Source organism: Streptomyces sp. NPDC046909, assembly GCF_040644695.1.
Classification (GTDB): domain Bacteria; phylum Actinomycetota; class Actinomycetes; order Streptomycetales; family Streptomycetaceae; genus Streptomyces.
Map to the genome: position 1 here is coordinate 228,252 of NZ_JBEYXC010000003.1, position 54,785 is coordinate 283,036.

A 54,785-nucleotide genomic window follows, 5' to 3' on the forward strand; every position below is an offset into this window, starting at 1 on the left:
CACTCCGGCTCCGGCACCGCTATCAGCTTCGGCTCCAGTCCCAGCCCCGACACCAGCACCGGCACCAACCCCAGACCCGACACCAGCCCCAGCACCGGACCCGCCACCGACACCCGCACCCGGCCCGCCCCCGACACCCGCTCCGGCTCCGGCTCCGGGGCCAGCTCCGGCTCCGGGGCCAGCTCCGGCGCCGGGGCCCACTCCGGCTCCGGCACCGCTATCAGCTTCGGCTCCAGTCCCAGCCCCGACACCAGCACCGGCACCAACCCCAGACCCGACACCAGCCCCAGCACCGGGCCCGCCACCGGCACCCGCACCGGGCCCGCCACCGACACCCGCACCCGGCCCGGGCCCGCCACCGGCACCCGCACCGGCACCCGGCCCGCCCCCAGCCCCGCCTCCAACGCCCGTTCCAGCCCCAACCGCCGGTCCACCCCCGGGCCCCTCCGGATCCTCCGTCTCCAGCAACCGCACCGCATGCCGCCCGAGTTGCGCCACCAGCGCGCTCGGCAGCCACGGGTCCCGGGACCGTCCGCCCGACACCGTGTCCTCGGCGCCCGACCGGTCCAGGACCTGGTCCAGGGTCGGGCGGGCCGCGGGGTCCTTCTTCAGGCAGGCGCGGACGAGGTCGGCGAGGCCCTCCGGTACGCCCTCCAGGTCGGGTTCCTCCTGGGCGATCCGGAACATGAGGGCGTGCACCCCGCTGCCGCCGGAGCCGAAGGGGAGCTTGCCGGTGGCGGCGTACGCGAGGACCGAGCCGAGGCAGAAGACGTCGCAGGCCGGGGTGATCCGGTCGCCGCGCACCTGCTCGGGCGCCATGAAGCCGGGCGAGCCGACCAGTGAGCCGGTGCGGGTGAGGCCGCCGTCGGCCAGGGTCTCCAGCGCCCGTGCGATGCCGAAGTCGATGACCCTCGGTCCGTCGATCGTCACGAGCACGTTCGACGGCTTCAGGTCCCGGTGCACGATCCCCGCCGCGTGGATGTCCTTCAGCGCGTGCGCGAGCCCGGCGGCGAGGATCTTCACCGACCGCTCCGGCAGCGCCCCGTGATCGTGCCCCACGACCTGCTGAAGGCTGGGCCCGGCGACATACCCGGTGGCCACCCACGGCACCGCCGCCTCGGTGTCGGCGTCCAGAACCGGCGCGGTCCAGTACCCGCCGACCTGCCGCGCGGCCCGCACCTCCTGCCGGAACCGCGCCCGGAACTCCTCCTGCGCGGCCAGTTCCTCACGCACCAGCTTGACGGCGACGGTACGCCCCCGGTCCGACCGCGCGAGGAACACCTGCCCCATCCCGCCTGCCCCGAGCCGCGCCAGCAGCCGGTACGCCCCGATCCGTTGCGGATCCCCCGCCCCCAGCTTCTCCATCGCAGGACCTCCCCCGAATTCCCCCGTGCGCGCCACCCCTGTGCGGCGGCCCACGATATTGCGGGCATACGGGCACGATAGTGCGGCCGTACGCGGAGGTCGGCGGAGCGGGGTCGACGGTTCCGTAACGGAGCGAACCAGTGGCGTCACGACAAGGCACCGCCCGCTCCAAGCCAAGGCACCGACCCCCCAAGCCCGACAACCTGTCGCGGAAACCCCCCGTCCACAGACAGGACGCCGATACCGCTTCCGTATCGCGGACATTTACGCTCACCCGCATGACCCCTCAGCCAAACCCCGAGGTCGGCGCCGCCGTGAAGGCCGCGGACCGTGCGCATGTGTTCCACTCCTGGTCCGCGCAGGAGCTCATCGACCCGCTCGCCGTCGCCGGCGCGGAGGGGTCGTACTTCTGGGACTACGACGGCAACCGGTACCTGGACTTCACCAGTGGCCTCGTCTACACCAACATCGGCTACCAGCACCCGAAGGTCGTCGCCGCGATCCAGGAACAGGCCGCAACCCTGTCCACGTTCGCGCCCGCCTTCGCGATCGAGGCGCGGTCGGAGGCGGCGCGGCTGATCGCCGAGCGGACGCCCGGTGACCTGGACAAGATCTTCTTCACCAATGGTGGGGCCGATGCCGTCGAGCACGCTGTTCGCATGGCGCGGCTGCACACCGGGCGGCCCAAGGTGCTCTCCGCCTACCGCTCGTACCACGGTGGTACGCAGCAGGCGATCAACATCACCGGCGACCCGCGCCGCTGGGCCTCCGACAGCGCCTCCGCCGGTGTCGTGCACTTCTGGGCGCCGTACCTGTACCGCTCCCGCTTCTACGCGGAGACGGAGGAGCAGGAGTGCGCGCGGGCCCTTGAGCACCTTGAGACGACCATCGCCTTCGAGGGGCCGGGCACCGTCGCCGCGATCATCCTGGAGACCATCCCCGGCACCGCCGGCATCATGGTCCCGCCGCCCGGCTACCTCGCCGGCGTCCGTGAGCTCTGCGACAAGTACGGGATCGTCTTCATCCTGGACGAGGTCATGGCCGGGTTCGGGCGCACCGGTGAGTGGTTCGCGGCCGATCTGTTCGGGGTCGTGCCCGATCTGCTGACCTTCGCCAAGGGCGTCAACAGCGGTTACGTCCCGCTCGGCGGTGTCGCCATCTCCGGCGCCATCGCGGAGACCTTCGGGAAGCGGCCGTACCCCGGCGGGCTGACGTACTCCGGGCACCCGCTGGCCTGTGCCGCCGCCGTCGCGACGATCAACGTCATGGCGGAGGAGGGTGTCGTCGAGAACGCCAAGAACCTCGGTGCGACCGTCGTGGAGCCCGCCCTGCGCGCGCTCGCCGAGCGGCACCCCTCCGTCGGCGAGGTCCGCGGTGTCGGCATGTTCTGGGCGCTGGACCTGGTCAAGAACAAGGAGACGCGCGAGCCGCTGGTGCCGTACAACGCGGCCGGTGAGGCCAACGCCCCGATGGCCGCGTTCGGCGCCGCCGCCAAGAAGCACGGCATCTGGCCGTTCATCAACATGAACCGCACCCATGTCGTGCCGCCGTGCAACGTCACCGAGGCCGAGCTGAAGGAAGGCCTCTCGGCGCTGGACGCGGCGCTCTCCGTGGCGGACGAGCACACGGAGTAGCCGTCAGGGGTGACAGGCACCGGCAAGGGCCGACCGGCGCTACGCGGGTAAACACCTCGAGAACCCGAACGCGTAAGGTGGCGTGCTCGTACACATGGACGTGTACGTGTATGTGTACGCCACCCGACCGCCATCAGGGAGAGGCCCGACCATGCCCGGCACCGGCGCCGTGACCCGCAACACCCTGCGGCAGCAGATCGCCGACGCCCTGCGCGACGAAGTGCTCGCGGGGCGTCTTCAGCCCGGGCAGGAGTTCACGGTCAAGGAGATCGCCGAGCAGTACGGGGTCTCCGCGACCCCGGTCCGCGAGGCGCTCGTCGACCTCTCCGCTCAAGGTCTCCTGGAGGCCGACCAGCATCGCGGTTTCCGCGTGCACGAGTACTCCCTCGCCGACTACCGCGGCATCATCGAGGCCCGCAGCCTGGTCATCGACGGCATGTTCCACGCCCTCGACAACGGCCACCAGGGGTTCGTCCACGACCCCGACAACTCCCGGGTCCTCGCCGCCCTCGCCGGAGTGCGGCGGCGCGGTGAGGAGGCCCAGCGGGCGGCCGCGGCCGGCGACATCACCGTACTGATCGGCTACGACCTGCGCTTCTGGCGCGAACTGGGAGCCGTCTTCGGCAACCCCTACCTCTCCGACTTCCTGCACCGGCTGCGCGTGCAGTCCTGGGTCTGCGCCGTGCAGCACCTGCGCCGCTTCACCGATCTGCGCGGCCGGCTGTGGGCCGAGCACACCCCGCTGATCGACGCCCTGGTCGCCCGGGACACGGCGGCGGCACGGGAGATCGTCAGCGCCTACAACGCGCACTCCCTCGCGGTGGTCGAGAAGCTGGCCGACGGATAGGCCGTCAGCCGCCGGAGCATGGGTACCAGAGCATGGATACGGGGCACCAATGGGACACCAGGGGGAAGCCACGACCCGCCGTACCGATTACTCTTCCCTGACCACTTCGCTACACCGTGCTATGCGAGGAGCCCTCTTTGGCCTGTGACCTGTGGCTGGTACCGCTCGTCGACGTGTTGTGCCACACCCCCGACAACCCGTTCGCCGAGGAACTCGCGCAATTCAACAAGGTGCTCACCGAGTCCGGTCTGCCACCGGTGCCGGTGTACCAGTACATGCCGGGCCTGTCCGGCGAGGTCGCCCCGGTGGCCGGCTTCGACTACGACGCCCTGCACTTCCTGCGCCGCGCGTACCTCCTCCAGGTCTGCGGTCTGCCGGTGACCCCGGTCGACGAACTGGGCGGGGACTACGAGCAGTTGCTGGAGATGTTCGAGACGACGGCCCAGCAGTCGCACCTCGTCTGGCACTACGACCACGCGGGCGCGTACGTCCCGGTCGACTTCCCGCACCCCCTCGCCAACGACGAACTCCTCGCCAGCGGCGGCCCCTTGGGCTCCTCCCAGACCCTCCTGCGGGAGCTGGAGCTGGTGGCCCCCGTGATCGGCATCGACCCGGCCAACCCCCCGGCACCGCCCCAGCCGCCGCTGGGCCCCACGGAGTTGGAGGAACCGGCGGTCCCCGCCCCGTACGACCCCAGCCCCTTCGCCCGGGAACGCCACGTCTGGCTGGGCCTGCACGCGGCGGCGACGCGGAGTCTGGCGCAGGGCTCGATGATCATCTTCAGCTGAGGCTCAGCGCAGCGCGGAGAGGCCCTTCTGCAGGTCCTCGGCGTTCATGACCGGGGTCATGTCCAGCTCGGCGTCGAGATCCATGAAGAAGGGCTCGCCGGTCGGCGGCATCTGGGAGCTGTCCTGCATGTCGAAGACCAGGTAACAGGTGCGGACCCCGTGGTCGAGGGTGAAGTAGGCGGCCTCGGGCTTGATGTTCTCCAGGGCTTCCTGCATCAGCTGGGGCAGCTTGCCGCTGCGGATGAGGTCGTTCGCCTTCTCGGTGTTCAGGGACGCCTTGAGCAGGACGCGCATCGCACTCACCTTCTCTCGTTAGTGGACACGCGTACGTTTACAGCGTAAGGCCAGGAGGGGAGAGGTGAAACCCAAACACCGAGCGCCCCCTCCCCCTCCCTTCGGCTCATCGCGGACGCGGGAGCCTGATCGTGCGTACGAGGGGCAGGTCCGCGTACAGGTCGGGGTCGGCAGTCACGACGTGCCGCCCGTCCGGCCAGTCGACGGTCGGCCGGGACAGATGGACTGCATGACCGAGCCGCCACTCCACGCCGTCACGCAGCAGAGCCCCCACCGTGGACGCACCCGCGAAGTCCAGCTCGACGATCTCGACGGCCGGGAGGGCGCCGATATGCTCCGCGATCCCCTTGCGCATACCGTCGGCGGCCGCCAAGCAGAGCGCGGGCACGTAGACATGCCGGGTGGGTCCGTGCTCGGTGTTGGCGACGAACTGCGAGGCGAGCGAGTTCCCCGAACCCAACGCCAGCAGCGCCGACTCGTCGAAGACGACGCCGGTGGACGCGGCCCTCGGCGCGCTCACAGGCTCTCCACCGGCCGACCGGCCTCAAGGTCCTGCCAGACCTTCTCCACCCGGTCGTGATCCTCGTCGGTGAACGTCACCCCGAAGTGCGTCTCGCAGTACGCCTTCGTCTCCTCGTACCGCTTGCGCAGCTCCTCCTTCGTGGGGGTGGCTCCCGCCAGCTCGGCGATCAGGTCACGCATGGTCATTCCGCGCTCGCGGGCGAGCACCATGAGGCGGTCACGGACAGCGGGGTCGACCTTGACGGTGGTGTCAGCCATGACGCAAGTATACCGGCGGTATACCGTGTCGGCTCGTTCGAGCAACACTGTCATCGCATTCCTTTCGGTTGGGTTGACCCGGCCCGCACATGCGCGAGCCGGGAGCTTGAGTACTCGGGTACGCCTACGCAGGCGCCGCCTGCCCCCGCAGCAAGGCCCGCGCCAACGCACCCCCACGCCGGGCCGCGTCCACGTAGACGCTCTCGCCGGGCGTGCGCTGCAAGATCTCAACGACCTTGACAGGAGCCGCAGTCGGCGGCGCCGGGCGTTTGCGGCGCAGTCGGTTCTCGATGATCGCGGCGGCCGAGTACATCCGACGCGGAAGCCCGTCCGTCAGCGCGGCCCGCACCTGCGCACTGCTCGCCCCCGCGTCCCACCACGCCTCCACGAGCGGCGCGAGCCGCAACGCCTCGGCGGCACCGAGAGTGAGCCGGGGCTCACTGCGGCCGAGCGAGCCGAGGAGCTTCGCGGCGAGCGCGGTGCGCTCGCTCGGCGCGGCCGGAGGCGCGGGCGGCGGGGAGGGAGGTTCTTGCTCCCCGGTGCTTTCCCCCGAAGGGGGCTCGCCCGGCGCCGCGTCAGCCGACTCTCCGGAGGCCAGGTTCTCGGGCTCCAGCACAGCTTGCGGCTCGGCTTCCGGAGATTCACTCTCCGGTGCGTCCGGAGGCTCTTCGTCGTACGGAGTATCGAAAACCTCGTACACGGTGAAGAGTTGCCCGTTCTCCCGACTCTTCCTCACCACCCGCCGCAGATACCGGGATTCCTCCAGCTCATGCAGGGCGGCGGCGATCCGGGCCCGCCCCTCCTTGCGCTGATCCGAGAGGCTTCGGATGTTGGCGCGGGCGCCTTCCGGGAGACTCAATAGGTACGTCAGTACGCCGACCGCACACCAGGAGATACTCCGGTCGCGGAGAAGGGCGTTGGAGAACACTGAAAACGCGCGCGCGGGCGTCGTACGATGGATGCGCATCCGGAGCGCCAGCCTTCCTGGTGGAGCTCGCGCTCCTGGTGTCGAGCCCCCGGGTGTTAGCGCACCGCGGGGGCGTTCTCTTGCTCGTGCTGCCGTGACTCTATGGGCACGCAGAGCGACGAACGCAAGCCGCAACCGGGTTTTACCGGGCGGAAGTTCCCACTTTTCACTCCCCGGAGTGAAGGGCGGTCCGCAGCAGCAGCGTGTGGACGAGACGGTCCGGGCCGGTGGGCGGATAGCGCCAGGAAAACGGCCAAGTCCGGTCGTCCAGCGCGGGGATGGGAATGAACGTCTCCCGGTCCGGCCCCGAGGTCAGTCTCGTCACCCCGTCCGGCCAGGGATGGTGGGCGGTGCTCCCGGCGGCGACCAGGAAGTACACACAGCGCCGCCCGCTCGCGACCTCCAGCACCGGCCCCGGATCACCCCCCGTCATCCGCGCCAGCCGGTCGGCCAGATCGCGCCCCTCGTCGCCGTCGATCCGTACCGCGTCGAACTGGACGCCCGCCTTGCGGAGTTGGACACCCCTGTCAGGGATCCAGTCCGGGAGCTCAGGGACGCACTCGGGGTCGTCGAGGTTTACCTCGTCACTTTGCGTATTCATGCGGACAGTGTCGGCAGGCCCGGCTAGCTTCAACTATGACTCTGCGTCATCGGTCGGTCATGGTCGGCGACCGTGCGTCGCGAGTCGGTACCGGTTGAGTTCGGTTGAGTCCGGAGGTGACCGCGATGGCGCGGGCGGAGAACAAGACGACGGCGGGCGGTACGGCACATCTCGTGGCCACCCTGGCGAAGGCACTGCGCGAGCAGAAGGGGCTCTCGCAGGAGCAGTTCGGGAAGGAGCTGGGCTTCACGGGGTCGGCGGTGAGTGCGATGGAGACGTGCGCGCAGCCGGCGAGCGACCAGATGCTGGTGAAGTTGAAGGAGGTGATCGGCGGCGAGATGGCGCCCGTCTTCGAGGTGGCGCGGAAGTGGATGCTGCTGGAGAAGTACCCGAAGCGGTTCCGGGGGTTCGCGGACATGGAGTCCAAGGCGGTCACCATCTCCTCGTACGAGACGCATGTCGTCGACGGCCTGTTCCAGACGGAGGACTACGCGCGGGCGCTGATCGGCGGCGGCTATCCGCCGGTGTCGGAGGAGAAGCGCGAGGAACTGGTCGAGGCACGGATGGCCCGCAGGCGGCTCCTCGACCGCGCCCCGGCTCCGATGATCGAGCTGATCCTCGAAGAGAGCGTGCTGCGACGGCCGTTCGGCAGCTGGGAGATCCTGCGTGGACAACTGCGCTCGCTCGCCGAGGACGCGCGGAGGGACAATGTCTGTGTACAGGTGCTTCCGCAGGACCGGGGGCTGCACGGGGCGTACGCAGGGGCCCGCGGGCCCATGCATCTCGTGGTGACCGAGGAGCATGAGCACGTCGTGTATCTGGAGGTCGAGGACCAGTCCCTCCTCATCACCGAACCGGTGGAGGTGTCCCAACTGACCCACCGCTATGCGAAGATCCGATCGCAGGCCCTGAGTCCCGACGACTCCCTGGACCTCATCGAGCGACTGGCAGGAGAGGAACGATGAACAGCACCGACACCCTGCGGTGGTTCAAGTCCAGCTATAGCGACGACGGCGGCGGCGCCTGCCTCGAAGTCGCCTACGCCTGGCGCAAGTCGACGTACAGCGACAGCGGTGGCGGCGACTGCGTCGAGATAGCCCCCTGCCCCGGCGCCGCCGTCCACATCCGCGACTCCAAGAACGCCGACGGGCCCAACCTCACCGTGTCCGGGGAGAGTTGGGCCGCGTTCGTGGGGCTGGTCAGGGAGTAGCGCCCTCGGCCGGCTGCTCCTCCCTTCCTCGTCGTCCGCGTGTGCGGGAGGCATGCTTCAACGGAGCAGACCGGCCAGCGCGGAGACCGAGACCAACAGCCCGAGACGACGACGTCCACGGGCGACACCGGCACCAGGCCGGTCCTTGAGAAGAAGATCCATACGGCAACCATGAACGGCGGGGGCGGATCACCGGGCCCGGACACCGCGCCCGGCGCCCCGCAACCACCACCCGAACAGCCCGCCGTCAGCCATCAGCCGGTGCCCGGCTGCGGCCGTCCACATCCGTGACTCCAAGAACGCCGAACGGCCCAACCTCACCGTTTCCGGCAAGAGCTGGGCCGCGTACCCGGCATGCGAACTAGAACGTGCCCGCGTTCAACGCCGTCTGGAGATGCCGGGTCGTGTCCGTGCCCCACTGACCATCGACGCCCGAACCGACCTTCTTCTGAAGGGCCTTGATGGTGTTCGGGCCGATCGCTCCGTCGACCGTCACCTTCAGATAGGACTGGAGCGCCTTCTTGGTGAGCGGGCCGAAGGAGGCGTCGACGGTGAGCTTGGCGCCGTGTTTGTTGAGGGCGCGCTGGAGGGCCGCCGTGGTGTTGGGGCCGAACTCGCCGTCCACCTTGAGCTTTCCGGCGGCCGGCGGGCGCGGGGTCGGCTGGGTGGGCTTGGTGCCGCCCTTGAGTGCGGACTTCATGACGGCGGCGGACTGCGGCCCGTACTCGCCGTCGATCGTCAGGCCGTACTTCTTCTGGAAGGCCCGTACGGCCTTGTCGGTGGCCGCGCCGAAGTCGCCGTCCACCACGAGGCCCGACTTCATGACGGTGTTCAGGTTGCTCTGGAGCGTCTTGACCGCCGCGCCCTTGGAGCCCTTGCGCAGGATGCCGTCGGTCGACGGCAGCGGGCTGGCGTCGCCGTAGCTGGGGCGGCCGTAGCCCACCACGCAGGCCGAATTGCGGCTGCGGCGCTGGCACTTGTCGCTGGTGTTGCCCTCGATGGTGGTGATGGTGCCGTTGGAGTGCACCGCCTCGACGACGCCGACATGGTCGATGCGGCTGATGCTGCGGCTGCCGTCCCAGTCGAAGAAGACGATGTCCCCGGCGCGGATCCCGCCGAGCCCGTAGTGCCAACGGCCCCGAGACTTGAAATTGTTGGCGTGCGCGACGGTGTACGCGAACTTGCCGCCGACCGCGCTGAGGTTGTCCGAGTGGGCGGCGGCGTAGCTGACGGTCATGTCGCACCACGCGTCGTCGAAGCCGTACCAGTCGGTGACCTTGTTGCTGTTGGAGCCGGGCGGATACTCCCCGGTGCCGATGAGTGCGCGCATCTGCGCGAGCATCCCCGCGACGGATCCCATGTCAGACCTCCGCGTTCTCGGGGAAGACGGAGATGTCCCCCTTGACGACCTGCTTCGGGTCCTGGCTCACCCCGGTCTGGTCCGGGTCGACGTCGAACACCCCGGCGCCGCCGCGCGGTTCGACGGGCTTCTGCGCGCTCGCCGCCGCGGCAGCGGCGACTGCTTCGTTCTCAGCCATACGGTTCCCCCATGGATGTGAAAACGGGTGGTACTGGTCCTCATCCCTGAGTCTGCTGAGCCGCGAGGAGAGTGTCGTTGGCGGTACGCGCACTGTTTGTTGGCAGGGAGCGCACCCGGAACGCCGACGGCGCGACGCCGTACGCGGTGCGGAACGCCCGGCTGAAATCGGCGGGTTGGGCGAACCCCCAGCGGGCCGCGAGGACATGCACCGGCACATGGGCGAGGCGCACCTCGGCCAGGTCCCGGCGGCACCGCGCCAGCCGCTGCGCCTTGATCCAGGCGGCCACGGTCAGCCCCTCACGCTGGAAGAGCCGGTGCAGATAGCGGGTCGAGATGTGGTGCGCGGCGGCCACGTCGTCGGGAGTGAGGCGGCCGTCGCCCAGGTGTTCCAGGATGTACGCCTGGATCCGCGGCAGGCGGGGTTGTTCCGGGCGGCCCTGTAATGGCCTCAAGTCCAGCAGAGCGCCCGCCAGTTCGAGCACCGCCTGCCCCAACCGCCGTTCCTCGGCGGGCCGGTACGGGGTGGTGTCCCGGGCCAGCCCGGTCAGTAACCCGGCGACCAGCCCGCCCAGCCCTTCCCGGCCGCTGAACGTACGCGCCACGCAACGCGCCGGATCGCCGGGGACGACATGGAGATGGGCGGTGACGACCGTGTTCCGGGGCGCGGTGAACGCCAGCCGGAACGGCCGTCCCCCGTCCAGCAGCACCAGATCCCCGCGGCCGGCCCGTGCCGTCCGGCCCACCTGGTCGAGGACGAGCTCCCCGGCCAGCAGCAGCGCCAGATGGTACGGTCCCCCGCCGCCCCCGGCCAGCGACCGGGCCGGGCAGCGCACGGCGGACACCCGCACCCCGCCCAGCTCCCGCACGCTCCCCGGCCTGCCCAGCTCGCCGATCCAGCCTTCCGTATCCATCGGTCCCCCCGAAGCGAATGAGTACGTCTGGTACCAGAGTTACCAAGTCCTCATAAACGTCCGGTGGACGTTGTGTCCCCGTCAGAACACAGGCGTCCCGCCCTGCGTCAGCCTCCAGTTGGTGACGGCGAAGTCGGCGGGGTTCAGCGTCCCCTTCGCCGTCACGTAGTCGATCATCAGCTGGCGGATCTCGTTGGTGGAGCTGTACGCGATGTCGGCGGAGGCGATGTGCGGGTACCCGGAGCCGCCGTTGGCACGGTAGTTGTTGACGGCGACGACGAATACCTGGTCGTCGGTGACAGAACTCCCGTTGTAGGTGAGGTTCTTGATCCGCGAGCCCTCCGCCGCCGCGATGTCGATGTCGTACGAGACCCCCGCGGCGGTGTCGTACATGTAGTCCCAGAAGCTGTTGGCGTTGGTGAGGGTGGCGGTGTCGACGGCCGTTCCCGCCGGGACCTGGTGGTAGTACTTCGCCGCGAACTCCAGGTAGTCCTTGAGCTGGGCGCCGGTGAGCTTCTTGCCGTACAGGGTGTTGTCGTAGATGTAGAGCCCGGCGATGTCCTTGATGGTCACGCTGCCGGCCGGGATGTCGGCGGTGCGGGAGAAGGGCGCGGCGACGGAGATGAGCGGAAGGGCCGCGTCACTGGCCGACAGTCCCGCCTTCACCGTGTCCATCTGCACCTGATGGATGAAGTCCATGATCGGGACGTCCTTCCAGCAGGACTCGGCGGCCGAGAGGTCCTCGGTGCAGGTGCCGACCGCGGTGTTGACGTACTTCACGACCAGCTCGTGGTCGGCCTCCAGGAGCTTCTTGATCTCCGGGTCCTCTTCGACGGTGTTGGGGTTGAGGGTCTGGGAGGTCTTGCTCGTCACCTTCCACTGCCCGTGCACGAGTTCCAGCTCGAAGTCGAAGACGCTGAGCCGGTAGCCCCAGCAGTACGGCTCGGAGAGCAGGACGTCCTCGCCGGTCTCCGCGTTCTTCACGGTGTACGAGGGGACTTCCACGTGCGTGTGGCCGACGAGGATCGCGTCGATGCCGGGGACCTGCTCGGCGACGAGGTTGGAGGCGTTCTCGACGTACGGGAGCGCGTCGCCGTAGGAGGTCGATCCGTCGAGCCCGGAGTGGTCGGTCAGGAAGACGACGTCACAGCCGAGCGCGCGCAGCCTCGGCACGTACTTCTTCGCCTGCTCGACCAGGCCCGGGAAGACCATCCTGCCGCTGACGTTGTCCTTGTCCCACAGCGCGATACCGGGGTTGGTGAGCCCGAGGATGCCGACCTTGATGTCGGGCGCGCCCGGCACACAGATCCGCTTCACGGTGTACGGCGGGAACGCGGGCCGCAGGGTCTTGGCGTCGAGGGCGTTGGCGCCGAGGAGGGGGAAGCGACACTGGCTCTCGAACTTCCGCAGCACCTCGATGCCGTAGTTGAACTCGTGGTTGCCGAGGGCGGCGGCGTCGTAGCGCATGTGGTTCATGGCGACGGCCATCGGGTGCTTGACGCCCTTGCCGGTGATGGGCTGCACGCGCGCGAAGTAGTAGGCGAGCGAGGTGCCCTGAATGATGTCCCCGGCGTCGACGAGCAGCACCCGCTCCTCCCCCTTCGCCGCCCGCTGCTGCTTGATGAGCGTGGCGACCCGGGCGACACCGACGGAGTTGCCCTTGCTGTCGGAGTAGGCCGCGTCCTTGTAGTAGTCCCAGTCGAAGACGTGGCTGTGCAGGTCGGTGGTGCCGAGGATGGAGAACGACCAGGTGCGCGGCTTCCGTTCGGCGGCTTCGGCGGCTTCGGCGGTACCGGTGCCGACCGCCCCCGCAGCGGCTACGGCCGCACCGGTGACGGCCGACTTCTGCACGAACTCGCGGCGGTTCATGGGACTGACGGGCATACGGAGCTCCTGGGACGGGAGAGGGAGGAGGGCACAACTACCCGCGTAGATAGTTGCGTTCCTCTACTTCCCGGTGAAACCAGGAAACGGCCATGGGCCGGTCAGAAAAGGCCATGGGCCGGTCAAGGAGTTCCATGACCGGCCCACGGGCAGAGGTGCGTCCTAGTGCGTCCTGGTGCGCCTTAGATGAACGAGTTGATCTCGATCGTCTCGTCGCGGCCCGGGCCCACGCCGATCGCGGAGATCGGGGCGCCGGACATCTCCTCAAGGGCCTTGACGTACGCCTGGGCGTTCTTGGGGAGGTCGGAGAAGGACTTGGCCTTGGTGATGTCCTCGGACCAGCCGGGGAGGGTCTCGTAGATCGGCTTCGCGTGGTGGAAGTCGGTCTGGGAGTAGGGGAGCTCCTCGACTCGCTTGCCGTCGATCTCGTAGGCGACGCAGACCGGGATCTGCTCCCAGCCGGTGAGGACGTCGAGCTTCGTGAGGAAGAAGTCGGTCAGGCCGTTGACGCGGGTCGCGTAGCGGGCGATGACCGCGTCGAACCAGCCGCAGCGGCGGTCGCGGCCGGTGGTGACGCCCCGCTCGCCGCCGATGCGGCGCAGCGCCTCGCCGTCCTCGTCGAAGAGCTCCGTCGGGAACGGCCCCGAGCCGACACGCGTGGTGTACGCCTTCAGGATGCCGATGACCCGGCTGATCTTCGTCGGGCCGACGCCGGCGCCCGTGCAGGCGCCGCCCGCGGTCGGGTTGGACGACGTCACGAAGGGGTACGTGCCGTGGTCGATGTCCAGGAGGGTGCCCTGGCCGCCCTCGAAGAGGACGACCTTGTCGTCCTCCAGGGCCTGGTTGAGGATCAGGACGGTGTCGGCGACGTACGGCTTCAGACGGTCCGCGTAGCTCAGGAGCTCCTCGACCACCTGGCCGACCTCGATGGCGCGGCGGTTGAAGACCTTGGTGAGGAGCTGGTTCTTGCCGTCGAGGGCCGCCTCCACCTTCTGGGCGAGGATCGACTCGTCGTACAGGTCCTGGATCCGGATGCCCACGCGGTTGATCTTGTCGGCGTAGGTCGGGCCGATGCCGCGGCCCGTGGTGCCGATCTTCCGCTTCCCGAGGAAGCGTTCCGTCACCTTGTCCACGGTCACGTTGTAGGGCGTGATGACGTGAGCGTTACCGCTGATCAGGAGCTTGGACGTGTCGACGCCGCGCTCGTTCAGCCCGTTCAGCTCGGAGAACAGGACCGACGGGTCGATGACGACACCGTTGCCGATGACCGGAGTGCACTCCGGGGTCAGGATTCCGGAAGGGAGGAGGTGAAGGGCGTACTTCTGGTCGCCCACGACTACCGTGTGGCCGGCGTTGTTGCCGCCCTGGTAGCGCACCACATAGTCAACGGATCCGCCGAGCAGGTCCGTCGCCTTTCCCTTGCCTTCGTCACCCCACTGAGCACCGAGCAGCACAAGTGCGGGCACGCGCGTACACCCCTTCCGGGCGGGGCATGTCCAAGGTCAGGGGCGTACGCGACACGGCCTTGTGCCTCGTACCCCGGCGACCAGCTTCGGCCACCTGTCGGCCGGCGTCGGCCGCGAACCCGTCGGACCCGGATGCCCCGGAATAGACGAAGCCCCTGGCGCAATAGCGCAAGGGGCTCTTGCACAAAGATGCTACCCGAGGAAGCGAGGCATGACCGAGGTGGCGACTTCCGACCAGCTCCTCGTGGTCATCGACCCGGTCGCCCGGAGGACGGACGGCGAGTCCGTACGGATCGCGAAAGACGTGCTCAGCGCGGGTGCCACCACCAAAGTGTGCCTGCCGGAGGGCCCCGAGGAATTCGCCCGCGTACTGGCCCGAAGAGGGTCCCGGCGGCCTGTCGTCGTCGGCGACGACCGGGCTCTGGTGCGTGCGGTGTCCCTGCTGCACCGGCAGCGGGAGCTGGCCGGATGTGCGCTGTCGTTCGTGCCGGTGGGCGCGGGGCTCACCGTGGCGCGTTCCCTGGGGGTGCCCACGGGCGCGGTGGCGGCGGCGCGGGCGGTCCTGGACGGGGCCGAGCGGCGGCTCGACCTGCTCGTCGACGACAGCGACGGGGTGGTCCTTGGCGCTCTGCGGATCCCGGCGCTGCCGGGTCCTCCGGAGGCGGAGCAGGAGCCTGAGCCTGAGCCTGGAGCTGAGGCTGGGGCCTTGGGCTCGGCTCCCGGGCGGCCCTGGCTGCGCACCTGCCAGTCCCTCGTACGGACCCTCGTCCCGGCCCGCCCGGCGCGGGACCTCCACGCCCCCGCACCCCGGCCCGCCCGGCTGCGGGTCGAGGTCGACGGGGTGACACTGATCGACCTCGACCAGCCGCTCGAGACGGTCTCGGTCACCCCGGGCGACTCCGGCACGGCCGCGGTGGAGGTACGCCCGCTGTCGGTGGGCGCGGAGGCGTCCCCGCTGCTGGCCCGGGGACGGACGGTGACCGTCTCGGGAACGGACTTCCGGTACCGGGCGGACTCCGGGGTGTGGGGGCCGGTACGGCGGCGGACGTGGACGGTGTGGGAGGGGGCGCTGGGGCTGACGTTGCCGGGGAGGTGAGGGGTCGCTGTTACCGTGCCGGTCCGCCGAATCGCACGGAAAGACGCCGAGGACACCAATGAGCCAGTACTTCGAACTCGACGGCGAGACCCTGTGGAACCCGTCGAACGGTGCCGCCCGGCTGTTCCTCGCGCAGGTGCGGGTCTACGAGGAGGAGGTGGGCGTTCCGTCGGGCTTCGGGCCGATGGAGAACGACGAGTGCCAGGTCGACCCGGCCGCCCTCGCCCCCTTCGCGGACGCCCTGATCGCACTGCACGACCGCACCCGGCACGCCGTCGTCGACGCGCTGTCGGAGGGTTTCGTCGCGACCGTCCTGGTGCTCGCCGAGCGGGCCGGCATCGAGGTACGGCGCCCCGTCGTCGCGGACGGCGGCCTTGAAGGGCTGCGGGACGTACAGGTGCCGCTGTCCGACGCCGAGGACAGGGCCGTACGACTGCGGGAGCGGACGGGGCTTCTGGGGCGCCGGATGCCGCGCTAGGCGTCGGGCTGGTCGTCGGTCCGTCCGTCGGACTTCTCTTGGGGGCGCCATGCAAAGCCGTCGGTGTCGAGCGGGCAGTCGAACGGCGCGGGCATCAGGAGCGTCTCCCCGAACGGCCGCGTGCAGTGCGATTCGTATCCCTTGGCGGACGGCGTCCAGAACACGCTGGCACGCTCCTCCTGCATGTCGAGGGCCAGATAGACGGGGACGCCGGCCCGTCCGTAGACCCGGACCTTGTCGGTCAGATCGTCGTCGCGGGTGGAGGGGGAGGTCAGCTCGGCAACGAAGGAGAGCGCGTCGCCGTCCAGGCGGTTGCTGGTGGTTCTGAAGGTCGTCGATGGGTCGCGTAGACGTCGGGTTCGTAGGCGCGCTCGTCCCTCGGGAAGAGATACAGCAGCGGCCCTGCTCTAATGACGTGCCCTTCGGGCAGGTGGGGGCGCAGCTGTCGGCATACACGCTCCATGACGCGGGCGTAATAGCCCAGGGGCCACGGCGACAGCACGATGTTCCCCCGGATGATCTCCACCCTGAATCCGGGCGGCACCTTCAACTCGTCACCGGCGTCCAGCAGGTCCTCGAAGCTGGGAGACATGAAGGGCTCGCCTTCTTCCGTGGCGGTCGATCACCACTCAAAGTAGCTGCTCCTGTACAGCCTCGCTGTCGCTCTCGTCCTTCAGCCCCACACCCGTCACCCCGAGCTCCCGCGCCCTCCCCATCAACCCCGCCAACTTCCCCGCCGCCCCCTCATACGACAGCCCCAGCGGCGGCCTGATGTTGGACAGGCAGTTCCGGTCGGCGTCCGTCGTCACCCCCGGCACCGGCCGGTACGTCAGATACGCGCCCAGGGAGTCCGCCGCCGACATGCCGGGCCGCTCACCGACGAGGACGACGACCATCGCGGCGCCCATGGCGGAGGCCACGTCGTCGCCCAGGGCCACCCGCGCCTGCTCGGCCAGCACCACCGGGGCGACCCGCCAGTCGCCGAGCCGCGCGACCGTCTCGCGCACCACCGCCGCCGCATGCTCGTGCACCGCCCGGCTGGACAGCCCGTCCGCGACGACGAACACCACGTCCCACTCCCCCACCGGCACATGCGCGCGGTCGGTGGTGTCCAACCGGCGGCCCAGGTCGGGGCGTTGGAGGTAGGTCAGCCGGTCGCCGGCCGCGCTGCGGACCCGTACCGTCGGCATGCCCGTCAGCCCGGCCGCGACCCGGTCGGGGTCGAAGGGGGAGTGGACCGCGTCCCGGGCCGCCGCGTGCGCGGTCTGCAACTCCAGCCGGTGCCGGGTCGGGAGCGCCGAGCCGGAGCGGCCGAGGCCGATGCGGGCCTGGGTGTGGCGGCGGAGGGAGGTCCACAACTCGCCACCGCCTACAGCTACTTCACTCATGCCGCCAGTTCCCTTCCGATCGCCGTCAGCGGATGCCCGCCCGGCACCTCCCTGATCGCCCCCCGTTCGTCCAGCAGGCCGATCGACGACAGCCACGCCTCGAACTCCGGTGCCGGGCGCAGGCCCAGCACCTCCCGCAGGTACAACGCGTCGTGGTACGAGGCGGATTGGTAGTTCAGCATGATGTCGTCGCCGCCCGGCGTGCAGATCACGAAGGACGCCCCGGCCACGCCGAGCATGGTGAGCATCGTCGCCACGTCGTCGTCATCGGCGTCCGCGTGGTTCGTGTAGCAGATGTCCAGGCCCATCGGCAGGCCGAGCAGCTTGCCGCAGAAGTGGTCCTCCAGGGCGGCGCGGAGGATCTGGCGGCCGTCGTAGAGGTACTCCGGGCCGATGAAGCCGACCACCGTGTTCACCAGCAGGGGGTCGTAGCGGCGGGCGACCGCGTATGCCCTCGCCTCCACCGTCTGCTGGTCCACCCCGTGGTGCGCGTCGGCGGAGAGCGCGGCGCCCTGGCCGGTCTCGAAGTACATGACGTTGCGACCGACCGTGCCCCGGTCCAGCTTCAGCGCGGCCTCGTACGCCTCGTCGAGCAGACTCAGCGTCACGCCGAAGGAGGCGTTCGCCGCCTGTGTACCCGCGATGGACTGGAAGACCAGGTCCACCGGGGCCCCGCGCTCCATCAGGTCCACGCTCGTCGTGACGTGGCACAGCACGCAGGACTGGGTGGGGATGGCGTAGCGCTGGATCACTCCGTCCAGGAGTTCCAGCAGGTCCCGTACCGCCTTCGGGCTGTCCGTCGCCGGGTTGATGCCGATGACCGCGTCACCCGAGCCGAGCAGCAGGCCGTCCAGCAGGGCTGCCGCCACACCGGCCGGGTCGTCGGTGGGGTGGTTCGGCTGGAGGCGGGTGGCCAGCCGCCCCGGGAGGCCGATCGTCGAACGGAAGGCGGTGATCACCTGCACCTTCCGCGCCACGGCCACCAGGTCGGCGTTCCCCATCAGCTTCGACACCGCCGCCACCATCTCGGGCGTGAGCCCCGGAGCCACCGCGCTCAAAGACGGACCGTCCGCCGCCAGCAGCCACTCCCGGAACTCGCCGACCGTCATCCCCGCCACCGGAGCGAACGCCGCCGCGTCATGCGTGTCCAGGATCAGCCGCGTCACGTCGTCCGTCTCGTACGGGATCAGCGGCTCGGTCAGGAAGGTCGTGAGCGGCACCTCCGCCAACGCCCAGCGCGCCGCGACCCGTTGGCGCGCGCTCGTCGCCGCGAGGCCGGCGAGGTGGTCGCCGGAGCGTTCGGGGCTCGCGGCGGCGAGGAGGCGGGCGAGGGTGTCGAAGCGGTGGCGTTCACCGCCGAGGACGGATGTGTACACGGTCATGCCGGGGACCGTACGAGCCACGTGTTGCCATGAGATTTCCGCGCGGGTTCCCAGAAGTTCTAAAGGTCTGGTTGACAAACATTTAACGCCCCGAGACCCTTGGCCGACTCATTCGGCCTACAGAGTTCCGGTCCATCGCACCAGTTGAGAAGTAGGAGAGGAGCCTGCCCCATGGCAGTGGACGAGGGAGTCGCCCCGGCGGCTGGAACAGAAGAGGGCGGCACCGTCCACCGGCTCAAGCCCAACGCCATCGGCCTGCTGGGCGTGGTCTTCATGGCGGTCGCGACCGCCGCGCCCATCACCGCGATGACGGGCAACGTGCCCTTCATGGTGTCGGCCGGCAACGGCATCGGCGCCCCGGCGAGCTACCTCGTCGCAATGGTCGTACTGGCAATCTTTTCCGTCGGCTTCACGTCGATGGCGAAGCACATCACCTCCACCGGAGCCTTCTACGGCTTCATCTCCTACGGCCTCGGCCGCACGATCGGCCTCGCCTCCGGACTGCTCGCGACCTTCGCGTACGTCGTCTTCGAGCCGGCGCTCATCGGCATCTTCTCGACCTTCGCGACCGACACCCTGAAGGACCAGACCGGGGTCGACATCCCCTGGTGGGCGTTCGCGGCCCTGATGCTCGCGATCAACGCGACCGGCACCTGGTTCGGCGTCTCGGTCGCCGAGAAGCTGCTCGTCGTCCTGCTCGCGACCGAGGTGACGATCCTCGCCGCGATGGCGATCTCCGTCGCCCTGCACGGCGGCGGCCCCGACGGCTTCAGCCTCGACCCGGTCAACCCCGTCAACGCCTTCCACGGCACCAGCGCCGGGCTCGGACTCTTCTTCGCCTTCTGGTCGTGGGTGGGCTTCGAGTCGACGGCGATGTACGGCGAGGAGTCCCGCAACCCGAAGAAGATCATCCCCAAGGCCACGATGATCTCGGTCCTCGGCGTCGGCGTCTTCTACGTCTTCGTCTCCTGGATGGCCATCACGGGCACGGGCGAGTCGGACGCGGTCAAGGTCGCCACCGAGAACCCCCTCGCCCTCTTCTTCAACCCCACCGAGCAGTACGTCGGCCACTGGGCGGTCGTCGTCATGCAGTGGCTGATGATCACCGGCTCGCTCGCCTGCGGCATGGCCTTCCACAACTGCGCCGCCCGCTACATGTACGCACTGGGCCGCGAGGGCGTGATCCCCTCCCTGAAGAACACCCTCGGCCGCACCCACGCCAAGCACGGCTCGCCGCACATCGCGGGCCTGGTCCAGACGGTGGTGACCGCCCTGTTGCTGATCGCGTTCTGGGTCGCGGGCAAGGACCCGTACACCGGTACGTACGTCCTGCTCGCCATCCTCGGCACCATGGCGATCCTCATCGTCCAGGCCGTCTGCTCCTTCGCGGTCCTCGTCTACTTCCGCAAGAACCACCCCGAGAGCCGCCACTGGTTCCGCACCCTCACCGCCCCGGTCGTCGGTGGCGTGGCGATGCTCGCGGTGGTCGCCCTGCTGGTGTCCAACATGGGCGCGGCGGCGGGCACGGAGTCCGGTTCGCTGGTACTGAAGGCCACGCCGTGGCTGGTGGGGCTGGTGGCGGCGCTGGGCATCGGGTACGCGCAGTACTTGAAGCGCCGGTCGCCGGAGAGGTACCAGTTGCTGGGCCGGACGGTGCTGGAGGAGACGAAGGAGCGGTAACTCCTGGTCGGGTAACTCCTAGTCGCCGAACAGCTGTTGGCGGTGCGCACGCCACCGCTCCATCATGGCCGAGATCTCGCCGTCGACGAATTCGAAGAAGGCGAGCGTCTCGGCCATGCGGCGTCCCGCGGGCGTCTCGGCACCGAGGCTCGTGACGCCCTCCCGCAGGGCCACCTCCCACCGCTTGAGCACGGCCTCCCGGTTGGTCAGCGCCTCGTACCACTGATCCCCGTGCACCCGGTACCGCTCCCGGCGCGACCCCGGCTCCCGCTCCCGCGAGACCATGTGGGTCTGGGCGAGATAGCGCACCGCCCCGGAGACACCGGCGGGGCTGATCCGCAAAAGCTCGCCCAGCTGGGCCGAGGTCAGCGAACCCTCGTCGGAGGAGAGCAGCGCGGCGAACACCCGGGCCGGCATCCGGGGCATCCCCGCCTCCACGAGCTGCGCCGCGAAGGTCTCCACGAACTTCGAGACGGCCTCCGGATCACGCTCCACCGCATCTGCCATGGTCACCACCCTAACCGGGCTTCATACGCTTCCTTAACTTCACAAATTTCTGAAAGAAGCGTACGTTCGGAAACATGACGAAGGCAAACCGCGCCATCGAGGTATCCGGCCTCCACAAGTCGTTCGGCAAGACGCACGCGCTCGACGGACTCGACCTGGACGTCGAGGCCGGCGAGGTGCACGGATTCCTCGGCCCGAACGGCGCCGGCAAGTCCACCACCATCCGCGTCCTGCTCGGCCTGCTGCGCGCCGACTCCGGCGCCGCGCGGGTCCTCGGCCGCGACCCGTGGGCGGACGCGGTGGATGTGCACCGCCGGATCGCCTACGTCCCCGGCGACGTCACCCTGTGGCGCAACCTCTCCGGCGGCGAGGTCATCGACCTGTACGGCCGTCTGCGCGGCGGCCTCGACACGGCCCGCCGCGCCGAACTGATCGACCGCTTCGAGCTGGACCCGACGAAGAAGGGCCGCACCTACTCGAAGGGCAACCGCCAGAAGGTCGCCCTCGTCGCCGCGTTCGCCTCGGACGTCGACCTGCTGATCCTCGACGAACCGACCTCGGGCCTCGACCCGCTGATGGAGGAGGTCTTCCAGCGCTGCGTGGAGGAGGAGCGCGACCGGGGCCGTACGGTCCTCCTCTCCTCCCACATCCTCAGCGAGGTCGAGGAGTTGTGCGACCGGGTGAGCATCATCCGCAACGGCCGTACGGTCGAGACGGGTTCGCTCGCCGAGCTGCGCCATCTGACCCGGACGAGCGTGTCGGCCGAACTGGCGGGCCCTCCCAACGGGTTGGCACATCTGCCGGGAGTGCACGACCTCGATGTCCAGGGCCATCGGGTCCGCCTCCAGGTCGACACCGACCAACTGGACGGCCTGCTGAGGCAGTTGAGCGAGTCGGGCGTACGGTCCCTGACCTCGACCCCGCCCACCCTTGAGGAACTCTTCCTGCGCCACTACCAGGACGAGGAGGCGGCGTCGTGATGACCTCCCTCGCGGGCACGGGCGTCCTGCTCCGCTTCTCCCTGCGCCGGGACCGTCTGATGCTCCCGGTCTGGGTCGCGGTGAACACGCTGATGGTCCTCTCCATGCCGAACACCCTGAAGGGCCTGTACGGCACGGATGCCGAACGCGCCGACCTGATCCACCAGGTGGAGACCAACGCCTCCTTCCGCGCCCTGATCGGCCCGGTCTTCGACACCGACCTGGGCGCACTGACGGCCTGGCGCGTCGGCGTGTACGCGGGGTTGGTCGCGGCGGCGATGAGCCTGCTGATCGTGGTCCGGCACACCCGCGACGAGGAGGAGAGCGGCCGCCAGGAGCTGGTGGCCTCGGGGATGGTGGGCCGTAGGGCTTCGTTGACGGCGGCGCTGCTGGCCGCCGGGGTCGCCAACGCCGTACTGGCCCTGCTGGTGACGGCGGGCCTCGCCGGTCAAGGAGCCGTCGGGGCCCTCGCGTTGGGCCTCGGACTCGCGGCGGTCGGCATGGTGTTCGCCACGATGGCGGCCGTCGTCGCCCAGCTGACGGAGAGCGCCCGACTGGCGCGGGGCCTCACCTCAGCGGTCCTCGGCGCGGCCTTCGTCCTGCGCGCGGCGGGCGACTCCGCGACGGACGACGGCAGTTCGGTCCTGACCTGGCTGTCACCGCTCGGCTGGCTGGAGAACCTGCGGCCGTACGCCGACGAACGCTGGTGGGTACTGCTGCTGTTCGCGGTAGCGGTGGCCGTACAGGCAGGCGTGGCCTACGAGTTGACCGCCCGCCGCGACCTCGGCATGAGCTTCTTCCCCACCCGCCCGGGCCCCGCCGTGGGCGGCCTGGGAAGCGCGGGGGCACTGGCCTGGCGGCTCCAACGGGCCAGTGTGCTGGGCTGGTCGCTGGCCTTCTTCGTCGTCGGCGTCGTCTACGGCGGCCTCACGGACGGCGTGGCCGACCTCGTCGGCGACAACGAGAACGCCCGCGAGATCTTCGAGCGCATGGGCGGCCAGAGCGGACTGACCGACGCCTTCCTCGCGTCGATGGTCGGCATGATGGGCCTCATCGCGGCCCTGTCCGTGGTCGGTTCGGTGCTGCGGCTGCACGGCGAGGAGACATCCGGCCGCGCGGAGCCGGTACTGGCCGGACCGGTGGGCCGGTTGCGGTGGGCCGCCGGGCACCTCCTGGTCGCCTTCGGCGGGGCGGTGCTCATCATGCTCGTCACCGGTCTCGGCTTCGCCGTGGGCTACGGCAAGGAGGTCGGGGCCATCCTCGGGGCGTGCCTCGTGCAGGTGGCCGCGGTATGGGTGATCGGCGGACTGGCGGTCGCCCTGTACGGCCTGCTGCCGCGTGCGGCTCCGGCGGCATGGGGTGTCGCGGGCGCGGTCCTGCTCATCGGCTGGGTCGGCCCGGCGCTGGACGCTCCGCAGGCGGTGCTGGACGTGTCACCGTTCGGGCATCTGCCGAAGTTGCCGGGCGGGGAGATGAGTTGGACTCCGGTGACGGCTCTGCTGGCCATCGCGGTGGCGCTCGTCGCCGTGGGGTTGGCGGGGTTGCGGCGACGGGACATGACGAGCTGACCGACGGGACTGGGGACGCCGGGGGCGCCGGGGATCCGGGGCGCGGCGGCCCCCGGGGACCTCGCCTCGGCAACCCCGCGAACTTCTCCAGGGCGACCCCGCGAACCTCTCCGCGACAACCCGGGAACGTCTCCCGGGCGACCCGGGCCCTCTCCACGACGACCCCGGAAACCTCCCCGCGACGCCCCCGCGAACCTCTCCACGGCGCCCCGCGAACCTCTCCGCGACAGCCCCGGGAACCTCTCCACGGCCCGCTCGCGTCCGTTCCGGGCATGGGACAACGCGCGCAGGCCGCGGCAGGGTGTCTGACCGCGGCCGTCGGGGCCGGTGCGGGGCTGGCGGTGTGGGCGGTCGACGTACGGGGCCGGCTCTGGCGGTTCGAGCGGAGCCCGGACTGGAGCGTGCTCTACGCCGAGCTGCCGCTGGCGGTCCTCGGCGGAACCGCGGCCGCCCTCGCCGTATGGGCCGTGGTCCGGCGCCTCGGGCGGTGACGGCGGCGTCTCAGTCGACGAACTGCTTGAGCTCCTCGGTGTCGAGGTCGATGCCGACGGGGTCCGGGAGGGCGACCTGGCCGCCGAGTTTGACGACGTGGATGTCGCGGTAGCCGTCCTCCAGGTCAGGGTCGCTGTGCACAAGGATCGACAGATTGTCCCGGTCGATCAGCAGGTAGACGGGGATGCCCGCTTCCGCATAGGCCCGGGGCTTCTCCACCCGGTCGCGGTTGTGGGTGTCCGAGTCGTACGAAGTGATCTCCACCGCCATCAGCACGCCCTCGGGCCTGGCCCAGTCGCCTTGGCCGTTGAAATAGCCGACCGGCGCGAGCAGGGCGTCAGGCCGGGCACGCCCGTTTCGATACGCCTCGACTCTCAGCCCCTGGTTCGTTGTGTAGAGCGTGAGGTCAGGTCGCGCAAGCTTGCACTGGAAGACCAACCACATGGCGATCTCGCCGTGGCTGCCGTTCGTCACCTTCTTGACCCCGATCCGTCCGCCGATGAACTCGAAGCTGACGGTCTCGTCCTCACGGGCAGCGAATTCGGCGATCCGATCGAACACATCCACGGACAACTGGGACGACGCGCGCTCTGCCATAACCGTCATGGTGCCTCCCTTCGCAGGCAGGCACCAGCTTGACGAGCCACGAAAGACAATCGACCGGATTCGCGCGGCGATCATCCGAACGGGTGATCACCCCACCTCGACGCCCAATCCCTCCAACCCCCTGATCACGAAGTTCGGCTTCCGCTCCGGCTCCGCGGCCAGCCGCAGGGTCGGTGCCTTCTCCAGCAGGGCCGTCATCGATGCCGCCAGCTCGATGCGGGCGAGCGGCGCGCCGATGCAGTAATGGATACCGGCGCTGAAGGAGATGTGCGGGTTGTCCTTGCGGGTGAGGTCGAGGCGTTCGGGGGCCTGGAAGACGGCCGGGTCGTGGTTGGCGGAGCCGAAGAGCATGGCGATCTCGGCGCCGCGCGGGACGGTCGTGCCGTCGATCTCGATGTCGTCCAGGACCCACCGCTCGAAGAGCTGGAGCGGGGTGTCGTACCGCATCAGCTCCTCGATCGCGGACGGGATCAGGGAGTGGTCGGCGCGGAGCTTCTCCAGCTCACCCGGGTTCCGGAAGAGGGCGTACCAGCCGTTGACGGTGGCGTTGACGGTCGCCTCGTGGCCCGCGTTCAGCAGGAGGACGCAGGTCGAGATCATCTCCTGCTCGGTGAGGCGGTCGCCCTCGTCGTGGGCGGCGATGAGCCCGGAGATCAGGTCGTCGCCGGGGTGCTCGCGCCGCTCGGCGATGAGTGCGCGCAGGTAGTCGGAGAACTCGACGGAGGCCCGTACGGCCCTCGCGGCCACGTCCTCCGGCGGGTTGAGCTCGTACATCCCGCAGATGTCCGCCGACCAGGGCCGCAGCGGCGCCCGGTCGGCCTCCGGGATCCCCAGCATCTCGGCGATGACGGCGACGGGCAGCGGCTCGGCCACGTCGGTGAGCAGATCCCCGCCGCCCTTCTCGACCAGCCCGTCGACGAGCTCTCCGGCCAGCTGGGCGACGTACGGCTTGAGCTGTTCGACCGTGCGGGGGGTGAAGGCCTTCGAGACCAGGCGGCGGATGCGGGTGTGGTCCGGCGGTTCCAGGTCGAGCATGCCGTGGTCGTTGAGGGTGTGGAACGGCTCGTGCGCGGCCGGGGGTGCCGTCCGCCCGAAGTCCTCGTGCGTGAACCGGTGCTGATACGTCCGCCCGAGCCGCCGCTCCCGCAGCAGCGCCGAGACGTCGGCGTGGTGCGGGACGAGCCACTGGTCGGTGGGCTCGTAGTAGTGCACGCGGCCCTTGGCGCGCAGGTCGGCGTAGGCGGGGTAGGGGTCGGCGAGGAACGCCGGTTCCCAGGGGTCGAAGGCTGCCATGCGGGGACGCTAGCCCGGGCGCCGAGGTCCTGACCAGGCCCGTCTCACGGTGATTGGCAGATCTGTTCCACGTCCGCCGCACGCGACCTGCGGTTTTGTGGGCGGGGTGTGGAACGGATCTGCCAATTGGGGTCCCTGCGGGCGGGTCAGGACGTAGGCTCCTTCGGACCGTCAGGGCTGACCGAAGTCGGGGAGCGTGATCGTGCCGTCCTCCGCGAGGGGGAAGCCGGGGTTGTGGGCGATCTCCCAGGCGTGGCCGTCGGGGTCGGTGAAGGCGCTGGAGTAGAAGCCGATCTCGTTGACGGCGGCGGGCTTCGTCACGGTGCCGCCCGCGGCGCGTACCGCTGCGAGGAGTTCATCCACCTCGGCCTCCGAACGCACGTTGTGCGCGAGGGCGATGCCGCCGAAGCCGCCGTCCGGCTTTCCGGGGGTCAGACCACAGTCCTCCGCGAGCTTCTCCCGGCCCCAGAGGACGAGACCGAGTCCGCCCGCCTGGAAGAAGACGGTTTCCTGGACTTCCTGGCCCTTCCAGCCGAGCGCTTCGTAGAAGGCTTTGCTGCGGGCCAGGTCGGAGACGCCGAGGGTGATCAGGGTGACTCGTTGCTCCATGAGGGGGCTTCTTCCTTCAGGTGGTTGATGAGGGCCGTGAAGGAGGCGGTGGGGAGGGTGAGGGTGGCGCGGGCCGGGGCTTTGGAGTCGCGGACGGCTATGTGGGCCGGGAGTTCTGCTATCTCGACGCAGGTGTTGCCGTCGCCGCCGTCCGAGTAGGTGGACTTTCGCCAGTTCATCACAGTTCCTTGGTCAAGCGGTGGATGAAGTCCCGAGACGCTGTGGGGTCCAGCGAAGCGACTTTCACCCTACGCAAGAGCGCACGGAGCTGTTCCAGCTGTGGTTCCGCGTCGATGAACGCGGTGCCGGTGGGCGCATCGCGCAGTCCGGTGTCGAGTCGGGGCACGGGGCCGCCTGCGTACAGCATGGAGGCACCCATACCGCCGAACCCGTCCTGGTCGAAGGGGATGACCCGTACGGTCACATGCCCTTGCTCGATCTGGTCCAGGATCTGGCGGAGTTGAGCGAGCGAGGCCGGGCGGTCCGCCACACGGACGCGCAGGGCGCACTCGTGGATGACCGTCTCGTACGGGGTCGGTGCGTCACCTTCGATGACACCGCGCCGCCGCATCCGGTGCTCGACTCGCGGGTTCAGCTCGCTGTCGGGGAGGCCGGGCCTCATGTACGTGTAGACCGCGCGGGCGTAGTCGGCGGTCTGAAGAAGCCCCGGCACATGAGTGATCACCACCTCATGCAGGTACGCCGCGTGGTGCTCGACCTCGGCTGCATCGAGGAAGACGGGGGGCAGTACGCCCCGGTACTCCTCCCACCAGCCACGCGTGCGGTCGGTTGCCATGGCCACCAAAGCCTCGATGAACTCCCCGTCCGTGCAGTCGTAGTGGGCGGCGAGGCGGCGCACTCGCTCCGCGCTGACGCCCGCGACACCGGACTCGATCTGGCTCATCTGGACGGGGTCGGCCCCTAGCAGTTCCGAGGCCTCCCGCGCTTTCATCCCGGTCGCCTCGCGCAGTTTGCGCAGCTCTGCCCCCAGCCGCACCCTGCGAGCCGTGAGATGCCTCTTCGGCGGCACTCGGCACCTCCCTCGCCTCAACTGCCCGTCGGGCACCCATCGTTCAGCGGCCAGAGTACGGCAACTGCTTGCGTCACCCTAATATTAGGGAGTACTGTCAGTGACGCGAAGCTCACTCTGCGGAAGTGCACCGCTCCGCGGCACCGCCACCGCACCCCCACCTCCCGAACGGAGTTCCCGCATGCCCGAACCCGCCGACGAACCCTGGGAGTACTCCCTCTACATCCCCAACGACCCCCGCGCCGTCCCCATCTGCCGCCGCACCCTCCGGCTCATCCTCACCATGCACGGCCTGATCACCCTCACCGACACCGCCGAACTCCTCGCCGCCGAGCTGATCTCCAACGCCGTGCTCCACACCGACGGCCCCGCCGCCCTCCGCGTCCGCTACTCCGCCGGCACCCTGCGGATCGGTGCCTGGGACGCGGATCCCGAACCGCCCGACCCCCCGGGCAGGTTGGGGGACCTGTCCGGGGAGGAGGGCGGGCGGGGGCTCGCTCTCGTCAGTGCCTGGGCCGACCACTGGGGGTGGCAGCCGCTGTCCCGGTTCGGGAACCGGGGGAAATACGTGTGGTGCGAGCTGCTCAGACCACCGGCGACGCGCTGAACTGGTAGTTCCTGTCGCCCTTGCCATCGTTGTTCCAGTTGAGGTGCAGCTCGCCGTCGCCGAGGCCCTTGCTGGAGCCGATCTTGTAGCTGAGGGTGGGCGTCGTGTACGAGCCGTTGTAGTTGGCGGTGGAGTCGCTGTTCTCCAGCTTCGCCTCGATGGCGCCGTAGTTCTTCGACTTCTTCACCGGGTCCGTGCCGGACTGCGACTTCTTGATCTGGACCTTGAAGTAGGCGTCCTCGAACTTGCTGGTGTCGTCCGCCTGGGCGTACACCGGGCCGTCCCAGCTGACCTTGGCGTAGCTGTAGACCGTGGAGCCGGAGCGCTTCGCGCACACCTTCACCGTGAAGTCCCAGTTGTCGGCCCAGGGGCCGCTGTACGACGGGTCGTCAATCGACTTCTTGCTGGTGGTGCACTTGTAGTCGGCCGCGGCGGCCGGGGTGGCCGTCGCGACGGCCGCGCCGCCGGTGAGTGCGGCGATGACGATCGCGGTGGACGCGGAACGCGTGAACTTGCGCATGCTGGGCCCTTCGTCGAGCAGTGGGATATCGGGCTGCACACCACTTGCGAACGGTCCGCCGTCCGCACCCCCGTGCAGCACTTGAGATCCAACTCGGGCCCACCAACAAGCCGCCAACAGATCGCGCAGACGGGGACTCCGGTCGCCGTTCCCTCTCCAATTCCCCATTCCTTCACCACACTTGACCGACCCTGCCCCCTCTTGCCCCCTACCCCGGCGTCACCAACCGCGCCTCGTACGCGAACACCGCCGCCTGCGTACGGTCCCGCAGCCCCAGCTTCACCAGAACCCTGCTGACATGGGTCTTGATCGTCGACTCCGCCACCACCAGCCGCTCCGCTATCTCCGCGTTCGACAGGCCCTGCGCGATCAGGACCAGCACCTCCGTCTCCCGCTCGGTCAGCTCGCCGTACGCCGCGTGCGCCCCGGACATCAGCCGCGGTGCCTCGGAGAGTTTCGAGAACTCCGTGATCAGCCGCTTGGTCACCGAGGGGGCCAGCAATGCCTCTCCCGATGCCACCACCCGTACCCCCTCGGCGAGTTGACGTGCCGAGGCGTCCTTGAGGAGGAAGCCGGAGGCTCCCGCCCGCAGCGCCTGATACACGTACTCGTCGAGGTCGAACGTCGTCAGCACCAGCACCTTCGCCGCCCCGTCCGACGCGACGATCTCCCGTGTCGCCTCGATCCCGTTCAGCTCCGGCATCCGGATGTCCATCAGCACGATGTCCGGGGCGAGTTCACGGACCCGCTCCACCGCCTCCCGGCCGTTGACCGCCTCGCCGACGACCTCGATGTCCGGCATCGCGTTCAGCAGGACGGAGAAGCCCTCGCGCACCATCATCTGGTCGTCCGCGATCAGTACGCGGATCGTGCCGTCGTGCGTCATGCCTCACCTTCACTCGCCAGGGGGACGGGCAGGAACACCGTCACCTCGTATCCCCCGTCGTCCGTCGGGTTCGCCGTCATCTCGCCGTTCAGCATCGACACCCGCTCCCGCATGCCCGTGATGCCATGTCCGGCTCCGGGTGAGGGCTTCAGCAACGCCGGCGCGGGTGGCGGGGCGTTGACCACCCGCAGGCCCAGGCCGCCCAGGACGTACCCGATCTCCACTCTCGCGCTCGCGCCGGGCGCGTGGCGCAGGGTGTTGCTGAGGGCCTCCTGGACTATTCGGTACGCCGACAGCTCGACGCCCTGCGGGAGTTCGCGTACCGCTCCCGTCACCGTCTTCTCCACCTCCAGGCCGGTGTCCCGCACATTGGCGAGCAGCCCGTCAAGGTCGGCGAGGGTGGGCTGCGGGGCGTCCGGCGCCTCGTAGTCCTCGGCGCGGACCACGCCCAGGACCCGGCGGAGTTCGGTGAGGGCCGCGACCGCGTTCTCCCGGATTGTCGCGAACGCCCGCTCCAGCTCGGGCGGCGGGTTCTCCACCCGGTAGGGGGCCGCCTCCGCCTGGATGGCGACGACCGACATGTGATGGGCGACCACGTCGTGCAGCTCGCGGGCGATCGTGGTCCGCTCCTCCAGCAGCGTGCGTCGCGAGCGCTCCTGCGCGGTCACCGTCTGCTGGGCGGTCACTTCCTGTTGGGCCTCGCGGCGGGTGTGCCAGACGGCCACGGCGAGGAGGATCAGCGCGGAGATGACCAGCATGGGGGCGGTGTCGTCGCTGTAGTAGTAGTTCTGGCCGAAGACCACGTCCGCCACGAAACCGTAGGCCGCGGTGAGGGCCCACATGTATCCGGCCGTGCGCGGCCTGGTGCGTATGGCCACGACCGTCAGCACGGTCAGGTGGCAGGCGAAGGCGGCGGGCTGCCAGGGGTAGCCCTCATAGCCCTTGCCGAGGAGCTGGCCGACCGGAGTGGCGGCCAGCGACAGCCAGAACGCCCCCATCGGCCGGAGCATCGTCAACAGGATCGGTACGAGGGCGAGCGGACCTATCAGCGCTTCCGCGCCGTCGCTGTCGGCCGTGCCCATGAACAGCGCGAGCACGGCGATCGTGGCGATCACCGCATGCGGGGTCCACGCCACGTACTCCCTCAGGCGGGCGGGCAGCCGCCGGGTCAGCGGGCCGTCGACCCGCATACGGGGCAGCGGCCGGTAGGCGAAGGCGTCGTGCAACAGATCCTGCCGCAGCCCGCGCAGGGCGTTCGCGGCGAGCCGGTACTCCGGGCTGCGCGGCTTGGCCCCGCCCCCCGGTAGCGGTGTCTGCATGTGGGTCGTCTCGGTCACATACAGAACCGTAGGCGCCGGGCCGTACAGCGGTCGTCCCCAGTGAGAGGGGTTCCCGCACGTCCCTCTCAAGTACTACGGGTCCCCCGCGAGCCAAAAAACCGCCCGTCACCCCTCACCAAGCCAACTGCGCGATCTCCTCCACCACCACCGCACACGCGTCCGCCGCCGGGTCGATCAGCGGGAAGTGCCCCACGTCCTCCAGCAACGTCACCCCCACCACCTCCCCCGCCTTCGCCGCCGCGTCCGCGTAGGACTCGGCGACGGCCTCCGGTACGTCCACGTCGGTACGTCCCTGGACCAGGGTCGTCGCGATGCCCGTCGGGAGCAGCAGGGCCGGGTCGGCGTAAGGCTGGCGTTCGGCGAAGTGGCCCTCACCGCCCAGGAGTTGCAGCGCGGCGCCCCCGCACACGTCCAGCTTTCCGGCGATCGCGAAGTCGGCGATCGGGGCCAGGGCCACCACGCCGCGCAGGGGGGCGGGGCGTGCCGTGCGCCAGGGGGCGTCCTCCGGGAGGACGTGGCGGGCCGCTGCCCAGAGGGCCAGGTGGCCGCCCGCCGAGTGGCCGGTGATCACCATGCGCCGCGGATCGGCCTGCGGCAGGAACTCCCGTACGAGGTCGGGAAGGGCGTCCAAGGCCGCCGCCACGTCGTCGAACGTGTCCGGCCACCGCCCCGCGACCGCCCCACCGCCGACTCCGCCATCGGCTCCCTCGGGCGCCGCTCCCCGCCGGTACTCCACATTGGCCACCGCGAACCCCCGCCGCGCCAAGAAGTCCGCGAACGGCGTGATGTGCCGCCGGTCGTACGGCGCCCGCCACGCGCCCCCGTGCACCACGACCACCAGCGGCGCGAGGTCACCCGGCCCCGCGATCTCGCCTCTCGGCGCGTAGAAGTCGATCACCTGGTCGGGGTGGTCCCCGTACGCCGCGCTGACGTCGGGGTCGACCGGCGGATGGGAGAAGGCCGACTCCTCCTCGGCGGCGGTCCGGGCTGCTGCGGAGTCGTCCGGCATGCTCCAACCTCTCAGCGATGAAACGGATTTGGACGAAAGAGTTGTGGCGGACCTGGAGATGATTCGGCCGTTGGCGGGGACGGTATCAGGCCCGTGACGTGCGCGGACACACGGATGTCACGCACGGTGAGGCTTAAACGGTTCTGCTGTTTCGTTACGCTGACCTCCGTCCCGTACCGTCAGCACCTTGGAGACCGTTATGTCCGCCGAGCCCGGCACCGTCCGTCCCGGAGGGCGTACCGCGCGTGTCCGTGCGGCCGTGCTGGAGGCGGCCGGTGACATCCTCGCGGAGCGGGGGTTCGCGCACCTCGATCTCGCGGACGTCGCCCGCAAAGCCGAGGTCGGCAAGACGACCGTGTACCGGCGGTGGGGCTCCGTCACCGGACTCGTCGCCGATCTCCTCGCCGACATGGCCGAACAGTCGCTGCCCCGCGAGGAGACCGGCTCGGCCCTCGGCGACCTCCTCGCCAACGCCCGCCTCGTGCAGCGCACCCTCGCCAACCCCCGCCAAGGCGCCCTGTTCCGCGCGGTGATCGCGGCGGCCACCTGCGACGACCGTACGGCGCAGGCCCTGCGCCGCTTCTACGCCGTCCGGATCGACGAGTGGGCTCCCTGTGTCCAACAGGCCATCCAGCGAGGGGAGTTGCCCGCCCGTACCGATCCCCGCGAAGTCGTACGCGCCGTCTCCGCGCCCCTCTACTACGCTCTCCTCACCACCGGCACCCCGCCGGACCCCGCCGCCGCCGACCGCGCGGCACGCGCCGCGTTCGCCGCCGCCGCGGCCGGTGCGTACGTCACCGCCTAGGGAGGCCTCCGCAGCCCCGCTGTTCCGCAACCCCCAATTTTGTGGATTGCGGGGCGCATTGGCGCACGAGGAACATATTCCGCATCGCAGAACGGGGGCTGCGGAACGGGGGATCAATGGCATGGCCGGATACGGGGACCGGGTGCCCTATCTCGTCGTGCGGACGCCGGGGCAACTCTCGGGCGCACGGCTTCAGCTGACGCAGGAAGTGCATGTCGTCGGACGGTACGGAGACATCCGGCTCGCCTCCCCTGACGTCAGCAAACGGCACGCGGAGCTACGTCGCGGCAGCGACGGGGTGTGGCTGCGCGACCTGCACTCCAGCAACGGGGTCCTCTACAACGGCGTACGGCTGCCGCCGGAGCGGCCGGTGCGGCTGGACGACGGGGACGTGCTGCAATTCGGGTCCGTCAAGGTGGAGTTCCACCGCAACGGGTACGGGGTCACCCATCCCGGCGATCCCTCGCGCCTCAACCCCCGCCCGTTCACCCCGGATCCGGATCTGCCGACCAGCCCGGTGCGCCAGGCGGACCCGCCGCCCGTCGACGACGACGCCCGCTCCTCCTCGACCCGCTATCTCGCCGCGGCGACCCAACTCGACCCGTGGTTCGCGGATGTGGTGGTACGTCAGGTCGCCGACGAGCCCTATCGCGCCCTCGCCCCCGTCTTCGGCGCCGACCTGGGCATCGTCACCCGCTGGGCACTCTCCGCCCGGCGCCGCAGGCTCGTCCGGGACCTGGTGCTGTGCGCGGCGCTCGTCGCCCTGCTCACCCTCCTCGGCATGGGCGTCCACGCCCGCTTCGACACCGTCGACGACATCAAGGGGGCCGACTTCAGCGGCACTTGGTGGCACTCGTACGCCGTCGGCGCCACCGTCCTCCTCGTCCTCGCGTGGCTCACCCTCGCCGTCGACCTGTGGGTGACCGCGTATCTGGTGCTGCGCCGCAGACTCGCCCCGGGCCGCCACGACCCCGCCCGGACACCGCCCGCGTTCAGCAAGCGCGTCCGCGAGCGGCTGGACGCCGTCGCCGAACGGCCGTCCGGGAACCTGATCGTGTGCTCCGGGTACTGGCCGTTCGCCGGCAGCGGCGACCAGATCGACACCTGGGAACTGCCCGTCGACATCCGCCACGGCTCGACCCGGCCCGACGGCAAGCGCCGCACCCCGCAGCCCCTGGACATCGGCGAGCTGTACGACGTACTCATCTCCGCCGCCCGCATGATCGGCCTCAACAACCTGCGGGTGGAGGAGCGGCTGTTCGTCGACGGGCTGAGCGTGGCCCGCGATCCCCGGCTGCTCCCGGACCGCGAACGGCCGCCGCTGAGCCGTATCCCGGGCCCGGTGATGCGCACCATGCCGGACGGACTCGGGGCGACGAAACGATCGTACGTGAGTATCGAAGTACCGTCCTGGAGCGGTCAGTTGGTGCTCACCATGTATCTGCGGGCGGTCGTCGTGCACGGCACGCTGTACCTGGAGTGGTCGGCGCACGCCCTGCTGCCGATGCGCTCCTGGTACTACACCGTCGACAACCTGCCCCACCGCACCGCCGTCGGCGCGGCGGCCGTCGCGCTCGGGCACGCCCTGCCGAGGGTGCCGCGCGCGCTCGTCGCGGCGCCCCGCGCGGTGGTGCGGCGGGCGGTGGAGGGGTGCCGGTCGGCGGTCGAGCGGCGTCGGCAGCGGAGCACGATCCGGGGTGGCTACCGGTTCGACTACGGCGCCTCGCTGAGCATCCGCGAGTACGCGAGCGGCGACGACGAGGGGCGGTACTACGTCGGGCGGGACCTGACCCGTGCCCTGTTCACCACCCAGCAGCACCTGTTGAACACGGTCGGGGACTTCCTGCGCGCCAAGGGGATCGACTCCGACCAGTTCGCGCAGCTCCAGCAGAACCTGGTCCAGAACTTCAACGACAACCGGGACTTCAGCTTCCGGAACAACAACGTCAGCGGCGGTGTGATCAACCACGGCCAGAACGTCCGCCACAACGCGGGACGGTCCGGCGGAGGACGGAACGCCCCGCGGCCCTGACCGCCCGACGAACCGAGGAGACACGGCACATGGAACGCGGCGACGACTACAGCTTCCACGGCAACACCGTCAGCGGCGGTGTGATCAACCACGGGAAGGACGTACGGAACTACTACGGGACGGGCGACGACACCTCCGAACTCACGCGGTCCATCGATGAGTTGCAGCTCCGGATCACCCAGTACGCCGCCGCCCTCCCCGACCCCGGCCAACTGCGCGAACTCACCGAGGCGTTGAGCGGCCAGCTGCGACAAGGACAGCCCAACCGCACCGTCCTCCGCAGCCTGCTGGACTCCCTGACGGCGGGAGCCGGCGGCGTCTCCGCCGTGGTCACCGCCGTCAGCGGAGTCGCCGCGCTGGTCAGCCGGCTGTTCCCGTGAGACCCGGAGCCACGACCTCACCCAGCACCCGAGCCGCCCGCTCCACATCGCGGAACCCGACGTACAGAGGCGTGAACCCGAACCGCAGCACATCCGGATGCCGGAAGTCCCCGACCACACCCCGCTCGATGAGCCGCTTCATCACATCCCCGGCATCCGCGCAGCGCAGCGCGACCTGGCTCCCCCGCTCGGCATGCGCCAACGGAGTCACACACTCGACGCGCCCCTCGTCGACATACGCGCCGACGCACTCCAGGAAGAAGTCCGTCAACGCGAGCGACTTGGCCCGCACCGCCTCGACCGAGACGCCGTCCCACACCTCGAGTGCCGCCTCCAGAGCCAGCATCGACAAGATGTCCGGCGTACCGACCCGCCCGCGCAACGCCCCCGGCGCCGCCTCGAACTCGGACCGCATCCCGAAGGGCTCCACATGGGAGTTCCAGCCGGGCAGCGGCGAGTCGAAACGGTCCTGGAGCCCGGACCGCACATAGAGGTACGCCGGTGAACCGGGCCCGCCGTTCAGGTACTTGTAGGTGCAGCCGACCGCGAGATCGACCCCGTGCTCGTCAAGACCGACCGGCAGCGCGCCCGCGCTGTGACACAGGTCCCAGACGACGTACGCCCCCACCGCGTGCACGGCGGCGGTCAGTCCGGGGAGGTCGTGCAACCGGCCGGTGCGGTAGTCGACATGATTCAGCAGGACAGCGGCCGTACGCTCACTCAACACCCCCGGCACCTCGGCCGGGGTGACGGGTCGCAGTGTGCACCCGGTCATCCGGGCGGCGGACTCGGCGATGTACCCGTCGGTCGGGAAGGTGGTGGCATCGACGACGATCTCGTCCCGCCCGTCCCCCGCCAACCGGACGGCCGCCACAACCGCCTTGAACACATTGACACTTGTGGAGTCCCCGACCACGATCTGCCCGGCCGCCGCCCCCACCAGCGGGGCGATCAGATCACCGATCCGCTCGGGCGCGGTCCACCAGCCGCTCTCGTCCCAGGACCGGATGCGCAACTCGCCCCACTGCCGCCGCACGACGTCCTCGACGCGCCCGGGGACGGCGGCGGGCAGCGCGCCCAGCGAGTTCCCGTCCAGGTAGACCACATCGTCGAGCACGAACTGCGAGCGAAGACCGGCGAGTTGGTCACCCGCGTCCAACTCCCGCGCCTTGAAGTCGAGTTCAGACATGAGACCGCGCCGTCCACAGCTCGGGGAACACGTTCTTCTGCGCCCGCTTCTCCAGCCAGGCCACCCCCGCCGAACCACCGGTACCGGCCTTGGACCCCATGGCGCGTCGGGTAGCGACAAGGTGATCGTTCCGCCAGCGCCACACCAGCTCGGCGACATCGGTCAACGCCTCGCCCAGCCGGGCCACTTCGTCCCCGGCGTCACCGGAGTAGACGGCCGTCCAGGCGGCCTCGACCTCCGCCGACGGCACATACCGCTGCGAGACGTCACGGCTCAGCACCGGCTGCGGGATCGCGTGCCCGCGCCGCGCCATCAGCCGCAGCACCTCGTCGTACAGGCTCGGCTCGTGCAGCGCCTTCTCCAGCTCCGCGTGGACACGCGGCGCGCCCCGGTGCGGTACGAGCATGGACGCGGACTTCTCGCCGAGCAGGAACTCCATCCGCCGGTACATCGCCGACTGAAAGCCCGAGCCCTCGCCGAGCGCGGCCCGGTAGGAGTTGAACTGGGCCGGCGTGAGCTGCCCGAGCGGCCTCCAGGAGGCGTTCAGGGCCTCCAGCTCCCGTACGGAGCGCTTGAGCGCGTCGACGGCGACCGGCACGTCATCGGAGCGCAGCGCCCGCGCGGCGGTCTCCCACTCATGGACGATGACGGTGAACCACAGCTCCATGACCTGAGTCGTGACCAGGAAGACCATCTCTCCGGGATCGTCGGAGAGGGTGTTCTGGAGGTGGGTGAGCACGTCCGCCTTGACGTAGTCCTCGTACGGCGTTGTGCCTTCGAAGTCGAGATGCGGAGTCGACGGCTCTTCGAGCTCGTGAGCCTCGTGGGACATCGCTGTCTCCTGTTGTTGCTCCGGGTAGCGGTCCGCCCCTGCCGTTACCGACACGGGGGCCCCGGTCCCCACCCGCATCCTCACGGGTCACCCCCGGGGAGTGCAAGGCCCGACTGGATCACACAGCCGGGCCGCACCCAGGGACCAGGTCCTGGCCCAGCCCTAGCCCAGCGTCTGGGCCGCCGTCGGCGAGGAGTCCTTCAGGAACTGCGAGCAGCGCTCGTACTCCTCCTGCTCACCGATCGACCCGGCGGCGCGGGCGAGGGCGTGCAGGGCGCGCAGGAAGCCACGGTTCGGCTCGTGCTCCCAGGGCACCGGGCCATGCCCCTTCCAGCCGTTGCGGCGCAGCGCGTCCAGACCGCGGTGGTAGCCCGTACGGGCATAGGCGTACGACTCCACGACGCTGCCCCGCTCGAACGCGTCGTCGGCCAGCTGGGCCCAGGCCAGGGAGGACGTGGGGTACTTCGCGGCGACATCCGCGGGCGCGGTGCCGTTCGCCAGGAGCTCGCGGGGCTCCGGGTCGTCGGGGAGGTGGGTCGGGGGCGGGCCCCCGAGGAGGTTCTCGTGAATCGACATGGGTCAAGTCTCCTCCATCCCCGCATATGACGAACGGGCGCAGGGCCTGTCCGACGTACCGGCGCCTGACCGACGTACAGGCCTACGCCAGTCGCTTCCGCGCCGGCCGCCCCTCCAGCGGCGGTGCCGTGACGGACCCGTGGTGCAGGCACTCCGGCCGGGTGCAGTCCGGCGGCAGCGCCCGCACCGTCGCGAAGGCCAGCCCCGCCCCCACGACCAGCACCCCCGCGCACACCACCATCGCCCGCCCGAACGCGTCGTCGAAGGCGCCCGGTGTCCGGTACGCCTCCTCGCCCATCCCGGCGATCATCGGCAGCGCGGCCACCGCGATGAGCCCCGCCGCGCGGGCCGCCGCGTTGTTGATCCCGCTGGCCAGGCCCGCGCGGGCGACATCCACCGAGGCCAGGACGGTGGCTGTGAGCGGGGCGACCAGGGTGACCAGGCCGGTGCCGAGGACCAGCAGGGCGGGCAGTACGTCGGTGAGGTACGCGGCGTCCGGCCCGACCCGCAGCATCAGCAGCATTCCGGCGGCGCACAGCAGCGGGCCCGCGGTGAGCGGGATGCGGGGACCGATCCGGTCGGCCAGCGCACCCGAGCGGGCCGAGAACAGCAGCATCAGGACGGTCGTCGGCAGCAGCGCCGTACCGGCGCCGAGGGCCGAGTAGCCGGCCACGACCTGGAGCTGGAGCGCGGCCAGGAAGAAGAAGCCGCCCAGGGCCGCGTAGACGCAGAGCGTGACCAGGTTGACGGCCGTGAACTGCCTCGACGCGAAGATGTCCAGCGGCATCATCGGATCGGGCCGCCGCTTCTCGACGTACACGAAGGCCACGGCGAGGGCGACGCCGAGGACCGCCGTGATCCAGTCCTCCTCGATCAGCGCGTACGTGACCAGCGCGAGGGCGAGGGCCCCCAGCACTGCGCCGAGGACGTCGAAGCCGGTGTGCTTGCGGCCGTCGCCGGACTCGGGGACGTGCCGCAGGGCGATGGGCGCGCAGACCAGGGCCACCGGGACGTTCAGCAGGAACACCCACCGCCAGCCCGGTCCGTCCACCAGCCAGCCGCCCAGGAACGGCCCGACGGCCGCGCCGATCCCCCCGAACCCGGACCACAGCCCGACGGCCCGCCCCCGGTCGTCGGGGTGGAAGGAGGCCTGGATGAGGGCGAGGGAGCCAGGGGTGAGCAGCGCGCCGCCGACGCCCTGGAGCGCGCGGGCGGCGATGAGCACCCCGGCGTTCGGGGCGAGCCCGCACAGCAGCGAGGCGGCGGCGAACCACACCACGCCCACGACGAAGACCTTGCGCCGCCCGTACCGGTCGCCGAGTGAGCCCCCCAGCAGGATCAGTCCGGCCAGCGTCAGCATGTACGCGTTGACGGTCCACTGGAGCGCGGCGAGATCCGCGTCCAGGTCCCGGCCGATCCGTGGCAGTGCCACATTGACGACGGTCGAGTCCAGCATCGCCATGCTGGAGCCGAGCACGGTGGTGAGCAGGATCCACTTGCCCTGCGACGAGGACAGCCGGACATCAGGCATGGACCACATATACAACGAGCCCGGTGCCGTAGCACCGGGCTCGCGGAAGTACCTCGGGTTACTTCAGCTTCGTACCCGTGGAACGCAGGTTGGCGCAGGCCTCGGTGACACGCGCGGCCATGCTCGCCTCGGCCAGCTTGCCCCAGGTGCGCGGGTCGTAGGTCTTCTTGGAGCCGACCTCGCCGTCGACCTTCAGGACACCGTCGTAGTTGCGGAACATGTGGTCCGCGACGGGGCGCGTGAAGGCGTACTGGGTGTCCGTGTCGATGTTCATCTTCACGACGCCGTTGTCCAGCGCGAGGGCGATCTCCGCCTCGGTCGAACCGGAACCGCCGTGGAAGACGAAGTCGAACGGCGACGCCTTGCCGTACTTGGCGGACACGCCCTCGTTGAGCTCCTTCAGCAGCTCGGGACGGAGGACGACGTTGCCCGGCTTGTACACACCGTGGACGTTGCCGAAGGAGGCGGCGAGCAGGTAGCGCCCCTTCTCACCGAGACCGAGGGCTTCAACCGTCCGGATGGCGTCGTCGACGGTCGTGTACAGCGAGTCGTTGATCTCGTGCGAGACACCGTCCTCCTCGCCGCCGGTCGGGGTGATCTCGACCTCAAGGATGATCTTCGCGGCGCGGGCGCGCTCAAGGAGCTCCTGCGCGATGGCGAGGTTGTCGGCCAGGGTCTCGGCCGAGCCGTCCCACATGTGCGACTGGAAGAGCGGGTTCTCACCCCGGGCGACCCGCTCCTCGGACACGGCGAGCAGCGGCCGTACGTACCCGTCGAGCTTGTCCTTCGGGCAGTGGTCCGTGTGCAGCGCGACGGTGATGTCGTACTTCTTGGCGACGATGTGCGCGAACTCGGCCAGCGCCACCGAACCGGTGACCATGTCCTTGTTCCACTGACCGCCCAGGAACTCGGCGCCACCGGTCGAGATCTGGATGATGCCGTCGCTCTCGGCCTCGGCGAAGCCACGCAGTGCCGCGTGCAGGGTCTGCGTCGAGGTGACGTTGATGGCCGGGTAGGCGAACTTGCCCGCCTTCGCCCGGTCGAGCATCTCGTTATAGACCTCGGGAGTTGCGATGGGCATCTGACCGCTCCTTGATTGTGCGGGTTGGCGTGTTCCTTACGGCCCTGACCTAGGGGGCGACGTCATCGTCGGCCCCATCTTTCCAGACTTGACCGGATGGTCCCGCCCCTCGGTCTCACCCTGTGGATAACTCAGTCGAGTCCCAGCTCATCCTTGGAGAAGGCGAAGCGATACGGAACCCCCGCGCCCGCCTCAATCTTCTCCGCGGCGCCGGTCGCGCGGTCCACGATCGTGGCGACGGCGACGACCTCGGCGCCCGCCTCGCGCACGGCCTCGACGGCGGTGAGCGGGGAGCCGCCGGTGGTGGAGGTGTCCTCGACGACGAGGACGCGGCGGCCGGCGATGTCGGGGCCTTCGACCCGGCGCTGGAGACCGTGGGCCTTGGCGGCCTTGCGGACGACGAAGGCGTCGACCTTCCTCCCGCGCGCGGCGGCCGCGTGCAGCATGGCGGCGGCGACCGGGTCGGCGCCCATCGTCAGCCCGCCGACCGCGTCGAAGTCCAGGTCGGCGGTGAGGTCGAGGAGCACCTGCCCGACCAGCGGGGCGGCCTCGCCGTCGAGGGTGATGCGCCGCAGGTCGACGTAGTAGTCGGCCTCCAGACCCGAGGAGAGGGTCACCTTGCCGTGGACCACGGCCTTGTCCTTGATCTGCTGCAGCAGCTCGCCGCGTACGTCGTCCGTCATGCCGCCAGCTTAGAGGCGGCGCCAGCTCCAGGTCGTCGAGGCCTCCAGCGGCTCCAGGGGCGTGACCAGGCGGGGCGCGGTGTTCAGGCCGTTGGGCGGCCCGGTCTGCGGCTCCACGCACACGGCCTCGGCCTGCTCGTCGTAGACCACGACCCACTCCTCGCGCGAGCCGACGGTCAGCTCCAGCTGCCCCGGCCAGGTCAGCTTCACGTCCACCCCGCCGGGCATCCCGAAGCAGTCGTCCCACGGCCCGGGCCCGGGGTCGAGCCGCTTGCCGGTGGGCAGATGGTCGTCCCCGCGCTCCTCCTGCCAGGCGGCGGAGAAGTCGAGCCGTACGTCCTCGCCGCCGAGGTTCCTGTTGAACCACGGGTGCCAGCCGATCTGGGCCGGGAAGGAGGAGCCGTACGTCTCCACGGACATGGTGAGGGTGAGGGCGTCCGGAGTCAGCGCGACCTGCTGGGTGACCCGGCCCGGGTAGGGCCACGGCTCGACCAGGTCGTACGTGATGACCGCCTCGTCCGTCGCCGTGCGCGCGGTGCGCCAGGCGCCGTCGCGGGCGGTGCCGTGGATGGCGTGCGGCGGGGAGTTCAGCGGCATCTGCTGCACGGTGCCGCCGTCCCGGAACCGGCCGTCCCTGATCCGGCCGCACCACGGCACCATCGGGAAGCAGCCGAAGCGGTCGCCCTGCCGCAGCAGTTCGGTACCGCCGACGCGCAGTCCGCCGATCCGGCCGCCGTTCCCCGGCAGCACGGTCGCCTCCGCGTCGCCCGCGGTCAGCGTGATGGGTTCGTTACTCACGGGACGACCCTACTGCGGTGATCAAGGGGGTGGTTCAGGCCACCCACCGCTCCTCGGCTCGCCGTCGTGGTTCCACGGCTCCGCTTCGCGGTTCAGCGCCGCTTGCGCAGCACCCGTCCGACCACGATCGCCGACGCCACCACGAGCGCCGCGGCGGGGGCCGCCCAGCGGAGCGCGGAGTGCGGGGCGACGGTCTGCGGCGCGGGCACGGGCGCGTACCGGCCGCGCGGCGGGGCGTGGTCGACCTCCTCCGCACTCCGGCCGATCATCGTGCGGCGCGCGTGGGCGGCTTCGGCGGGGAGGTCGGGGGTGCGGGTGTAGTCGGGGGGTTCGGGGGTGGTGGGTGCGGGGGTGACGGGCTCAGGGGTGGTGGGTTCGGCTTCAAGCGGTTCGGCTTCAAGCGGTTCGGGAGCGGCCGCTTCGGACGCATCGGCACCCGGCGCAGCGGTTTCGGAAGCATCAGCACCCGGCGCCTCGGGCTCGTCCGCGGGCACCGCCGCGTCCTCGGCGTCCCGCCCGGCCTCGAAGTCTCCGTTCCCCGCCTTACGCCCCGACTCCCCCGCCGCGACTCCCAGCGCCTCCGCGAAACGGTTCAGCAACCGCGTCACGGCCGAGGAGACCGCGTCCGCCGGGAGTTCCGTGACCCGCCCGTCCGCCGTGGCGGTCCCGTCGAAGGTGAGGGCCGAGCCGCCCTCCGCCTCGCGTACCCGCAGGGTGAGGGCGAGTTTCACCGCGCCGGTGCCGCGGGCCTCGGTGGCGTCGCCCTCGACGGCGTAGGAGCCGTCGTCGTGGGCGGAGAGGCGGGCCGAGCCGCGGTAGGTGATGGTGTGACCGCCGACGCGCACCTTCAGCCGCCCGGTGACGGGCTCGGCGCCGGCGTCCTGCTGGAGCCCGGGAACGGCCCGGGCGACCCGAACGGGATCGGCCAGCGCCTCCCTGAGCCGCTCGGCCGGAACCGGAACGAACACCTCATGCTCCATGGTGGGCGAGCCTACCCAGTGGGCGCCGCCCTGCACCCGCGTTGGTCGAAAGTGACCGCGCGTCTGGCGCACCTGCCCAGACGATTCAGTACCGCGGATGCACCAACGTGGACACCGCCACTCCCCGCACCCGCATCCCCTCCGCCACCCGCCCGTCCGCCTCAAGCCCCGCCTCCGTCAGCGTCCGCAGCCGCGGCCCCTCGGGATCCAGCCGCAGCACCGGCCGCCGTACGGACGCCAGCACGAACCCCCAGTCCCGGGGCGCCCGGCTCGCGCCCGCCGTACGGTCCGGGCCGGCCGCGAAGCCGGAGTCGCGGCCGCCGACGCAGTACGGGGCGGTGCGGAAGCCCGCCGCGCGGATGGTGCGGTCGACGGTCCAGAAGGCGCGGGGGCGTGTCGAGACCGGCCCGGCGTGCACCACCAGCCGCCCCTCGGCCGCCAGCGCCCGCCTCGCGAGGCCGTAGAACTCCTGGGAGTACAGCTTGGTGCTCGCCGTGATCCCGGGATCGGGCAGATCGGCGATGACGACGTCGTACGTCGCCGGCGGTGCCTCCCGCAGCCAGCCGAACGCGTCGCCGGTGGTGACGTGGACGCGCGGGTCGGCGTACACATGGCCGTTCAGGGCCGCGAGAGCGGGGTCCTCGCGGGCCAGCCGCACCACCCCCGCGTCGAGTTCGACGACATCCACCCGCCGCACGCCCCCGTGGCGCAGCACCTCACGCGCGGCGAGGCCGTCCCCGCCGCCGAGGATCAGCACGCGCGCGTGGGGGCCGTTCATCGCGGGGTGGACCAGGGCCTCGTGGTAGTGGTGCTCGTCGCGGCCGCTGACTCTGAGGCGGCCGTCGAGGAAGAGGTCGAGGGGGCGGCCGTCGGTGCCGCCGGTGAGGACGACCTCCTGGACGCCGGTCTGCATCGCCACGCGTACGTCGTCGCCGTAGACCGCCTGGCGGGCCGCGCGTTCGAAGTCGTCGACGTGAAGGGCGGCGGCGGCCAGGACGCCGAGGACCGTGAGGTTGCCGATGACCAGGAGGCAGCGGGCGCGGCAGGTCAGGTCGCGGTGGAACAGGCCCAGGACCAGGGCGCCGCCCACGATCGCGTTCACCGTGCCGGTGATCAGGGCGCCCGTCAGCTGGCCCAGGAGCGGGAGCAGGAGGAACGGGAAGGCCAGGCCTCCGACCAGCGCGCCGACGTAGTCCGCGGCGAAGAGGTCCGCGACCGCGCCGCCCGCGTCCTGGCGGCGGATGCGCTGGATCAGCTCCATCAGCAGGGGGACCTCGGCGCCGATCAGCAGGCCGATCGCGAGGGAGAAGGCGACCAGGAGGCAGCGGGAGCCGTTGGCCCAGATGCCGCCCCAGTCGCCGGTCCAGGCGAAGACGGCGTACAGGGCCATCGCGCTGCAACCGCCGACGAGGGCGAGCGCGGCCTCGATCGCGCCGAAGGCGGCGGCCGCGTACCAGCGCAGCCGCTTCGCGAAGAGCGAGCCGATGCCCATCGCGAAGACCATGACGGACAGCACGACGGAGGCCTGGGTGACGGAGTCGCCGATCAAGTACGAGGCGAGGGCGACCAGTTCGAGTTCGTACACCAGTCCGCACGCGGCGCAGACGAAGACGCCCGCGAGCACCAGGAACCTGCCGAGCCCGGGCCGGACGGGAAGCCGCGCGGGCCCGGCCCAGGGCGGCGGGGCGCCGGGTGGGGCGGGTGCGTGCGGTTCGATCACGTTGCGACGTTACGTCACTCCCGGTGCACGCTTCGTCACCCACACGTGTGGAACTGGAGGCCGGTTGGCCTTCAGGCGTTTGCGTGTCCCACCGGCTGGAGCGCCGCCGGCACCGGCATCCGGACCCCCACGCGCGTGCGGGTCGCCACCAACTGCCCGTCCTGCGGGTACGCGTGCCAGGTCCGCCACAGCACCTGCCCCTCGTGCCGCTGGGCCAGCAGTGCGGTGAAGGCGTGCGGGCTGCCGGGGAAGACGCCGGCGAGGCCGTGCGGGTGGTCGGAGACGAGGGCCAGCAACTCCTGGGCGCGGCCCGCGAACTGACCCGGCGAGAGGACCTCGACCCGGGCCGCGAACTCGTACTCCCAGTCGCCGACCCGCTTGGCGACGCCCAGCGGCAGCGGGGTGCTGCTGCCCGGGATGCACGCCACCGTCTCCGAACAGGTGCCCCGCTCCTCCTCCATGAGCACTTGGTGGGACGCTCCGAGGAGTCTCAACTGCAGCTGCGCACCGTCGAACACGAGGTCGAGCGTGGCCAGAGCGGGGAGCGGCTCGCGTCCCAGGGCCCAGGCGAGGTCGGCCGCGCGCGTGTCGGTGTACGAGGTCTTCAGGGTCGTGAGCATGGATCGGCTCCGCTAGCACGCAAAGAAAGAAGGAAGGGAGGTGTGGTTTCTGGCGGCCCCGGGGCGACACCGGCGGGGATTCGGCCCGGTCGGCCCGGTCGGAAGATCAGCAGGGTTGTCTCTAGGGCTTCTCTAGGACGTCCGAAGGGCCGCGTTGGGTGATTTAGAGAGAATCATGAACTGTGGCGCCGCCACAGCGTTTTTACCCAAGTTCGTGGGGTTTCCATCCCTCAGAGGGCTCCACAGTTCAACTGTTCAACTACGGCGCACGCCAGGCCCGCCAGGGCGTGCGCCGGGGCATCGGGGCGCTCGCGGCACACGGAGAGCCGGGCCCCACCCCCGTGCGGGCCCGGCTCTCGTGTTCCGGACGTGTGGAGCTCAGCTGCCCCGTGTCAGCTGCCTCCACCGCATCCGCCCCCGCCCCCTCCCCCGCAGGACGACCCGCCTCCGCAGGACGAGCCGCCGCCCCCGTCGGCCCAGGAACTGTTCATGCTGTCGCTGCTGCCACTGCCGTTGTTGCTGCTGTTGCCGCCGGAACCGCGCGACCGGCCGTACCGCTGCCTGCGCCTGGCCCCCGCGAGACCGGCCAGGATCAGCGCCCCGTACAGCACCATTACGACGACGCCGAGCGTCGCGGACACGGTGTGCCCCGCCCCGCGCGGCTCAGCTGCCGCCGCCGCAGCCGCCCCCGCCACCGCAGGAGGAGCCACCGCCGCAGGACGAGCCGCCCCCGCAGGAGCTGGAGGAACCGCAGGACGAGCTGGACGAACTGCACGACGAGCCGCTGCTGCTGGAGCCGCCGTCGGCCCACCAGCTGCGCGAGCCGCGGTGCGACCGGCCGCCGCGCGCGGAACCGCGGGCGGAACTCCTGCTGCTCGCCGAGGCGATCAGGAACACGACGAACACGATGCAGATCACCGCCAGGATGATGCCGAGAACCATGGCGTCACCCTCCTTCCGTTTCCCCCGAAGCGACCCCCCGTGGGCGCCTCGCGTGGTGCGTGCGATGGAGATGCCCTCGCGTCTCACCAGCCAAAGCAGAGTTGAGGAAGTCCAGAGCTTGGGCGCAGGATGACCGGCATGACCTCCACCGCACGCCCGCACCTCAACCGCCGGCTCGCCGAGTTCGGGACGACGATCTTCGCCGAGATGTCCGCGCTCGCCGTGCAGACCGGCTCGATCAACCTGGGCCAGGGTTTCCCCGACACGGACGGCCCCGAGGAGATCCGCGAGGCGGCCGTGCGGGCGCTGCGCGACGGCCGCGGCAACCAGTACCCGCCGGGCCCGGGCGTCCCCGAGCTGCGTACGGCCATCGCCGCGCACCAGGAGCGGCGCTACGGCCTGTCGTACGACCCCGACACCCAGGTCCTGGTCACCGCGGGCGCCACGGAGGCGATCGCCGCCGCCCTCCTGGCCCTCCTCGAACCCGGCGACGAGGTGATCGCCTTCGAGCCGTACTACGACTCGTACGCGGCGTGCATCGCGATGGCGGGCGGCACGCGCGTGCCGGTCACCCTTCGCCCGCACGAGGGACGCTTCCGTCTCGACCTGGACGAGCTGCGCGACGCGGTGACCGACCGCACCCGCCTGCTGCTGATCAACACCCCGCACAACCCCACCGGCACGGTCCTCACCCGCGAGGAGCTCACCGCCATCGCCGAGCTCGCGGTCGAGCGCGACCTGCTGGTCGTCACGGACGAGGTGTACGAGCACCTGGTCTTCGACGACGCCGAGCACCTGCCGCTCGCGACCTTCCCGGGCATGCGCGACCGTACGGTCTCCATCGGCTCGGCGGGCAAGACGTTCTCCTTCACCGGCTGGAAGGTCGGCTGGGTGACCGGCTCCCCGTCGCTGGTCAGCGCGGTGCGTTCGGCGAAGCAGTTCCTGACCTACGTCTCCTCGGGGCCGTTCCAGTACGCCGTCGCGGAGGCGCTCGCGCTGCCGGATGCGTACTTCACGGCGTTCCGCGAGGACATGCTCGCCAAGCGGGACCTGCTGGCGGCGGGGCTGACGGAGGCCGGCTTCGGGGTGTTCCGGACGGCCGGCACGTACTTCATCACCACCGACATCCGCCCCCTCGGCGCCGCGCTGTCCCAAGAGGGCGACGGCTTCGCCTTCTGCCGCGCGCTGCCGGAGCGGGCCGGTGTGGTCGCCATCCCCAACGCGGTCTTCTACGACCACCGGGAGGCCGGGGCGCCCTTCGTGCGGTTCGCGTTCTGCAAGCGGGCGGAGGTCCTGGAGGAGGCCGTGCAGCGGCTGAAGAAGCTCGCGGGGTAGGAAGCCGGGCGACCGGGCATCGAGTGGCCGGGCGCCGGGCGGTCAGACACTGAGGGCGTGATGCTCGCTTATGCCTGACTTCTTCTGCAATGTGCTGATGTGACCCACGCCAGCACCCTCGCACCGCCGCCCGCCGTCACGGAACCCGGCACCGACGAACGCCGCACGCTCCGCCGCCACCCCCTCGTGGCGGCGCTCGGCCTCTTCGCCGTCGCCCGGCTCACCGGCACGGCCGTCCTCGCCGCGACCGCCTGGGCCACCGGACACGGGCCGCTCAGGCTGCTGGCCCGCTCCTGGGACTCCCGCTGGTACCTGAGGATCGCCGAGCACGGATACGGCTACACGGCCCACCCCCACCCCGGCATCTCCTTCAGCGACCTCGCCTTCTTCCCGCTCTACCCGGCGCTGGTCCGTACGGTGACCGCGCTGACGCCGCTCGGCTCGGGCGCGGCGGGCCTGCTGGTCTCCTGGACGGCGGCGAGCGCGGCCGCCGTCGGCATCCACGCCCTCACGGCACGCCTCCACGGCCGCGCGGTCGCCACCGCCGCGGTCGTGCTGTGGGGCCTGCTGCCGCACTCGGTCGTGCTGTCGATGGCGTACACCGAACCCGTCCTCACGGCGTGCGCCGCCTGGGCGCTGTACGCCGTGCTCACCGGCCGCTGGCTGTGGGCGGGCACCCTGGCCGCGCTGGCGGGACTGGCCCGGCCCAACGGCTTCGCGGTCGCGGCGGCGGTGCTGGTGACGGCGGGGCACGAAGTGTTCCTGAGGCGCGGAAAAGTTACCCACAGGCTGTGGACGGGCATCGCGCTCGCCCCGCTCGGCTGGCTGTCGTACGTGCTGTGGGTCGGCCACCGCGAGGGCGACCCGCTCGGCGGCTACTTCGACGTGCAGCGGCGGTGGGGCTCGCGCTTCGACTTCGGACGGGGCGCCCTGGGCTTCGTACGGCATCTGCTGCTGAGCAGCGACCGCCTGCTCTACCCCGTGGCGCTGCTGATCGTCGCCGCGGCGGTGGTGCTGTACGCCCTGCTGCTCGCCGACCGGGCCCCGCTGCCGCTGCTGGTCTACAGCGGCGTACTCCTGCTGATCACACTCGGCGGCTCAGGGTTCTTCGAGTCCAAGCCCCGCTTTCTGCTCCCCGCGTTCCCGCTGCTGCTGCCGCTGGCGCGCGCCCTGGTGCGGACGGCGAGAGCCCGGCCCTGGCACGCGGCGCTGGTGGCCGGTGCCCTGGCCGGGCTCTCGTGCGGCTACGGGGCGTATCTGGTCGTACTCGCCGATACGCCGCTGTAGTACGCGGGACCTTCGGACGCTGTCGGGTCTATTCGTCGTCCTCGGGCTTCTCGTCCGCCTCGTTGACCTCCTGCTCAAGGCCGAGCTGCTCGACGAGCCACTTGTCGAACTCGATGGCGGCCCGCACCCAGCTGACCGTCGACGAGACGAAGTGCTCCAGGCTGACGCCGGTGCCGATCAGCATCTGCGCCTCACCGATCAGACGGACGGTGCCGTCGTCGTGGGTGTGCGTGTAGACCTTCGGCCACAGCGTGCGGCGGTTCCAGTCGTCGATGGACTCCAGCAGCGCGGGCTTCTCGTCGATCTCGTGGGGCCGGTCGTAGAACGTCCGCACCGAGAAGACCTGCTGGTCACCCTCACCCCGGAACATGAAGTACGTACGGAACTGCTCCCACGGCGCCGCGAGGTCACCCTCTTCGTCGACGACGTACTTCAGCTCCATCTGCTCCAGGAGCTGCTTCACGAGGTCCTGATCCGGGACGACGGGGCCCGCCGGTCCTTGGGGCTGCGGCTCGGGCTTGCCCCCGAAGTTCGGAATCGAGGACGGGTCGATGGTCACCGTGAATTTCCCTTCGTACGGATTCCGCCATCCTCCCCCATGCGGGGAGGGGGGGTGCAAGCCCTGGCGGAGCTGTCCGCCATGAGCTGACTCGATCCGGCTTCCCTCAGCGCTCTTCCATACGCTCGACAAGCCGCCATATGCCGGTGGACGGGTTGCGTGCGTGGTCCCCACCGGTCGGATCCAGCTTGCGGGCTCGCTCAACGGCGTCGGCCCGGCCGTCACGGTACAGGGCGAAGTCGACGCGCGTCTTGTCGTACCCCGGGACATGTTTCTGCAGCAGGGGCAGCAACTTCTTGTACGTCGGGATGTGCGCCGTCTGCGGGGCGAAGTGGAGCAGCAGCCACAGCTCGAAGCAAGGATTGGAGACGGCTACCCGGATGCCGGCCTTGCGCGCGGCGACGGCCGCGTCGGCCACGTCGACGAACTGATCCACGTCGAAGACGCACCAGACTTCGTCGAAGCTCCCCTTGCTCAGGACGCGCTGCTTCTTGGCGTAGTCGACGAGCTGGCTCGGTGAGCACGCTTTGCCCCGCACGACGACGGAGACGGCAGGGTTGCGGAGGTGCTCGCGCAGTCCCTGGAGGTACTGGCGTTCGGTCTCCTTGCTGCCGCAGACGACCAGCACCGTCTGCGCCGATCTGCGGGTGGGACCGCGGCGACGGCCCGACCCCTCACGCGGAAACGGCCTCGCCATGTGCCCCCCAGAATTGCCTGACCACATCCTCCAGCGCCGAGTCGGGCAGGAGCGGGACCGCGCCGTAGCTGCCCGCCAGATAGCGCCGCTCGAAGTTCTCCCCCTTGCGCGGTTTGAAGTCACTGAGCGGATAGAGCTCGGACGCGCCGGTGTCCGCGTTCTTTTCGACGAACCAGACCTGGTCGCGGCGCAGCACCTCCTCCCCCAGCATGGTGCCGAGCAGCGAGGCGCTGTGCGTGGTGAAGATCAGCTGTGCGCCGCGCGGGTTGAGCTGTGGGCTCTGGAACAGTTTGACGAGCTTCGCGGTGAGGAGTGGATGCAGGCTGACATCCACCTCGTCGATCCAGACCTGGCTGCCCCTGCCCAGGGCGAGCAACCCCCAGGAGATCAGGTTCAACCAGGTTTTGGTCCCGGCGGACTCATGCTCGGCCGGCAGTGGAAACTCCTCGTCCCCCACTCGATGCACGAACTCCAGTGACGCCACCGCAGCGGTTTTGACGTCGTCCGGTTGTTCGTCCCATCCCTCGGCTCCCACAAATGCTTTGATCAGGGATTCGTCCGGGCCACCCCGACGAACACCGTGCACGCCCAGGTCGGCGGCCGCCAGGACGGTGTCACCGCGCGCCAGCCCCGCCTCTTCAAGGTATTCGTAGACAGCGGCGAGAACCGCACCGCGGCGGGTGAGTGCATGGCGCATGCTGTCATTCACGACAACGGCCCCGCTCAACGCCTTCCAGACCGCTCCCAACTGCTCGTGCGCCATCTGCGCGGCAGCGGAGATGTACAGGCTGTTCGGTCGCATCACCCGCTCTGCCGCGGCCCTCTCACCGGAGAGCGAATTCCCGAACGTCACATCCGCCCGGCGACGCTCAAAGAGGATCCGTTTGCGTCCCTTGGGATAGACGTACAGCCACTCCTCCTCGATCTCGGTGTCCGAGATCGCAAAACCGTATACATGCCGGACACCGCCGATCAGCACGTCCACGGCGTACGTCGACGGTTCGCTCCGGCTCTCATGGTCCAGGAGAAACGGCCGCCTCTCGATGCGGGCGCCCGGCAGCCACTGGGCCTGCGATTGCTCCACCGCTCGCAGAAAGAACCGGTACGCGTCCAGCACCGTCGACTTCCCCGACGCGTTCGCCCCGTAGATCGCCGCCACCGTCAGAGCCGGCCGGTCATCCTCATAGACCGGAGCGAGGTTCAGCTCCTGCGGCTCACGCAGTGAGCCATGATTGGCCACCCGGAAGCTCAAAAGCATGCTCTGCACCCCGCTTCCCAGCCTTGTGAGCAAGTGAATCGCTTATCTCCGTTATATCGAATACTAGCTTCGTGCCCTCCACGCTGAACAGGCCCGCCACCCATGGGGGTGACGAGCCTGCGCGTGCATGCTGCCCCTACAGCGTCTTGCCGGTGGCCGGTCCGACGATCAGGCCGTCGCCGAAGGTGTCCACCCGGACCGTGTCGCCGTCCTTGATCTCGCCGGAGAGGATCTCCTTGGCGAGGCGGTCGCCGATGGCGGTCTGGACGAGGCGGCGCAGGGGCCGGGCACCGTAGGCGGGGTCGTTGCCCTCGTCGGCGAGCCAGGCCAGGGCCTCGTCGGTGACCTCCAGGGTGAGGCGGCGTTCGGCGAGGCGCTTGGCGAGCCGGTCGATCTGGAGGCGGGCGATACGGCCGAGTTCGTCCTTGCTGAGGGCCGAGAAGACGACGAGGTCGTCGAGCCGGTTGAGGAACTCCGGCTTGAAGCTGGTCCGTACGACCTCGAGGACCTGCTGCTTCTTCTCCGCCTCGCTCGTGATCGGGTCGACGAGGAACTGGCTGCCGAGGTTGGACGTCAGCACCAGGATGGTGTTGCGGAAGTCGACCGTGCGGCCCTGACCGTCCGTCAGACGCCCGTCGTCCAGCACCTGGAGCAGGACGTCGAAGACCTCGGGGTGCGCCTTCTCGACCTCGTCCAGCAGGACCACGCTGTACGGCCGCCTGCGCACCGCTTCCGTCAGCTGGCCGCCCTCCTCGTAGCCGACGTAGCCGGGAGGCGCGCCGACGAGCCGGGCGACGCTGTGCTTCTCGCCGTACTCGCTCATGTCGATGCGGACCATCGCGCGCTCGTCGTCGAAGAGGAAGTCGGCGAGGGCCTTGGCCAGTTCGGTCTTTCCGACGCCGGTCGGACCGAGGAAGAGGAAGGAGCCGGTGGGCCGGTCGGGGTCGGCGATACCGGCGCGGGTACGGCGTACGGCGTCGGAGACGGCCTGCACGGCCTCCGTCTGGCCGATGAGCCGACGCCCCAACTCCTCCTCCATGCGCAGGAGTTTCTGGGTCTCGCCCTCCAGCAGACGCCCAGCCGGGATACCGGTCCAGGCGGCGACGACGTCGGCGATGTCGTCGGGCCCGACCTCCTCCTTGACCATGGTGTCCTTGGCGGCCTCCTCCTCGGCCTCGGAGGCCTCCTCCAAGTCCCGTTCGAGGGTGGGGATCTCGCCGTAGAGCAGCTTGCTGGCGGTGTCGAAGTCGCCGTCGCGCTGGGCGCGTTCGGCCTGGCCGCGCAGGTCGTCGAGCTTCTCCTTCAGCTCACCGACCCGGTTGAGGGACTGCTTCTCCTTCTCCCAGCGGGCGGTGAGGCCGCGCAGCTCCTCCTCCTTGTCGGCGAGGTCGCGGCGCAGTCGCTCCAGGCGGTCGCGGGAGGCCGGGTCGGTCTCCTTCTCCAGGGCGAGCTCCTCCATCTTCAACCGGTCGACGGCGCGCTGGAGTTCGTCGATCTCGACGGGAGACGAGTCGATCTCCATGCGGAGGCGGGAGGCGGACTCGTCGACGAGGTCGATGGCCTTGTCGGGGAGGAAGCGGGAGGTGATGTACCGGTCGGAGAGGGTGGCGGCGGCGACCAGCGCGCTGTCGGCGATCTGGACCTTGTGGTGGGCCTCGTACCGTCCCTTGAGTCCGCGCAGGATCGCGATGGTGTCCTCGACGGTCGGCTCGGCGACGAGCACCTGCTGGAACCGCCGCTCAAGGGCCGGGTCCTTCTCGATCCGCTCCCGGTACTCGTCGAGGGTCGTCGCCCCGACCATGCGCAGCTCACCGCGCGCGAGCATCGGCTTCAGCATGTTCCCGGCGTCCATGGCGGAGTCACCGCCGGCCCCGGCCCCCACGACGGTGTGCAGCTCGTCGATGAAGGTGATGATCTGCCCGTCGGAGTCCTTGATCTCGGCGAGAACGGTCTTCAGCCGCTCCTCGAACTCACCGCGGTACTTCGCCCCGGCGACCATGGCACCGAGGTCGAGCGCGACGAGCCGCTTGTTCCGGAGGGACTCAGGCACGTCCCCCTTCACGATCCGCTGGGCAAGCCCTTCGACGACGGCGGTCTTGCCGACGCCGGGTTCGCCGATGAGGACGGGATTGTTCTTGGTACGCCGGGAGAGAACCTGGACAACCCGCCGAATCTCCTGGTCCCGCCCGATGACGGGATCGAGCTTGCCCTCCCGCGCGGCTGCGGTGAAGTCCGTACCGAACTTCTCCAGGGCCTTGTACTGCCCCTCCGGATCGGGTGTGGTCACCCGGCGTCCTCCCCTGGCCTTCTGGAACGCGTCCTGCAACTTCCTGGCGTTCGCCCCTTGCGAGGAGAGTACGTCGGCGGCCTGGCCGCCCTTCGCGGCGATACCGATGAGGAGGTGCTCGGTGGAGAGGTACTCGTCACCGAGGTCCTTGGCGCGGGCACCGGCGTCGGCGACGACGGCGAGGAGCTCGCGGCTGGGCTGCGGGGGCGCGACGGTGGACCCGGCCACGCTGGGCAGCCCGGCGAGCACCTTCTCGGCCCCGGCACGCACGACGGCCTGATCGGCCTCGACGGCGGCGAGCAGATCGACGATGTTCTCGTTCTCCTGCCCCTGGAGCAGAGCGAGGAGCAGGTGGGCGGGGGTGAGATCCGGGTGGCCCGCGGCGGCGGCCCGCTTCTCGGCCGCGTTGATCGCGTCCCGGCTCCGGTTGGTCAGCTCGGCGTCCACGTTCGCGTACTCCTCCTCGATATCGGCCTGGGTGGCTCGGGCGGCTCTCCTGGGACTGACTCAGTCAACGTACACAAAGTTGAGTCTATTCCACTCAAGGTGGTGCGGGGACCCTTGCGGGGACTAACTTCCGGGGCGCGGGGACTAACGTCCGGGACATGACGACGTACACCCGAGACCTCGCGACCCTCGCGGACACCACCGCGCTCGCAGCTTCTGACACCGCGTATCTCAGCTTCTGGCGGGAGCGGCACCTGTGCACCCTGACGACCCTGCGCCCGGACGGCAGCCCGCACGTGGTCCCGGTCGGAGTGACATACGACCCCGAGGCCGGAATCGCTCGGGTCATCACGAACAAGGCGAGCACGAAGGTGGGGCATGTGCTGGCGGCGGGGCCGGAGGGGGCGCGGGTGGCGGTGTGCCAGGTCGCGGGCCGGCGGTGGGCGACGCTGGAGGGGCGCGCGTACGTCCGTACGGAGCCGGCGCGGGTCGCGGAGGCGGAGCGGCGGTACGCGGAACGGTACGAGCGGGCGCCGGGGCCGAATCCGTCGCGGGTGGTGATCGAGATCGTGGTGACGCGGGCGCTGGGGCGCGGGTGATGTGGGGCAGACGATCATTTCCGGCCAGTGGCCGATTGGGTCGATACCCGGAAATGTCCCCAGAAACTGCAGCGGCGTCACCGTGTTCAGGTCACGGTGACGCCGCTGCGGGGGGAAGCACCTGCGCGATCTGTTACGACGGGGGAATCGCGTCAGGCACTGCGGGGGGTGGCTGGGATGGCCCGATGGGTGGGGGATTCAGGTTCCACCAGCCGATGGTCTCGTTGGTCAAGATTCACAAAGATCATTCCGTACCGGATGGCACACCGCACAGGCTGCGGCGCCCCCCGAGGCCGCCGCAGACACCGGTACGCCCGCACGTCCTCGTCCTCGTCCCGCGTCACGACGACCGGCTCACCGAACACGGTCACCATCAGCGAGTCACCGGC

58 protein-coding genes and 1 pseudogene (1 of these 59 only partly in view) are annotated in these 54,785 nt (G+C 70.2%); 18 read left to right on the top strand and 41 right to left on the bottom strand.

The features are described 5' to 3' along the window. Window positions 1-1,365 (bottom strand): serine/threonine-protein kinase (locus ABZ928_RS09730; RefSeq protein WP_361516524.1); only part of this gene is annotated, 1,365 nt, incomplete at its 3' end. A 278-nt stretch (window positions 1,366-1,643) separates the two neighbouring features. On the opposite strand from ABZ928_RS09730, the gene ABZ928_RS09735 reads away from it, so the two are divergent. The 3 genes from ABZ928_RS09735 (at window position 1,644) to ABZ928_RS09745 (ending at window position 4,634) form a co-directional block, all read left to right on the top strand. Further along, window positions 1,644-2,999 carry an aspartate aminotransferase family protein gene (locus ABZ928_RS09735; protein ID WP_361516526.1) on the top strand — a complete coding sequence of 452 codons (1,356 nt, stop codon included), beginning with the start codon at window positions 1,644-1,646 and terminating at the stop codon, window positions 2,997-2,999. Window positions 3,000-3,150: 151 nt separating this feature from the next. Beyond that, the gene (locus ABZ928_RS09740) at window positions 3,151-3,846 is read left to right on the top strand and encodes a GntR family transcriptional regulator (RefSeq protein WP_361516527.1); all 696 of its coding nucleotides are present in this window, start codon (window positions 3,151-3,153) and stop codon (window positions 3,844-3,846) included. A 137-nt stretch (window positions 3,847-3,983) separates the two neighbouring features. Further along, window positions 3,984-4,634, top strand: a complete 651-nt coding sequence (locus tag ABZ928_RS09745; RefSeq protein ID WP_361516529.1) for a hypothetical protein — start codon at window positions 3,984-3,986, stop codon at window positions 4,632-4,634. A gap of 3 nt (window positions 4,635-4,637) precedes the next feature. Here the strand turns inward: ABZ928_RS09745 and ABZ928_RS09750 are convergent, their stop codons facing one another. From ABZ928_RS09750 to ABZ928_RS09770, 5 genes are all read right to left on the bottom strand, one after another. Beyond that, window positions 4,638-4,928 (bottom strand): hypothetical protein, encoded by a 291-nt coding sequence (locus ABZ928_RS09750; RefSeq protein ID WP_361516530.1) that lies wholly within the window; start codon window positions 4,926-4,928, stop codon window positions 4,638-4,640. 106 nt (window positions 4,929-5,034) lie between these two features. Then, complete coding sequence (locus ABZ928_RS09755; protein WP_361516532.1) at window positions 5,035-5,448, bottom strand: hypothetical protein; 414 nt, start codon at window positions 5,446-5,448, stop codon at window positions 5,035-5,037. Further along, on the bottom strand, window positions 5,445-5,708 hold the full coding sequence (locus tag ABZ928_RS09760; RefSeq protein WP_230396234.1) for a hypothetical protein: 264 nt from the start codon (window positions 5,706-5,708) through the stop codon (window positions 5,445-5,447). Before ABZ928_RS09760 ends, ABZ928_RS09755 begins: the two co-directional genes overlap by 4 nt. Before the next feature lie 124 nt (window positions 5,709-5,832). After that, a complete protein-coding gene (locus ABZ928_RS09765) occupies window positions 5,833-6,567 on the bottom strand; it encodes a hypothetical protein (protein ID WP_361516534.1) in 735 nt (244 codons plus the stop codon). 274 nt (window positions 6,568-6,841) lie between these two features. Beyond that, complete coding sequence (locus ABZ928_RS09770) at window positions 6,842-7,276, bottom strand: hypothetical protein (RefSeq protein ID WP_361516536.1); 435 nt, start codon at window positions 7,274-7,276, stop codon at window positions 6,842-6,844. Window positions 7,277-7,401: 125 nt separating this feature from the next. On the opposite strand from ABZ928_RS09770, the gene ABZ928_RS09775 reads away from it, so the two are divergent. Then, on the top strand, window positions 7,402-8,241 hold the full coding sequence (locus ABZ928_RS09775) for a helix-turn-helix transcriptional regulator (protein ID WP_361517614.1): 840 nt from the start codon (window positions 7,402-7,404) through the stop codon (window positions 8,239-8,241). Then, window positions 8,238-8,486: a DUF397 domain-containing protein gene (locus ABZ928_RS09780; protein ID WP_361516538.1), complete on the top strand. Its 249-nt coding sequence runs from the start codon at window positions 8,238-8,240 to the stop codon at window positions 8,484-8,486. Before ABZ928_RS09775 ends, ABZ928_RS09780 begins: the two co-directional genes overlap by 4 nt. Before the next feature lie 361 nt (window positions 8,487-8,847). Here ABZ928_RS09780 and ABZ928_RS09785 read toward each other — a convergent pair whose 3' ends face one another. The 5 genes from ABZ928_RS09785 to ABZ928_RS09805 form a co-directional block, all read right to left on the bottom strand. Continuing rightward, complete coding sequence (locus ABZ928_RS09785; protein ID WP_361516540.1) at window positions 8,848-9,846, bottom strand: peptidoglycan-binding protein; 999 nt, start codon at window positions 9,844-9,846, stop codon at window positions 8,848-8,850. A gap of 1 nt (window position 9,847) precedes the next feature. Continuing rightward, window positions 9,848-10,024: a hypothetical protein gene (locus tag ABZ928_RS09790; RefSeq protein ID WP_361516542.1), complete on the bottom strand. Its 177-nt coding sequence runs from the start codon at window positions 10,022-10,024 to the stop codon at window positions 9,848-9,850. A gap of 40 nt (window positions 10,025-10,064) precedes the next feature. Then, the gene (locus ABZ928_RS09795; protein WP_361516543.1) at window positions 10,065-10,937 is read right to left on the bottom strand and encodes a helix-turn-helix domain-containing protein; all 873 of its coding nucleotides are present in this window, start codon (window positions 10,935-10,937) and stop codon (window positions 10,065-10,067) included. An 81-nt stretch (window positions 10,938-11,018) separates the two neighbouring features. Further along, window positions 11,019-12,821 (bottom strand): 5'-nucleotidase C-terminal domain-containing protein, encoded by a 1,803-nt coding sequence (locus ABZ928_RS09800; protein WP_361516545.1) that lies wholly within the window; start codon window positions 12,819-12,821, stop codon window positions 11,019-11,021. 182 nt (window positions 12,822-13,003) lie between these two features. Further along, window positions 13,004-14,287, bottom strand: a complete 1,284-nt coding sequence (locus ABZ928_RS09805; RefSeq protein WP_361516547.1) for an adenylosuccinate synthase — start codon at window positions 14,285-14,287, stop codon at window positions 13,004-13,006. 211 nt (window positions 14,288-14,498) lie between these two features. On the opposite strand from ABZ928_RS09805, the gene ABZ928_RS09810 reads away from it, so the two are divergent. Next, window positions 14,499-15,383: a diacylglycerol kinase family protein gene (locus tag ABZ928_RS09810; RefSeq protein ID WP_361516549.1), complete on the top strand. Its 885-nt coding sequence runs from the start codon at window positions 14,499-14,501 to the stop codon at window positions 15,381-15,383. Between the two features lie 58 nt (window positions 15,384-15,441). Continuing rightward, window positions 15,442-15,861, top strand: coding sequence for a DUF6086 family protein (locus ABZ928_RS09815; protein WP_361516551.1), 420 nt, complete (start codon window positions 15,442-15,444; stop codon window positions 15,859-15,861). Here the strand turns inward: ABZ928_RS09815 and ABZ928_RS09820 are convergent. From ABZ928_RS09820 to ABZ928_RS09830, 3 genes and pseudogenes are all read right to left on the bottom strand, one after another. Beyond that, window positions 15,858-16,453, bottom strand: a pseudogene (locus ABZ928_RS09820) (Uma2 family endonuclease). The gene ABZ928_RS09815 and the pseudogene ABZ928_RS09820 sit on opposite strands and share 4 nt — an antisense overlap. 37 nt (window positions 16,454-16,490) lie before the next feature. Then, window positions 16,491-17,249, bottom strand: a complete 759-nt coding sequence (gene eutC, locus ABZ928_RS09825; RefSeq protein WP_361516552.1) for an ethanolamine ammonia-lyase subunit EutC — start codon at window positions 17,247-17,249, stop codon at window positions 16,491-16,493. After that, entirely contained in the window at window positions 17,246-18,631 is a 1,386-nt protein-coding gene (locus ABZ928_RS09830; RefSeq protein ID WP_361516554.1) for an ethanolamine ammonia-lyase subunit EutB, read from the bottom strand. The genes eutC and ABZ928_RS09830 overlap by 4 nt, the downstream gene beginning before the upstream one ends. A gap of 171 nt (window positions 18,632-18,802) precedes the next feature. On the opposite strand from ABZ928_RS09830, the gene ABZ928_RS09835 reads away from it, so the two are divergent. Beyond that, window positions 18,803-20,311 (top strand): APC family permease, encoded by a 1,509-nt coding sequence (locus tag ABZ928_RS09835; protein ID WP_361516556.1) that lies wholly within the window; start codon window positions 18,803-18,805, stop codon window positions 20,309-20,311. An 18-nt stretch (window positions 20,312-20,329) separates the two neighbouring features. Here ABZ928_RS09835 and ABZ928_RS09840 read toward each other — a convergent pair whose 3' ends face one another. Further along, window positions 20,330-20,818, bottom strand: a complete 489-nt coding sequence (locus ABZ928_RS09840; protein WP_361516557.1) for a MarR family transcriptional regulator — start codon at window positions 20,816-20,818, stop codon at window positions 20,330-20,332. Window positions 20,819-20,892: 74 nt separating this feature from the next. On the opposite strand from ABZ928_RS09840, the gene ABZ928_RS09845 reads away from it, so the two are divergent. From ABZ928_RS09845 to ABZ928_RS09855, 3 genes are all read left to right on the top strand, one after another. Next, window positions 20,893-21,798 carry an ABC transporter ATP-binding protein gene (locus tag ABZ928_RS09845; RefSeq protein WP_361516559.1) on the top strand — a complete coding sequence of 302 codons (906 nt, stop codon included), beginning with the start codon at window positions 20,893-20,895 and terminating at the stop codon, window positions 21,796-21,798. Then, window positions 21,798-23,366 carry an ABC transporter permease gene (locus ABZ928_RS09850; RefSeq protein ID WP_361516561.1) on the top strand — a complete coding sequence of 523 codons (1,569 nt, stop codon included), beginning with the start codon at window positions 21,798-21,800 and terminating at the stop codon, window positions 23,364-23,366. Before ABZ928_RS09845 ends, ABZ928_RS09850 begins: the two co-directional genes overlap by 1 nt. 272 nt (window positions 23,367-23,638) lie before the next feature. Continuing rightward, complete coding sequence (locus tag ABZ928_RS09855) at window positions 23,639-23,857, top strand: hypothetical protein (RefSeq protein WP_361516563.1); 219 nt, start codon at window positions 23,639-23,641, stop codon at window positions 23,855-23,857. Window positions 23,858-23,867: 10 nt separating this feature from the next. Here the strand turns inward: ABZ928_RS09855 and ABZ928_RS09860 are convergent, their stop codons facing one another. The 5 genes from ABZ928_RS09860 to ABZ928_RS09880 form a co-directional block, all read right to left on the bottom strand. Further along, complete coding sequence (locus tag ABZ928_RS09860) at window positions 23,868-24,464, bottom strand: Uma2 family endonuclease (protein ID WP_361516564.1); 597 nt, start codon at window positions 24,462-24,464, stop codon at window positions 23,868-23,870. An 87-nt stretch (window positions 24,465-24,551) separates the two neighbouring features. Beyond that, entirely contained in the window at window positions 24,552-25,757 is a 1,206-nt protein-coding gene (locus ABZ928_RS09865) for a cytochrome P450 (protein ID WP_361516566.1), read from the bottom strand. Between the two features lie 171 nt (window positions 25,758-25,928). Continuing rightward, a complete protein-coding gene (locus tag ABZ928_RS09870) occupies window positions 25,929-26,366 on the bottom strand; it encodes a VOC family protein (protein ID WP_361516568.1) in 438 nt (145 codons plus the stop codon). Beyond that, window positions 26,345-26,545, bottom strand: coding sequence for a DUF397 domain-containing protein (locus ABZ928_RS09875; protein ID WP_361516570.1), 201 nt, complete (start codon window positions 26,543-26,545; stop codon window positions 26,345-26,347). The genes ABZ928_RS09870 and ABZ928_RS09875 overlap by 22 nt, the downstream gene beginning before the upstream one ends. Beyond that, the gene (locus ABZ928_RS09880) at window positions 26,545-27,396 is read right to left on the bottom strand and encodes a helix-turn-helix transcriptional regulator (RefSeq protein WP_361516572.1); all 852 of its coding nucleotides are present in this window, start codon (window positions 27,394-27,396) and stop codon (window positions 26,545-26,547) included. The genes ABZ928_RS09875 and ABZ928_RS09880 overlap by 1 nt, the downstream gene beginning before the upstream one ends. A 181-nt stretch (window positions 27,397-27,577) precedes the next feature. On the opposite strand from ABZ928_RS09880, the gene ABZ928_RS09885 reads away from it, so the two are divergent. Continuing rightward, window positions 27,578-28,003 (top strand): ATP-binding protein, encoded by a 426-nt coding sequence (locus ABZ928_RS09885; protein WP_361516574.1) that lies wholly within the window; start codon window positions 27,578-27,580, stop codon window positions 28,001-28,003. On the opposite strand, the gene ABZ928_RS09890 is transcribed toward ABZ928_RS09885, so the two are convergent. The 4 genes from ABZ928_RS09890 to ABZ928_RS09905 all read right to left on the bottom strand — a co-directional run bounded on the left by ABZ928_RS09890 (window position 27,981) and on the right by ABZ928_RS09905 (window position 31,758). Next, complete coding sequence (locus ABZ928_RS09890; protein ID WP_361516575.1) at window positions 27,981-28,523, bottom strand: hypothetical protein; 543 nt, start codon at window positions 28,521-28,523, stop codon at window positions 27,981-27,983. The two genes, ABZ928_RS09885 and ABZ928_RS09890, sit on opposite strands and share 23 nt — an antisense overlap. A 208-nt stretch (window positions 28,524-28,731) precedes the next feature. Next, complete coding sequence (locus tag ABZ928_RS09895) at window positions 28,732-29,409, bottom strand: response regulator transcription factor (protein ID WP_361516577.1); 678 nt, start codon at window positions 29,407-29,409, stop codon at window positions 28,732-28,734. Next, complete coding sequence (locus ABZ928_RS09900; protein ID WP_361516579.1) at window positions 29,406-30,746, bottom strand: histidine kinase; 1,341 nt, start codon at window positions 30,744-30,746, stop codon at window positions 29,406-29,408. The genes ABZ928_RS09895 and ABZ928_RS09900 overlap by 4 nt, the downstream gene beginning before the upstream one ends. Before the next feature lie 115 nt (window positions 30,747-30,861). Beyond that, window positions 30,862-31,758, bottom strand: a complete 897-nt coding sequence (locus tag ABZ928_RS09905) for an alpha/beta hydrolase (RefSeq protein ID WP_361516581.1) — start codon at window positions 31,756-31,758, stop codon at window positions 30,862-30,864. A 199-nt stretch (window positions 31,759-31,957) separates the two neighbouring features. On the opposite strand from ABZ928_RS09905, the gene ABZ928_RS09910 reads away from it, so the two are divergent. From ABZ928_RS09910 to ABZ928_RS09920, 3 genes are all read left to right on the top strand, one after another. Next, window positions 31,958-32,563 carry a TetR/AcrR family transcriptional regulator gene (locus ABZ928_RS09910; RefSeq protein WP_361517616.1) on the top strand — a complete coding sequence of 202 codons (606 nt, stop codon included), beginning with the start codon at window positions 31,958-31,960 and terminating at the stop codon, window positions 32,561-32,563. 121 nt (window positions 32,564-32,684) lie between these two features. Beyond that, window positions 32,685-34,595: an FHA domain-containing protein gene (locus ABZ928_RS09915; RefSeq protein WP_361516583.1), complete on the top strand. Its 1,911-nt coding sequence runs from the start codon at window positions 32,685-32,687 to the stop codon at window positions 34,593-34,595. Between the two features lie 29 nt (window positions 34,596-34,624). Further along, complete coding sequence (locus ABZ928_RS09920; protein WP_361516584.1) at window positions 34,625-34,975, top strand: DUF5955 family protein; 351 nt, start codon at window positions 34,625-34,627, stop codon at window positions 34,973-34,975. Here ABZ928_RS09920 and kynU read toward each other — a convergent pair. The 12 genes from kynU to ABZ928_RS09980 all read right to left on the bottom strand — a co-directional run bounded on the left by kynU (window position 34,956) and on the right by ABZ928_RS09980 (window position 45,927). Further along, window positions 34,956-36,164 carry a kynureninase gene (kynU, locus tag ABZ928_RS09925; protein ID WP_361516586.1) on the bottom strand — a complete coding sequence of 403 codons (1,209 nt, stop codon included), beginning with the start codon at window positions 36,162-36,164 and terminating at the stop codon, window positions 34,956-34,958. The two genes, ABZ928_RS09920 and kynU, sit on opposite strands and share 20 nt — an antisense overlap. Beyond that, complete coding sequence (locus tag ABZ928_RS09930) at window positions 36,157-36,996, bottom strand: tryptophan 2,3-dioxygenase family protein (RefSeq protein WP_361516588.1); 840 nt, start codon at window positions 36,994-36,996, stop codon at window positions 36,157-36,159. The genes kynU and ABZ928_RS09930 overlap by 8 nt, the downstream gene beginning before the upstream one ends. A gap of 162 nt (window positions 36,997-37,158) precedes the next feature. Next, the gene (locus ABZ928_RS09935; RefSeq protein ID WP_361516590.1) at window positions 37,159-37,572 is read right to left on the bottom strand and encodes a DUF3151 domain-containing protein; all 414 of its coding nucleotides are present in this window, start codon (window positions 37,570-37,572) and stop codon (window positions 37,159-37,161) included. 82 nt (window positions 37,573-37,654) lie between these two features. Beyond that, window positions 37,655-39,103, bottom strand: coding sequence for an MFS transporter (locus tag ABZ928_RS09940; protein ID WP_361516592.1), 1,449 nt, complete (start codon window positions 39,101-39,103; stop codon window positions 37,655-37,657). A gap of 58 nt (window positions 39,104-39,161) precedes the next feature. Next, window positions 39,162-40,184 (bottom strand): class II fructose-bisphosphate aldolase, encoded by a 1,023-nt coding sequence (gene fbaA, locus ABZ928_RS09945; protein ID WP_361516594.1) that lies wholly within the window; start codon window positions 40,182-40,184, stop codon window positions 39,162-39,164. A gap of 131 nt (window positions 40,185-40,315) precedes the next feature. Continuing rightward, window positions 40,316-40,867, bottom strand: a complete 552-nt coding sequence (gene pyrE, locus ABZ928_RS09950; protein ID WP_361516596.1) for an orotate phosphoribosyltransferase — start codon at window positions 40,865-40,867, stop codon at window positions 40,316-40,318. A 9-nt stretch (window positions 40,868-40,876) separates the two neighbouring features. Further along, the gene (locus ABZ928_RS09955; protein ID WP_361516597.1) at window positions 40,877-41,665 is read right to left on the bottom strand and encodes an aldose 1-epimerase; all 789 of its coding nucleotides are present in this window, start codon (window positions 41,663-41,665) and stop codon (window positions 40,877-40,879) included. 92 nt (window positions 41,666-41,757) lie between these two features. Next, a complete protein-coding gene (locus tag ABZ928_RS09960) occupies window positions 41,758-42,645 on the bottom strand; it encodes an SRPBCC domain-containing protein (protein ID WP_361516599.1) in 888 nt (295 codons plus the stop codon). A gap of 85 nt (window positions 42,646-42,730) precedes the next feature. After that, the gene (locus ABZ928_RS09965; RefSeq protein WP_361516601.1) at window positions 42,731-44,365 is read right to left on the bottom strand and encodes a polyamine aminopropyltransferase; all 1,635 of its coding nucleotides are present in this window, start codon (window positions 44,363-44,365) and stop codon (window positions 42,731-42,733) included. 71 nt (window positions 44,366-44,436) lie between these two features. Then, the gene (locus ABZ928_RS09970; RefSeq protein WP_361516603.1) at window positions 44,437-44,985 is read right to left on the bottom strand and encodes a DUF2617 family protein; all 549 of its coding nucleotides are present in this window, start codon (window positions 44,983-44,985) and stop codon (window positions 44,437-44,439) included. A 392-nt stretch (window positions 44,986-45,377) separates the two neighbouring features. Beyond that, window positions 45,378-45,626, bottom strand: a complete 249-nt coding sequence (locus ABZ928_RS09975; RefSeq protein WP_361516605.1) for a hypothetical protein — start codon at window positions 45,624-45,626, stop codon at window positions 45,378-45,380. Between the two features lie 22 nt (window positions 45,627-45,648). Beyond that, complete coding sequence (locus ABZ928_RS09980) at window positions 45,649-45,927, bottom strand: hypothetical protein (protein WP_361516607.1); 279 nt, start codon at window positions 45,925-45,927, stop codon at window positions 45,649-45,651. Between the two features lie 129 nt (window positions 45,928-46,056). On the opposite strand from ABZ928_RS09980, the gene ABZ928_RS09985 reads away from it, so the two are divergent. Together ABZ928_RS09985 and ABZ928_RS09990 are read left to right on the top strand one after the other, a co-directional pair. After that, the gene (locus ABZ928_RS09985; protein ID WP_361516608.1) at window positions 46,057-47,262 is read left to right on the top strand and encodes a pyridoxal phosphate-dependent aminotransferase; all 1,206 of its coding nucleotides are present in this window, start codon (window positions 46,057-46,059) and stop codon (window positions 47,260-47,262) included. A gap of 186 nt (window positions 47,263-47,448) precedes the next feature. Further along, window positions 47,449-48,549, top strand: a complete 1,101-nt coding sequence (locus tag ABZ928_RS09990; protein WP_361517618.1) for a mannosyltransferase family protein — start codon at window positions 47,449-47,451, stop codon at window positions 48,547-48,549. A gap of 28 nt (window positions 48,550-48,577) precedes the next feature. On the opposite strand, the gene ABZ928_RS09995 is transcribed toward ABZ928_RS09990, so the two are convergent. The 4 genes from ABZ928_RS09995 to clpB all read right to left on the bottom strand — a co-directional run bounded on the left by ABZ928_RS09995 (window position 48,578) and on the right by clpB (window position 53,797). After that, the gene (locus tag ABZ928_RS09995; protein ID WP_361516609.1) at window positions 48,578-49,108 is read right to left on the bottom strand and encodes a YbjN domain-containing protein; all 531 of its coding nucleotides are present in this window, start codon (window positions 49,106-49,108) and stop codon (window positions 48,578-48,580) included. 106 nt (window positions 49,109-49,214) lie between these two features. Next, a complete protein-coding gene (locus tag ABZ928_RS10000) occupies window positions 49,215-49,805 on the bottom strand; it encodes an RloB family protein (protein ID WP_361516610.1) in 591 nt (196 codons plus the stop codon). Next, a complete protein-coding gene (locus ABZ928_RS10005) occupies window positions 49,783-51,063 on the bottom strand; it encodes an ATP-binding protein (RefSeq protein ID WP_361516611.1) in 1,281 nt (426 codons plus the stop codon). The genes ABZ928_RS10000 and ABZ928_RS10005 overlap by 23 nt, the downstream gene beginning before the upstream one ends. 136 nt (window positions 51,064-51,199) lie before the next feature. Continuing rightward, window positions 51,200-53,797, bottom strand: coding sequence for an ATP-dependent chaperone ClpB (gene clpB, locus ABZ928_RS10010; protein ID WP_361516613.1), 2,598 nt, complete (start codon window positions 53,795-53,797; stop codon window positions 51,200-51,202). Window positions 53,798-53,955: 158 nt separating this feature from the next. On the opposite strand from clpB, the gene ABZ928_RS10015 reads away from it, so the two are divergent. Next, the gene (locus ABZ928_RS10015) at window positions 53,956-54,396 is read left to right on the top strand and encodes a TIGR03618 family F420-dependent PPOX class oxidoreductase (RefSeq protein WP_361516615.1); all 441 of its coding nucleotides are present in this window, start codon (window positions 53,956-53,958) and stop codon (window positions 54,394-54,396) included. A 152-nt stretch (window positions 54,397-54,548) separates the two neighbouring features. Here the strand turns inward: ABZ928_RS10015 and ABZ928_RS10020 are convergent, their stop codons facing one another. Further along, window positions 54,549-54,785, bottom strand: partial view of a hypothetical protein gene (locus ABZ928_RS10020; RefSeq protein WP_353692756.1) — the 3' portion only. 99 nt of this gene lie beyond the right edge of the window; only the last 237 of its 336 coding nucleotides appear in the window; its start codon lies off the right edge, out of view — the gene reads right to left on this strand; it ends in the stop codon at window positions 54,549-54,551.

Bases quoted from the DNA above. Each gene is read 5' to 3' on its own strand.
- ABZ928_RS09735 (WP_361516526.1), top strand. From the start codon at position 1,644: ATGACCCCTCAGCCAAACCCCGAGGTCGGCGCCGCCGTGAAGGCCGCG.
- ABZ928_RS09740 (WP_361516527.1), top strand. From the start codon at position 3,151: ATGCCCGGCACCGGCGCCGTGACCCGCAACACCCTGCGGCAGCAGATC.
- ABZ928_RS09750 (WP_361516530.1), bottom strand. From the start codon at position 4,928: ATGCGCGTCCTGCTCAAGGCGTCCCTGAACACCGAGAAGGCGAACGAC.
- ABZ928_RS09760 (WP_230396234.1), bottom strand. From the start codon at position 5,708: ATGGCTGACACCACCGTCAAGGTCGACCCCGCTGTCCGTGACCGCCTC.
- ABZ928_RS09770 (WP_361516536.1), bottom strand. From the start codon at position 7,276: ATGAATACGCAAAGTGACGAGGTAAACCTCGACGACCCCGAGTGCGTC.
- ABZ928_RS09775 (WP_361517614.1), top strand. From the start codon at position 7,402: ATGGCGCGGGCGGAGAACAAGACGACGGCGGGCGGTACGGCACATCTC.
- ABZ928_RS09780 (WP_361516538.1), top strand. From the start codon at position 8,238: ATGAACAGCACCGACACCCTGCGGTGGTTCAAGTCCAGCTATAGCGAC.
- ABZ928_RS09785 (WP_361516540.1), bottom strand. From the start codon at position 9,846: ATGGGATCCGTCGCGGGGATGCTCGCGCAGATGCGCGCACTCATCGGC.
- ABZ928_RS09790 (WP_361516542.1), bottom strand. From the start codon at position 10,024: ATGGCTGAGAACGAAGCAGTCGCCGCTGCCGCGGCGGCGAGCGCGCAG.
- ABZ928_RS09795 (WP_361516543.1), bottom strand. From the start codon at position 10,937: ATGGATACGGAAGGCTGGATCGGCGAGCTGGGCAGGCCGGGGAGCGTG.
- ABZ928_RS09800 (WP_361516545.1), bottom strand. From the start codon at position 12,821: ATGCCCGTCAGTCCCATGAACCGCCGCGAGTTCGTGCAGAAGTCGGCC.
- ABZ928_RS09810 (WP_361516549.1), top strand. From the start codon at position 14,499: ATGACCGAGGTGGCGACTTCCGACCAGCTCCTCGTGGTCATCGACCCG.
- ABZ928_RS09815 (WP_361516551.1), top strand. From the start codon at position 15,442: ATGAGCCAGTACTTCGAACTCGACGGCGAGACCCTGTGGAACCCGTCG.
- eutC (WP_361516552.1), bottom strand. From the start codon at position 17,249: ATGAGTGAAGTAGCTGTAGGCGGTGGCGAGTTGTGGACCTCCCTCCGC.
- ABZ928_RS09830 (WP_361516554.1), bottom strand. From the start codon at position 18,631: ATGACCGTGTACACATCCGTCCTCGGCGGTGAACGCCACCGCTTCGAC.
- ABZ928_RS09835 (WP_361516556.1), top strand. From the start codon at position 18,803: ATGGCAGTGGACGAGGGAGTCGCCCCGGCGGCTGGAACAGAAGAGGGC.
- ABZ928_RS09840 (WP_361516557.1), bottom strand. From the start codon at position 20,818: ATGGCAGATGCGGTGGAGCGTGATCCGGAGGCCGTCTCGAAGTTCGTG.
- ABZ928_RS09845 (WP_361516559.1), top strand. From the start codon at position 20,893: ATGACGAAGGCAAACCGCGCCATCGAGGTATCCGGCCTCCACAAGTCG.
- ABZ928_RS09850 (WP_361516561.1), top strand. From the start codon at position 21,798: ATGACCTCCCTCGCGGGCACGGGCGTCCTGCTCCGCTTCTCCCTGCGC.
- ABZ928_RS09855 (WP_361516563.1), top strand. From the start codon at position 23,639: ATGGGACAACGCGCGCAGGCCGCGGCAGGGTGTCTGACCGCGGCCGTC.
- ABZ928_RS09860 (WP_361516564.1), bottom strand. From the start codon at position 24,464: ATGACGGTTATGGCAGAGCGCGCGTCGTCCCAGTTGTCCGTGGATGTG.
- ABZ928_RS09865 (WP_361516566.1), bottom strand. From the start codon at position 25,757: ATGGCAGCCTTCGACCCCTGGGAACCGGCGTTCCTCGCCGACCCCTAC.
- ABZ928_RS09870 (WP_361516568.1), bottom strand. From the start codon at position 26,366: ATGGAGCAACGAGTCACCCTGATCACCCTCGGCGTCTCCGACCTGGCC.
- ABZ928_RS09875 (WP_361516570.1), bottom strand. From the start codon at position 26,545: ATGAACTGGCGAAAGTCCACCTACTCGGACGGCGGCGACGGCAACACC.
- ABZ928_RS09885 (WP_361516574.1), top strand. From the start codon at position 27,578: ATGCCCGAACCCGCCGACGAACCCTGGGAGTACTCCCTCTACATCCCC.
- ABZ928_RS09890 (WP_361516575.1), bottom strand. From the start codon at position 28,523: ATGCGCAAGTTCACGCGTTCCGCGTCCACCGCGATCGTCATCGCCGCA.
- ABZ928_RS09895 (WP_361516577.1), bottom strand. From the start codon at position 29,409: ATGACGCACGACGGCACGATCCGCGTACTGATCGCGGACGACCAGATG.
- ABZ928_RS09905 (WP_361516581.1), bottom strand. From the start codon at position 31,758: ATGCCGGACGACTCCGCAGCAGCCCGGACCGCCGCCGAGGAGGAGTCG.
- ABZ928_RS09910 (WP_361517616.1), top strand. From the start codon at position 31,958: ATGTCCGCCGAGCCCGGCACCGTCCGTCCCGGAGGGCGTACCGCGCGT.
- ABZ928_RS09915 (WP_361516583.1), top strand. From the start codon at position 32,685: ATGGCCGGATACGGGGACCGGGTGCCCTATCTCGTCGTGCGGACGCCG.
- ABZ928_RS09920 (WP_361516584.1), top strand. From the start codon at position 34,625: ATGGAACGCGGCGACGACTACAGCTTCCACGGCAACACCGTCAGCGGC.
- kynU (WP_361516586.1), bottom strand. From the start codon at position 36,164: ATGTCTGAACTCGACTTCAAGGCGCGGGAGTTGGACGCGGGTGACCAA.
- ABZ928_RS09930 (WP_361516588.1), bottom strand. From the start codon at position 36,996: ATGTCCCACGAGGCTCACGAGCTCGAAGAGCCGTCGACTCCGCATCTC.
- ABZ928_RS09935 (WP_361516590.1), bottom strand. From the start codon at position 37,572: ATGTCGATTCACGAGAACCTCCTCGGGGGCCCGCCCCCGACCCACCTC.
- ABZ928_RS09940 (WP_361516592.1), bottom strand. From the start codon at position 39,103: ATGCCTGATGTCCGGCTGTCCTCGTCGCAGGGCAAGTGGATCCTGCTC.
- fbaA (WP_361516594.1), bottom strand. From the start codon at position 40,184: ATGCCCATCGCAACTCCCGAGGTCTATAACGAGATGCTCGACCGGGCG.
- pyrE (WP_361516596.1), bottom strand. From the start codon at position 40,867: ATGACGGACGACGTACGCGGCGAGCTGCTGCAGCAGATCAAGGACAAG.
- ABZ928_RS09960 (WP_361516599.1), bottom strand. From the start codon at position 42,645: ATGGAGCATGAGGTGTTCGTTCCGGTTCCGGCCGAGCGGCTCAGGGAG.
- ABZ928_RS09970 (WP_361516603.1), bottom strand. From the start codon at position 44,985: ATGCTCACGACCCTGAAGACCTCGTACACCGACACGCGCGCGGCCGAC.
- ABZ928_RS09980 (WP_361516607.1), bottom strand. From the start codon at position 45,927: ATGGTTCTCGGCATCATCCTGGCGGTGATCTGCATCGTGTTCGTCGTG.
- ABZ928_RS09985 (WP_361516608.1), top strand. From the start codon at position 46,057: ATGACCGGCATGACCTCCACCGCACGCCCGCACCTCAACCGCCGGCTC.
- ABZ928_RS10000 (WP_361516610.1), bottom strand. From the start codon at position 49,805: ATGGCGAGGCCGTTTCCGCGTGAGGGGTCGGGCCGTCGCCGCGGTCCC.
- ABZ928_RS10005 (WP_361516611.1), bottom strand. From the start codon at position 51,063: ATGCTTTTGAGCTTCCGGGTGGCCAATCATGGCTCACTGCGTGAGCCG.
- ABZ928_RS10015 (WP_361516615.1), top strand. From the start codon at position 53,956: ATGACGACGTACACCCGAGACCTCGCGACCCTCGCGGACACCACCGCG.